The sequence below is a fragment of the Clostridium sp. AM27-28 genome, from assembly GCF_003480955.1.
Taxonomy (GTDB): domain Bacteria; phylum Bacillota; class Clostridia; order Lachnospirales; family Lachnospiraceae; genus Otoolea; species Otoolea fessa.
Genome location: NZ_QUJT01000004.1, coordinates 57,672 through 115,342 on the forward strand (window position 1 = coordinate 57,672; position 57,671 = coordinate 115,342).

Consider the following 57,671-nt stretch of genomic DNA (forward strand, 5'->3'; position numbering starts at 1 on the left):
ACAATCCGGCGATCACGACCGATGTCATCGTAGGATTCCCGGGTGAGACCGAAGAAGAATTTGCTGAAACAGAGCGCTTCTTAAAAACGATCCATTTCTACGAGATGCATATATTCAAATACTCCCGCCGCGCAGGCACCCGCGCCGCCGATATGCCGGATCAGGTATCAGAAGGAACCAAATCTGTCCGCAGCGATATCCTGCTGGCACTGGAAAAACAGCAGTCCTTAGAATACCGCGGGCGCTTCCTCGGAACTGAAGAAGAAATCCTTCTCGAAGAACCCATCGAGATCGACGGAACTAAATACATGATGGGACACACCCGCCAGTACGTCAAAGGTGCCGTTCCATACGAAGAAGGATTAAAAAATAAGACGGTGAAGGGAATCTTCACGAAGGCACTGAATGAAGAGGTGCTTTTACTGGAAAGTGAATAGAAGACCGTAAACGAAAAAACCAATGATACCCCCAAGATGGGATTCATTGGTTTTTTACATACATATAAAATTTCAAAAAATGACATAAATAGAATATATCGACTTAATAAATTAACCAGTAAGCAATCAATGAACCCCGACGAGATCCTTAATAACCTCCCCGGCAATAATCAGTCCCACTACTGATGGTACAAACGAGATACTACCCGGAATCTGCCGTCTGTCGGTACATTTACGGGCGGTTCCCGGCGGGCAGACACAGTGGGAACGGCAGGAGATTGCCATATCATCGCCCGGAGTCAAGGGTTTCTCTTTCGAATAAACCACTTTCAGTTTCTTGATTCCGCGTTTTTTTAGCTCACGCCGCATGACCTTCGCGAGGGGGCAGACGGAAGTCTTATAAATGTCAGTTACCTCAAAGGCAGCCGGATCCAGCTTGTTTCCGGCACCCATCGAGCTGATGATCGGCGTGTGGCTTGCCTCTGCCTGTTCTACCAGCATCAGTTTTCCCGTTACGGTGTCGATTGCGTCGATCACGTAGTCATACTGGGAAAAATCAAATTCCTTCGCGGTATCCGGCATGTAGAATGTCTTGTAGGTGTGGACAACCGCATGCGGGTTGATGGATTTGATGCGTTCCTCAGCGACATCGACCTTGTACTTTCCGATGGTGGAGGTGGTTGCGATGATCTGACGGTTGATGTTGGTTAAGCAGACCTTGTCATCGTCGATGAGATCAAGCGTGCCGACGCCGCTGCGCGCGAGCGCCTCCACCGCATAGCCGCCGACACCGCCGATGCCGAAGATGGCAACGCGGGCTTTCGATAAACGCTCCATGGCATCCCTGCCGAGGAGAAGTTCAGTTCTGGAAAATGAATTTAACATATGATACTCCCTTGTAATATATTCTGTCAGTAGCTTCACAGTCACAACTGTGCTATACTAAATAATAGCAGGCTCTGTTTCTGAACGTTTTTTACCCATCAGTTCGGTATTTTATTGTAAAGGTGCGGTCTGCGTTTGTCAAGAAAGACATGAAGAAACGTAACAAAGTGTGCAAATAATCGTTACTGGGCACGTATGCGTGAACAGTAACAAATAATCAAAAAAAGGTTGACAGATATTGCATAAAGTGATAATATGCCTACTAAGCTGATAGGAAAAAGAAAAGGAGTGAAGATCATGAAAGCAGTCAATGGTTTTGGGATGAATATGATGTGTTGCAGCAATGGTTGTATTTGTATGGATCGATGTTGTTGTCGCATTTGTGTACGCGAAAACCAGAAGGCTGGACTTCGGTAAGCGAGGTTTCCGGGAAAAACGGGTTTCGTGAACCTTTTTATTCATAAGGGTTAAGGATATAGAAAGAGCGCATCCGCGTACACAGAAAAACAAGCAGGACAGGCGGCAGAAAAGCTGGATTGGACGGCGGTAAATGTGTATAGAGGATGGGCTCTTTTCGCATTTTAAACTTCTTTTGAAGCGAGTTTTTCAAATTGGAAAAGAGTTCTGGAAAAAAGAAGAATCTATAGAAATATATAAAAATTAAAAAATATAAAAATCATCACAGATACAGGAGGAAATCATCATGGCAAACATTTATAAGGGAACACTGGGACTGGTAGGAAACACACCGTTAGTTGAGGTTGTGAATGTTGAGAAAGCGCTGGGACTGGAAGCAACGGTTCTGGTAAAACTGGAGTATTTAAATCCGGCTGGAAGCGTGAAGGATCGTATTGCAAAAGGCATGATTGAGGATGCAGAGAAGAGAGGTGTCCTGAAAGAGGGTTCCGTCATCATCGAGCCGACTTCCGGCAATACCGGTATCGGTCTGGCGTCCATCGCAGCAGCGAAGGGATATCGCATCATCCTGACGATGCCGGAGACGATGAGCGTGGAGCGCCGCAACATTCTGAAAGCGTACGGTGCAGAGATTGTCCTGACTGAGGGCGCAAAGGGCATGAAGGGCGCGATCGAGAAGGCAGAAGAGCTGGCAAAGGAGACACCGGGCAGCTTCTTAGCCGGTCAGTTTGTCAATCCGGTCAATCCGGCGGTTCACAGAGCAACCACTGGTCCGGAGATCTGGAATGATACCGACGGAAAGGTTGATATCCTGATCGCAGGCGTTGGTACCGGCGGAACTCTGACAGGTACCGGCGAATACTTAAAATCCCAGAACCCGAATGTGAAAGTCGTAGCGCTGGAGCCGGCTTCCTCCCCGGTATTAAAGACAGGCAAGGGCGGCGCACACAAGATTCAGGGTATCGGCGCCGGATTTGTACCGGATGTACTGAACACTAAAATTTATGATGAGATTTTCGAGGCGGAGAATGAGGATGCATTTGCAGCAGCAAAACTTCTGGCACACAAAGAGGGCATCTTAGTCGGCATTTCCTCCGGAGCAGCCCTGCATGGTGCGATTGAGCTGGCAAAGCGGCCGGAAAATAAGGGGAAAACCATTGTAGCGATTCTTCCAGACAGTGGTGACCGCTATTATTCCACACCACTCTTTACAGAGGACTAGGAGTTACTGGGCACGTATGCGTGAACAGTAATGACTAAGAGACTAATTATAGAAATAGGACTTCCCAGAATGCGGGGAGAGTGTTATAATTAATAGAAAATGAGTTACTGGTTACGTGCGCGTGAACGGTAACAAAGCAGCAGAAAACACAGGACCCGTTTGTTTGGCAGAGCACTGTCAGAGCGGATCCTGTGCTTTTGTTTCATTTCATGAGAATTGTGTCTTATTTCTTAAAGAGGATTTTGCAAATAACGGATACAGGAGAATATACAATGAAAACGATTACGATTGAGGAGCTGGAAGCGTTAAAGGATGCGGAGAAGACGATCGTGGACATCCGCCCGCAGGACCAGTATATGCGCGGAACTTTTCCGGGGGCGGTAAGCCTCCCGGCGTCCCGGCTGGAAGAGCAATATGAGGAAGAAACAGCCAGGTTAGACAAAATGCATCCAGTGTACGTGATGTGCCATACCGGTGAGAAGAGTCAGGAGTGGGTGCGTCGTCTGACCGGAGACGGATTTGACGCGGTCAATGTGGAGGGTGGTTACCGTGCGTGGCTGCGCCTCTCCCTGTCCCGCTTCGTAGGCGGAGAATCCGAGGCGGATCGAGAGGAAAAACGGGCGAGAATTGAGCAGAGTATTATAAAAAAATTCCGAAAGCCGATCTGGCGGGCGTTTACGCGGGCGCTCAACACCTACGACCTGATTCAGGAGGGCGACAAGATCGCAGTCTGTATCTCCGGCGGCAAGGATTCCATGCTGATGGCGAAACTTTTCCAGGAATTGAAAAAACATGGAAAATTCCAGTTTGAAACCGTTTTTCTAGTGATGAATCCGGGCTACAATGCGGATAACTGGAAGATCATCCAGGACAATGCGAAACTTCTCGGCATTCCGCTGACGGTATTTGAGAGCGATATTTTCGACACGGTGGCGACGATCGAACAGAATCCGTGCTACCTTTGTGCCAGAATGCGACGCGGTCACCTCTATGCACAGGCGAAAGCGCTGGGCTGCAATAAAATTGCGCTTGGGCATCATTTTGATGATGTGATCGAGACGATCCTCATGGGAATGCTGTACAGCGGCAAGATTGAGACGATGATGCCGAAGCTGCACAGCCAGAATTTCGAGGGCATGGAGCTGATCCGTCCGATGTACCTTATCAAGGAAGATGCGGTCAAGGCGTGGCGCGATTACAACGGACTGCAGTTTATACAGTGCGCGTGCCGTTTTACTGAAAATTGCGTGAGCTGCGGAGGCGGACGCGGTTCCAAGCGTGATGAGATGAAGGAATTGATCGCCCATTTCCGCAAGGAGAGCGACGTGATCGAGAAAAATATCTTTAAGAGTGTCCACAATATCAACTTAAAGACTGTGATCGGTTACCACAAGGACGATTGGACGTACAATTTCCTGGATGATTATAATGATAAAAAATAACTTGCCGAATGGGGTAAAGTAGAGTAAAATAAAAAAGAGTAGTTTACCTGCACGCATGGATCAGCAGAGTGACAGAGCGCGGCGGGTATTTAAAAGGACGTGAAGACAAAATGGGTGATATCAGCAATACACAGTTTTTTAGAGCAGTACAGGAAGAGAAGAAGCTGGAGGCAAGCCAGGTTCTGGAACAGGTATATACAGCGCTGACGGAGAAGGGTTACAACCCGATCAATCAGATTGTAGGATATATTATGTCTGGAGATCCGACCTATATTACCAGCCACAAGAGTGCCAGAAGCCTGATTATGAAGGTAGAGCGTGACGAAATTCTGGAAGAGCTTGTGAAGGTATATATTGAGACGAAGCTTCAGTAAAGAGTGGATGCAGCACGGCAATTAAAAAGCGGAAGAGTAAACAGCTGGCGACAACAGTCCAATATCTGACGGGCTGCCAGCTTGTTTTGTTATGGAGAAAATAGAATATGAGAATTATGGGGCTTGATTTTGGATCGAAGACCACGGGAGTGGCAGTCAGCGATCCGTTAGGCATTACAGCACAGGGGATTGAGACGATCACACGGAAGGATGAGAACAAACTTCGCCAGACCTGCGCCCGGATTGAAGAGCTGATCCGGGAATACGAGGTTGGGACGATTGTTTTGGGGTATCCTAAAAATATGAATAATACGCTGGGAGAGCGCGTTGAAAAGACGCTGGCATTTAAAGAGATGCTGGAACGGCGGACGAACCTTCCGGTCGTTATGTGGGACGAGCGCCTGACGACGAATGCGGCGGAGCAGATTCTGATCGAGAGTGGAGTGCGCCGGGAAAACCGGAAGAGCGTGATTGATAAGATTGCGGCAGTATTGATTTTGCAGGGATATTTGGATTTACAGGCACAAGGAAAAGCGGAAGAATAAATTATCAGTGATAAAAATCAATGATTGAAAATAAAGAATAGAAGGAGAATCGTAGAATGGGAAACCTGGATTCAATGTTAGATGAACTGAATAATATGGAAAACAGCATCACGCTGAGGGATGAGAACGGCGAGGAAGTGAAGCTGTATGTCCTGGAAGAGACAAAGTTAAATGGCGAGTCCTATCTGCTGGCAAGTGATACGAAGGACGGCGATGGAGAGTGCTATCTGTTGAGAGATACATCAAAGCCGGAGGATGCAGAAGCAGCTTACGAATTTGTGGACGATGACGGAGAACTGGAGTATATGTCCAAGGTGTTTGCGGAGCTGATGAGCGATCTGGGCGTTGATATCGAATAAAAATCTAAAAATCGAATTTTTGGAGGTGCATTGATTGAAAAAGGAAACAAATCATAATAAGGTAAAGATCATACCGCTCGGTGGTCTGGAACAGATCGGTATGAATATGACTGCCTTCGAATATGAAGACAGCATTATTATAGTAGACTGCGGTATGGCATTCCCGAGCGACGATATGCTGGGAATCGATCTGGTTATCCCGGATGTATCCTATTTAAAGAACAACATTGACAAAGTCAAGGGCTTTGTGATCACGCACGGACATGAGGACCATATCGGCGCGCTGCCGTATGTACTCCGCGATGTTCCGGCACCGGTATACGGCACCAAACTGACGATCGGACTGATTGAGAATAAATTAAAAGAGCATAATATGATGAAGACCGTCCGCCGCAAGGTCGTAAAGCACGGACAGTCCATCAATCTCGGATGTTTTCGGATTGAGTTTATCAAGACGAACCACAGTATCGCAGATGCATCGGCGCTTGCGATTTTCTCCCCGGCTGGCATTATCGTCCACACCGGCGACTTCAAGATCGATTACACACCGGTATTCGGTGAACCGGCGGATCTGCAGCGTTTTGCCGAGCTTGGAAAGAAAGGCGTGCTGGCGCTGATGTGTGACAGTACCAACGCGATCCGTCCGGGATTTACGATGTCGGAGCGCACCGTCGGCAAGACCTTTGATTCGATTTTTGCAGAGCACAAGAACAACCGGATCATCGTTGCGACGTTTGCTTCCAACGTAGACCGTGTCCAGCAGATCATCAATACGGCATACCACTATGGACGTAAGGTAGTGGTCGAGGGCCGAAGCATGGTCAATGTCATCGGCACGGCGAGCGAACTTGGATACATTAATATTCCGGAAAATACACTGATCGACATTGAACATCTGAAAAATTATAAGAAAGAGGATACCGTCCTTATCACGACCGGCAGCCAGGGCGAGTCTCTGGCGGCCCTGTCCCGTATGGCGGCAGACCTGCACAAGAAGGTTTCGATCATGCCGGGTGACGTGGTTATTTTAAGTTCCACCCCGATTCCGGGCAATGAGAAAGCCGTTGCAAGAGTTATCAACGAGCTGTCGATGAAGGGCGCGGAGGTTATCAACCAGGATACCCACGTATCCGGACATGCCTGCCAGGAGGAGATCAAGCTGATGTACTCCTTAGTTCGTCCGAAATTCTCGATTCCGGTACACGGTGAGTACCGCCACCTGATGGCGCAGCGCAACCTGGCAATTTCAATGGGCATTCCGAAGGAAAATGTCATCCTGATGCGCTCAGGTGATGTGATCGAGATCGGGGACGAAGGCTACCGTGTTGCCGACCATGTACAGGCGGGCGGCATCCTGGTCGATGGTCTGGGCATCGGTGATGTCGGAAATATCGTTCTGCGCGACCGCCAGAACCTGGCACAGAATGGTATCATTATTGTGGTACTGACGTTGGAGAAATACAGCAACCAGCTCTTAGCGGGACCGGATATCGTGTCCCGAGGTTTCGTCTATGTGCGTGAGTCCGAGGATCTGATGGAAGAGGCACAGAGAATCGTGGATGAAGCCGTACAAGGCTGTCTTGAGAAGCACGTGAGCGACTGGGGCAAGATCAAGAACATTATCCGCGACAGCCTGAGTGATTTCCTATGGAAGAAGATGAAGAGAAATCCGATGATTCTTCCGATCATCATGGAAGTGTAGAAGACTGCAAAAGCAGCACGGAGGTGGAATATGAGCCGGACATCTGGGGAACCCCATATCGCAGTATCAATTCTGGACAGTGTGTTCCGGATCGTTTTTCTGGTACTGACACTGTTTCTGCTCTATGAGGGCGCAACGAAGGGTTACTGGCTGGGGCATGAGATATTTAACCCGACCGCAGTTGAGGCAGAGCCGGGAAGAATGAGAACGGTTACCATCGAGGAAAGCGAAAGCACCTCCGAGGCAGGCGAGGCGCTGGAACGCGTCGGTTTGATTAGGAGCCGCGTGGTCTTTGTGCTGCAGGCAAAGATTTATGAATACAAGATATATCCGGGAACCTATCAGTTCAGCACCGCCCAGACTTCTCTGGAGATGCTGAAGGAGATGGATGAGGCGGCAGCTTCTGCCGCCAGCCCGGAGGAGGATAAAAGTGATAGTAAATGACAGAATTACCGCCTATATCCAGTCGTTGGACGCGGGCAACGGACCGCTGCTCGACTCGATAGAGGAAGAAGCGCTGGCTGACTGCGTGCCGATCATCCGCAGGGAGACCTCCGCATTTCTGAAAACACTGATTGCTCTCAAGCGCCCGCAGTCGATTCTGGAGGTAGGAACGGCTGTGGGCTATTCGGCTTTACTGATGAGCCGTGTGATGCCGGAAAACTGCCGGATCACGACGATTGAGAAGTACGAAAAAAGAATACCGATTGCCAAGCGCAATTTTGAAAGGGCAGGAAAAGAGCCGTGCATTACTTTACTGGAAGGCGATGCGGAAGAGATACTGGGGACGCTTTCCGGCCCTTATGATTTTATATTTATGGATGCGGCTAAGGGGCAGTATATGCACTGGCTGCCTCAGATTTTGCGTCTGCTGCCGTCCGGCGGCGTTCTTCTGTCGGACAATGTCTTACAGGACGGCGATATCGTGGAATCCCGCTATGCGGTCGAGCGCCGCAACCGGACGATCCACACGCGGATGCGCGATTATTTATATGAACTGACACACATGAAAGAATTTGAGACGTCTGTCATTCCGATCGGGGATGGCGTGGCGTTAAGTGTAAAGCGATAAAAGAAAGGAAAAACATGAGAAAACTGGAACTTTTAATCCCGGCGGGCAGCCTGGACGTCCTCAAGACGGCGGTCCTTTACGGAGCCGATGCGGTCTATCTGGGCGGCGAGGCGTTTGGTCTGCGGGCAAAGGCGAAGAATTTTACGAACGAAGAGATCAAAGAGGGCATTGCGTTCGCCCATGAGCGCGGCGTCAAAGTATATATTACAGCAAATATTTTTGCACATAATGATGATTTAGCCGGTGTGGAAGAATATTTCACAGAACTGAAAGAAATCAAGCCGGATGCGCTGATCATTTCCGATCCGGGTGTTTTTGAGATTGCCAGACGCATTCTCCCGGAGATGGAGATCCATATCAGCACACAGGCAAATAATACAAACTACGGGACGTTCCTTTTCTGGTATAAACAGGGCGCGAAGCGCGTGGTAACGGCGCGGGAGCTGTCCTTGAAGGAGATTCGCGAGATCCGCGAACATATTCCGGAGGATATGGAGATCGAGAGCTTCATCCACGGAGCGATGTGCATTTCCTATTCAGGACGATGTCTTCTCAGCAATTTTCTGACGGGGCGCGACGCGAACCAGGGCGCCTGTACTCATCCGTGCCGCTGGAAATATGCGGTGGCGGAGGAGACAAGACCGGGCGAGTGGATGCCGGTCTATGAAAATGAGCGCGGCAGCTATATTTTCAACTCCCGCGACCTGTGCATGATTGAGCACATTCCGGAGATGGTCGAAGCAGGAATCGACAGCTTCAAGATCGAGGGACGCATGAAGACAGCACTCTATGTGGCAACCGTGGCGAGAACCTACCGAATCGCAATCGACGATTATCTGGAAAGCCCGGAAAAATACCAGTCCAAGATGGAGTGGTATAAGAGTGAGATCCGCAAATGTACCCACCGGGAATACATCACCGGATTTTATTTCCATAAACCGGGTACCGAGTCGCAGGTATACGGAAGCAATACTTATGTAAAACCGTACACCTATCTGGGAACGGTCGGCGCTGTGCGCGGGGATGGCCTGGTTCATCTGGAGCAGAAGAATAAATTCAGCGTGGGAGAGACGATCGAGATCATGAAGCCGGACGGACGTAACCTGCGTGTGGAAGTGAAAGGCATCTTTACTGAGGATGGAACCGCGCAGGAGAGCGCACCGCACCCGAAGCAGCAGCTCTGGGTAGACTTAGGCGGTATGGCAAAGCCGCAGGATATCCTGCGGCGTGAGGACGAAGCGCTGGATTTGTAAAGGTGCGGCTGGATGGACATCAGGAGGATGACAGATGGTTTGGTTTTTAGGAGGAACGGCGGTCCTGTGCCTGTTATATTATATCATAATTGTTATTTATTCAGGTGTTTCGACTTCGTTTGCCTTGATCTGGCCCTGCTTGGCGATCTTTTTGGGACTTCTGGCGGCTGGATGGTGGTTTGGTAGCCAGCATGAGGGCAGAATCCCCGTGTGGATCGGCGTTTCCGTCGGGACAGTATGTGCGGCGGGATTTCTGATTCTGGTGATCACGGAGGTTTTGATCGGCTGGAGCGCCATTACGGCGACGGGACAGCCGGCGGACTATGTGATCGTGCTGGGAGCACGTGTGCGCGGCACCAAGATCAGCAATTCCCTAAAGCAGCGTCTGGATCGGGCGATCGAGTATTCGGAGGAATATCCGAACACGGTTCTGGTGCTTTCCGGCGGAAAAGGTCCGGGCGAGGAGATCAGCGAGGCGCGGGCGATGTACGAATATTTACAGTACAACGGGATTCCGGAGGATAAGCTGCTGATTGAAGACCAGTCCTCCGACACGGTGCAGAACATCGAGTTCAGCCGGACGGTGATCGACCGGCAGGAATACAACAAGGCGCAGGCGGCGCGGGCACACCTGATGGAGTTTTACCGTGAGCGCCCGGACGGCGATACCATCCGGATCGGGATTCTGACAAGCAATTACCATGTGTTCCGGGCGGAGGCGATCGCGCGCAGACAGGAGATCGAGCCGGTCGGCGTGGCAGCTGCGTGCGACCCGGTGCTGGCGGTGCACCTGTGGCTGCGGGAGGCATTTGCCGTACTAAAAGACAAATTTATGGGAAGACTGTAAAAAAAGAAGAAAAAAAGGTGCGATTCAACGTTACTGTTCACGTATGCGTGAACAGTAACGATTCAACAGATGTCTGTATGCGCTGTGGAATCGTTTCAGAGAAAGGAAAGGCAGCATGACAGTAAAAGATTTGAAGAGCTATCAGATCGTGAATGAAAAACACGTAAAAGAGCTGAATTCTGATGGGATTCTTCTGGAACATAAGAAGACGGGAGCGAGAGTGTTCCTGCTCTCGAATGACGATGAGAATAAGGTGTTCTGCATCGGATTCCGTACCCCGCCATCTGACAGCACGGGTGTGCCGCATATCATGGAGCACAGCGTTTTGTGCGGTTCGGCGAAATTTCCAGTCAAGGATCCGTTTGTAGAGCTGGTGAAGGGCTCATTAAATACCTTCTTAAACGCGATGACCTACCCGGATAAGACGGTATACCCGGTTGCAAGCTGCAACGACAAGGATTTCCAGAACCTGATGGACGTCTATATGGACGCGGTTCTGCATCCGAATATCTATAAAGAAGAGAAGATTTTCCGCCAGGAGGGCTGGCATTACGAGATGGAGTCGGCGGACAGCCCGATCACGGTAAACGGTGTCGTTTACAATGAGATGAAGGGTGCATTTTCCTCCCCGGAGGGCGTGCTTGACCGCTACACGCAGAACACGCTTTACCCGGATACCTGCTATACGCATGAGTCCGGCGGCGCCCCGGAGGTTATCCCGGAGCTGACCTATGAGGATTTCCTGAATTTCCACCGCAAATTCTACCATCCGTCCAACAGCTTTATCTATCTGTACGGAAATATGGATATGGCAGAGAAGCTGGACTGGCTGGATCGTGAGTATTTAAGCCACTATGACCGTCAGCCGGTGGATTCTGAAATTCACTACCAGAAGCCGTTTGACGCGCCGAAAGACCGTGAGATCTTCTATCCGATCACTGAGGATGAGCCGGAGGATCACGCAACCTACCTGTCGGTTAATACGGTGGTGGGCGACGATCTCGACCCGATTCTCTACATGGCATTTCAGATCCTGGAGTATGTGCTTTTGGATGCGCCGGGCGCCGTTTTAAAGAAAGAACTCATCAACGCCGGGATTGGCCAGGATATCCTGGGAAGCTATGAAAATGGTATTTTACAGCCATATTTTTCTGTCATTGCGAAAAATGCGGATAGCAGCCAGAAAGAGGCATTTTTAAAGACTGTCAAGGCAACGCTTAAGAAGCTGGCAGATGATGGCATCAACCAGAAGAGCCTGCTGGCGGGCATCAACTACTATGAATTCCGCAGCCGCGAGGCAGATTTCGGCAACGCGCCAAAAGGATTGATGTACGGCTTGCAGTGCTTAGATAGCTGGCTGTACGGCGGCGATCCGCTGATGCACCTGGAATATGAGGAGACATTTGCATTCCTCAAAAAAGCAGCAAAGGAAGGATATTTTGAAGAACTGATCCGCAAATATCTCTTAGATAACCCGTTTGAGGCGGTGATCACGGTCAGCCCGAAGCGGGGACTGACGGCGATCGAGGATGAGAAGCTGCGTGAAAAGCTGGAAGCATATAAGAAGAGCCTGGGCGCGGAGGAGATTCAGGCGATCGTGGATGGCACGAAAGAGCTGAAAGAGTATCAGGACACCCCGTCCCCGAAGGAAGATTTAGAGAAGATTCCGCTGTTGAAACGCTCAGATATCCGCAAAGAGGCGGAGAAATTTATCCTGACCGAGCGCGAGATTGGCGGAACCAAGGTGCTGGCACATGAGCTCTTTACCTCAGGCATCGGTTATCTGCGCGTGATGTTCCGTACCGACCGTGTACCATCCAGGGATCTGCCGTATGTGGGACTTTTGAAAGCAGTGCTTGGATTTGTCGATACGACGAAACACACATACAGCGATTTGTCGGATGAGATCAACTTAAATACCGGCGGTATCACGCTCAGCGTCAGCTCCTATGCGGACAGCCGGAAACAGGGCGCGTTTACCGGTATTTTTACCGCGAGTGCCCGGGTGCTGTGCGAGAAGCTGGACTTTGGATTTTCAGCGATCGCGGAGATTCTGCTTGATTCAATCCTTGATGATGAGAAACGTCTCGGCGAGATTGTGGCGGAGACGAAGTCGAAGAGCCAGATGCGTTTAAATCAGGCGGCACATTCAGCGGCAGTGATGAGAGCCAGCTCCTATTTTTCAGCAGAATCGGCATTTGACGACTGCACGGGCGGAATCGGCTTCTACCAGTTCCTTGAAGAGACGGCAAAGCACTTTGAGGAGAAAAAGGGCGAGGTGATCGCGAAATTAAAAGAGACGGCGGCACGCCTGTTTACAAAAGAAAATATGCTGATAAGCTACACGGCAGCAGCCGACGATCAGGCAGGGCTTGAAGCAGCGCTTCCGCTTTTAAAAGAACGTCTTCCACAGGGAGACGGAACCGTTTATCCGTTTGAGTGGAAAAAAGAGAACTTAAACGAGGGCTTCATGACCTCCTCCCAGGTCAATTATCTGGCGCGCTGCGGCAATTTCGTGGAGAAAGGGCTGGCATACAAGGGCACGCTGCGGACGCTGAAAGTCATTCTCGGATATGATTATCTGTGGATCAATGTCCGTGTCAAGGGCGGCGCTTACGGCGTCATGAATGGAGCCGGACGGTTTGGCGACAGCTATTTCGTTTCCTACCGCGATCCGAACCTGCGTGAGACGAATGAGGTTTACGAGGGTATCGTGCCGTATCTGGAGCAGTTTGAGGCAGACGAGCGTGATATGACGAAATTCGTGATTGGAACCATCAGCGACCTTGATGCGCCGCTTCTGTCGCCGTACAAAGGCATTCGCGCCGACGCGGCCTGGTTTACCGGCGTGACGGATGCGATGATCCAGAAAGAGAGAGACGAGATCCTGGCAGTTACTCCGGAGGATATCCGGGAGCTGGCGCCGATTATCAGGGCAGTGCTCAGTGAGCAGAGCATCTGTGCGATTGGAAATGCAGAAAAAGTCAAGGCAAATCAGGATCTGTTTAAGACGGTGAAAAATCTGTTTAACTAAATAAAATGTAAGTGAAAGGAAACAAGATGGCAAATACAGATACAAAAGAGTTTAAATCTGGCTTTGTGACCCTGATCGGGCGTCCGAATGTCGGCAAATCCACGCTGATGAACCACCTGATCGGACAGAAGATCGCGATCACATCTGAGAAGCCGCAGACGACCCGGAACCGTATCCAGACGGTTTACACAGACGAGCGCGGACAGATCATTTTTCTGGACACACCGGGTATCCACAAGGCGAAAAACAAGCTGGGCGAGTACATGGTCAATGTCGCAGAGAATACGTTAAAAGAGGTTGACGTGATTCTCTGGCTGGTAGAGCCGACCACCTTCATCGGGGCAGGCGAGCGTCACATTGCAGAGCAGCTTTCGAAGATCAAGACGCCGGTCATTCTGGTTATTAATAAAATTGATACGGTCAAATCGAAGGAAGAGATTCTGACCTTTATCGCGGCATATAAGGATATTTTGAATTTTGCGGAGATTATCCCGGTTTCGGCTCTCAAAGAGATGAATATCGAGGATGTCAAGAGCAGTATTTTTAAATATCTCCCGGCAGGTCCGCAGTTTTACGATGAGGATACCGTCACCGACCAGCCGATGCGCCAGATCGCAGCGGAGCTGATCCGCGAGAAAGCGCTTCGGATGCTGGACGACGAGATCCCGCACGGCATTGCAGTTGTCATCGACCAGATGAAAGAGCGCCCAAACGGCATCATCGACGTGGATGCAACGATCGTGTGCGAGCGCGATTCCCACAAGGGCATCATCATCGGAAAAGGCGGATCGATGTTAAAACGTATCGGAACCGCTGCCCGGATGGAAATTGAAAATCTGATGGACACGAAGGTCAACCTGAAACTCTGGGTCAAAGTGCGCCGGGAGTGGAGAGACAGCGATATGTATATGAAGAATTACGGATATAACCCGAAAGAAATTTAAGTGAGGGAAGGAAGGGCTGCATGCGAGATTTGATACAGACAACCGGAATGGTGCTTTATGCAGCCCCGGTCGGTGAATTTGATAAACGTCTGATTCTCCTGACGGGAGACCGCGGAAAAATCACGGCATTTGCCCGCGGGGCGAAGCGCACTGGAAGTTTGCTGCGTGCGGCAAGCCGGCCTTTCGCATTTGGAACCTTCACACTTTCTGAGACGCGGGATGCCTACAATCTCTATGGCGCGGAGATCGAAAACTATTTCGAAGGACTTGAACAGGACGTTGAATGCGCCTGCTACGCCTCCTATTTTGCTGAATTCGCCGAATACTTCGGAAGAGAAGGTCTGGAGGCAAGAGAAATGCTGCGATTACTCTACCAGTCCTTCCGCGCCCTCCTAAAACCCGCACTCCCCAACAAACTTGTACAGCGCATCTTCGAATTAAAAATCATGGTCATCAACGGCGAATACACCGAAGATCCACCCCTGCGCGCCGGAGACTCCGCACGCTACGCCTGGCAGTACGTCATCTACGCGCCGATCGAGAAGTTGTATACATTTCTTCTGAAAGAAGATGCATTTGCACAATTTGCGGCGAATGTGGAGCGGAATAAGAGGGCATATGTAGATAAAAGTTTTCACTCATTGGAAATATTGCAGACGATTACATAACATACAACTATCCAGGGAGGAGCTGTTTATATGCCAGAAGCCAAATTCCACCAGAAAATCGCCTGGTTCAATTTCATCTGCTGCCTCATGGTCATCTGGACGCATTCCGGCAACGCGGATCTGTTTTTCCCGGAACTGGGGCAGGACGCACCGTGGTGGCATTTCCAGTACCCGGTCATGCAGGAAATTTTGCGGGTGGACATCCCATGCTTTATCATGCTGTCTGCCTACCTGTTCTACCGGAACTTCACGATGAAGCGGCTGGGAGAAAAATTAAATAAACGTCTGCATTCGCTTCTGGTTCCGTACCTGCTCTGGAATACTATCTACTACGTGGCGTATGTGGCGGCGAGCCGGATTCCGGGACTGCAGACGATCGCCAACCGGACGGATCTGGTGATCACGCCGTCGGGCGCATGGCAGGCGATCACCAAGTATACCTTCAATCCGGTGTTCTGGTTCATGTATCAGATCATTCTGCTGGTGCTGCTGGCACCGGTGCTGTATCTGTTTCTGAAAAATATCTGGACCGGCGCGGCATTTCTGCTGGTGCTACTTGTGGCACTTTTCAAGGGAGTGGCGCTGCCGGAGCTGAATCTGGACGCCCTGATTTATTATTCCTTTGCCGCCTATGCGGCGCTGCACGGGAGAAAATGGGCGGAGGCGGTATGGTCGTGGAAGCGGGCGGCACTGGGGGTGTGCCTGCTGGCAGTGGGAATCGTGCTCAGCAGGAGCTATTATACCCACTATTTTGTGCCGGGAATCGTTCTCTACCAGCTTCTGGCAGTCATCGGTATCTGGATGATGGTAAACGAGCGCTGGCTGGGAGAAGTCAGACCGTTTATGACCTGCACCTTTTTTATCTATGCGACGCACTTTGTGGTGGTCCGTTTCCTCAATAAGGCGGCGGCGCTGATATTTCCGGGCAGCCAGCTGGTTTCGATGTTTATGTATGTGTGTATGCCGCTGCTTGCAGTGACACTCTGTTATCAGGCGGCGCGCGTGCTGCGGAGGTACCGTCCGGATATCTGGAAGACCCTGAATGGGGGACGCTGACAAAAAGCAGGATTTACGGTTGAAAGGCAGGTATCTCTGGAAACGGAAGTGCGAGTATGCGTTTTTTCAGGTCCAAGTCTTGAAAATACATAGAAAAGCAGGTATACTATAAAAACTTGGTTGTAGGAGCATTTTTGCGCTTGGGAGGAAGAGCAATGAAAAAAAGAGGATTTCTTCTGGCAGCGTGTACCGTGGGTGTGATGCTGTCCGGCTGTGGCTCACGGGAAACCGCCTTTTCCCCTTCGGAGAGCTGCGTATATGTGGCAAAAGACGGGGCGCTGTCGAGTGCTCTGGTGGAGCAGACCGGCGGTATTTCGGTCGATGAGAATGAATTAAAGCAGTATTTAGAGACGGCAGTGATTCATTTTAATGAAGAAAAAGGCGCCGGGGCGTTGGCACAGAACCAGAAAAATGCCGAGAGATTGCCGGCAGCATTGAAAAGTGTGAAAGCGGGAAAAGACACGGTGACTGCGATCTTTGATTATGCTTCCTTTGAAGATCTGAAAGCATTCGGAGAGACGAATGACAACGAGGACACCAGCAACTCCCTGACGGCGCTGGAGGCAAAGCCGCTTTCGGAGGCGATTGCCGATGGATGGTTTTCCGAGGGTGAGCTGGTAAAGGCAGATGGAAGCGAAGCCGGAACGGATACGGTTCAGAATGAAAAAAGCGGCATGGCAGTCCGGAGCGAGGGCGGTGCGACGCTGATGGTCGGCGGAAAAGTGCTTTACCGCAGTTCGAATACCGAGTTAAAAGACGATTCAACCGTCAGTCTGCCGGGAACAGGCACGGCTTATGTGATTTTTAAAAGATAAAAAACAGAATGATTGTTAAATTCGTCCATCTGCCAGATATCGAAAGAAGAGGCGGGGACGGGTACAATGATAAATGAATCAGGAGGACAAGACAAATGGAAAAGACGATGGACAAAATCGTGGCGCTCGCAAAATCAAGAGGATTTGTATATCCGGGTTCTGAGATTTACGGCGGCCTTGCCAATACATGGGACTACGGCAATCTGGGCGTAGAACTGAAAAACAATGTAAAACGTGCATGGTGGCAGAAATTTATTCAGGAAAGCCCGTACAACGTAGGTGTAGACTGTGCGATTCTCATGAACTCCCAGACATGGGTGGCATCTGGACATCTGGGCGGCTTCTCTGACCCGCTGATGGACTGCAAGAGCTGTAAAGAGCGTTTCCGTGCAGATAAGCTCATCGAGGATTATATGGCAGAGCACAACATCGAGATCGAGGGTTCCGTAGACGGCTGGTCCCAGGAGCAGATGAAACAGTACATTGATGACAATAACATCTGCTGTCCGAGCTGCGGCAAGCATGATTTCACCGACATTCGTCAGTTTAACCTGATGTTCAAGACTTTCCAGGGAGTTACCGAGGATGCAAAAAACACCGTATATCTGCGTCCGGAGACTGCACAGGGTATCTTTGTAAACTTCAAGAACGTACAGAGAACCTCCCGCAAGAAGATCCCGTTTGGTATCGGTCAGATCGGTAAATCTTTCCGTAACGAGATCACACCGGGTAACTTTACTTTCCGTACCAGAGAGTTCGAGCAGATGGAGCTGGAGTTCTTCTGTGAACCGGGAACCGACCTTGAGTGGTTTGCATACTGGAAACAGCACTGCATCGACTGGCTGCAGACACTTGGCATCAAGCCGGATGAGATGCGCGCGCGCGACCATTCTCCGGAAGAGCTTTGCTTCTACAGCAAGGCGACGACCGATCTGGAATTTCTGTTCCCGTTCGGATGGGGCGAGCTGTGGGGTATCGCAGACCGTACCGATTACGATCTGACCCAGCATCAGAACACCTCCGGTCAGGATATGACCTACTTTGACGATGAGAAGAAGGAGAAATACATCCCGTACGTGATTGAACCGTCCCTGGGTGCTGATCGTGTGACGCTGGCATTCCTGTGTGCAGCTTACGATGAGGAGGAGATCGGCGAGGGCGATGTGAGAACCGTTCTTCACTTCCATCCGGCGATTGCACCGGTTAAGATCGGTGTGCTTCCGCTGTCCAAGAAGCTTAACGAGGGAGCAGAGAAGATCTACGCAGAGCTTTCCAAGTACTACAACTGCGAGTTCGATGACAGAGGAAACATTGGTAAGCGTTACCGCCGTCAGGATGAGATCGGTACTCCGTTCTGCATCACCTATGACTTCGAATCCGAGACTGATCAGGCTGTAACTGTACGTGACCGTGATACTATGGAGCAGGTACGTGTGCCGATCGCCGAGTTAAAGAACTACTTTGAGGATAAGTTCCGTTTCTAATCTTTAAATAAACAAAAAAGCAGAAACCATATTCCAGAAAACAGGAGATGGTTTCTGCTTTTTGTGTTAGAGAGGGCTTGTGACATTTTTGGCATTTTGCAAAGAACGAAATTTATTTTGGGGAAGATTAGGCACTGTTCTGGATAGTCATCTCATTTAATATTCGCGAAAATTACAAAAAAATATATATTGATCGAAAAAAAGTTGGAAATAATTCAAAAAAACTCTTTACTAGACCGCAGTTTATGTTATAATATTCACGATGGCTTTTATCTTTCACATAAATACAAATATGTGAATGTAAAACATAAACGAGTATAGGAGGAAAATACTTATGGCAAAATGGGTTTATATGTTTAGCGAGGGCGACATGACCATGCGTAACCTGCTGGGAGGAAAGGGAGCGAACCTGGCGGAGATGACAAGCATCGGTCTGCCGGTTCCACAGGGATTTACAATCACAACTGAGGCTTGTACCCAGTATTACGAAGATGGTCGCAAGATTAACGACGAGATCATGGCACAGACCATGGAAGGCGTTAAGAAGATGGAAGAGCTCAATGGAAAGAAATTTGGCGATCTGAAGAACCCACTGTTAGTATCGGTTCGTTCCGGTGCGAGAGCATCCATGCCAGGTATGATGGATACCATCTTAAACCTTGGTTTAAATGACGAGGTAGTTGCAGCGATGATCGCAGGCAACCCGGACCCGAAATTTGAGCGATTTGTATATGACTCCTACAGACGTTTCATCCAGATGTTCTCGGATGTCGTTATGGAAGTTGGTAAGAAATACTTCGAGCAGCTCATCGACAAGATGAAAGAAGAGAAGGGTGTTCAGTACGATATCGAACTGACTGCTGCTGACTTAAAGACTCTGGCTGAGCAGTTCAAGGCTGAGTACAAAAAACAGTTAGGTGAGGACTTCCCGTCTGACCCGGTTGTTCAGTTAAAATTAGCAATCGAAGCTGTATTCCGTTCCTGGGACAACCCACGTGCGAACGTATACAGAAGAGATAATGATATTCCGTATTCCTGGGGTACTGCAGTAAACGTAATGCCGATGGTATTCGGTAACTTAAACGATGAGTCCGGTACAGGTGTTGCATTTACCCGTGACCCGGCAACCGGCGAGAAGAAGCTGATGGGCGAGTTCTTAAAGAACGCACAGGGCGAGGACGTAGTTGCTGGTGTTCGTACTCCGATGCCGATCGCTCAGATGGAGCAGGAGTTCCCGGAGGCATATGCAGATTTCATCAAGGTTTGCGATGTGCTTGAGAACCACTACCATGATATGCAGGATATGGAGTTTACTGTAGAGAACCGTAAACTTTATATGTTACAGTGCCGTAACGGTAAGAGAACTGCTCAGGCAGCTCTGCAGATCGCTTGCGACCTGGTAGATGAAGGACATAAGACAGAGGAAGAAGCAGTCGCTATGATCGACCCGCGTAACCTCGATACACTGCTGCATCCGCAGTTTGACGCTGCTGCATTAAAGGCAGCTACTCCGCTTGGAAAAGGCTTAGGTGCTTCTCCGGGTGCTGCTTGCGGTAAAGTTGTATTCACTGCAGAGGATGCTGAGAAATGGGCTGAAAAGGGCGAGAAGGTTGTCTTAGTTCGTCTTGAGACCTCTCCGGAAGACATTACCGGTATGAAGGTTGCTCAGGGTATCTTAACCGTTCGTGGTGGTATGACCTCTCACGCAGCCGTAGTTGCCCGTGGTATGGGTACCTGCTGTGTATCCGGATGCGGCGACATCGCTATGGATGAAGAAAATAAGAAATTCACATTAGCTGGTAAAGAGTTCAATGAGGGAGACTTCATCTCCATTGATGGTACAACCGGTAATATTTACGAGGGCGAGATCAAGACCGTAGACGCTACCATCGCTGGTACATTCGGCCGCGTTATGGCATGGGCTGACAAGTTCAGAAGACTGAAAGTTCGTACCAACGCTGATACACCGGCAGATGCGAAGAAAGCTAGAGAGCTTGGCGCAGAAGGTATCGGTCTTTGCCGTACTGAGCATATGTTCTTCGAGGAAGACAGAATCGCTGCTTTCCGTGAGATGATCTGTGCTGACACTGTAGAAGAGAGAGAAGCAGCTCTGGATAAGATCCTTCCGTATCAGCAGGGCGACTTCGAAGGTCTGTTCGAGGCTCTGGAGGGCAACCCGGTAACTATCCGTTTCCTGGATCCGCCGCTGCATGAGTTCGTTCCGACTGAGGAAGAGGACATCAAGAAACTGGCTGACGCTCAGGGCAAATCTGTAGAGTTCATCAAGAACCTGATTGCTTCCCTGCATGAGTTTAACCCGATGATGGGTCACCGTGGACTTCGTCTGGCAGTTACCTATCCGGAGATCGCTGTTATGCAGACCAAGGCAGTTATCCGTGCAGCTATCAACGTACAGAAAGCTCACGCTGACTGGTCCGTAAAACCGGAGATCATGATTCCGCTCGCTTGCGATGCGAAAGAGTTAAAATATGTAAAAGATATCGTTGTGAAGACCGCTGACGAGGAGATCGCAGCAGCAGGCGTTGATCTGAAGTACGAAGTAGGTACCATGATCGAGATCCCGCGTGCAGCTCTGACCGCTGACGACATCGCAAAAGAGGCTGAATTCTTCTGCTTCGGTACAAACGACTTAACTCAGATGACCTACGGCTTCTCCCGTGATGATGCAGGCAAGTTCCTGAACGCTTACTACGACAAGAAGATCTTCGAGAACGATCCATTCGCAAAACTGGATCAGACCGGCGTAGGCAAGCTGATGGAGATGGCGATTAAGTTAGGTAAAGCAGAGCGCCCGACCCTTCATGTAGGTATCTGCGGCGAGCACGGCGGCGACCCGTCTTCCGTAGAGTTCTGCCACAAGATTGGTCTTGACTATGTATCCTGCTCACCGTTCCGTGTGCCGATCGCTCGTCTGGCTGCTGCACAGGCTGCAATCGCTGAGAAATAATTTTAAGGAAATATCCTTGAATAGATGAGTAAATGAGGACTCCCTTACGAAAGTAAGGGGGTTCTTTTATATAAATAACCGGCGGCTGTTTATGAAAAAAAACATGGATGATGGCAATTTTTATGGACATGGTATATTTTGAATGCTATAATCAAAAGTGTAAGAATATAAGGTAAGAGTTAAGTGGGTATTATAGATAAAGTTCCTGTAAATTTTTTACATGGAGCTTTTTTTGATCATATTAGAAAATTAAGTCTTATGTGCGGGGGCACCGAAGCGCAGGCCACTGAATCGTAATAAATAGCCGGAAATCAGATGTGAAAAAAGTAGAAAAGAATAACAGGGATGGAAGGAAAATGAAAGGAAAAAGAGTGATCGCAGGTATTCTGCTTGTTGGAATCTTAGCAGTCACCCTGGCAGGGTGCAAAAATACAGATGAGAATAAAAAAGAAACGGGAAAACCCGTCATCACACTCGGAAGCGACAACTATCCACCATACAATTATCTGAATGAAGATGGTGTGCCGACGGGAATCGATGTAGAACTGGCTACAGAAGCTTTCAGAAGAATGGGCTATCAGGTGAATGTTGTCCAGATTAACTGGGAGAAGAAGAAAGAGCTGGTGGAGAGTGGAGAGATAGATTGCATCATGGGCTGTTTTTCCATGGAAGGGCGCCTGGATGATTACCGCTGGGCCGGACCGTACATAGCAAGCCGTCAGGTGGTTGCTGTAAATGAGAGCAGTGACATCTATAAACTGAGTGACCTGGAGGGAAAGAATCTGGCTGTCCAGTCCACAACCAAACCGGAGGGCATCTTTCTGAACCGGACGGATGAGAGAATCCCAAAACTGGGAAATCTGATCAGCCTGGGACACCGGGAACTGATCTATACATTTCTGGGGAAAGGATATGTAGATGCAGTTGCCGCACATGAGGAATCGATTGTCCAGTATATGAAGGATGATGGCATAAGCTTTCGTATCCTGGAAGAACCGCTGATGATCACCGGAATAGGGGTTGCTTTTGCAAAAGAGGATGAGCGGGGAATCTGTGAACGGATGGATCAGATTCTGGAGGAAATGCGTCAGGATGGCACATCCCTGAAAATCATTGAAAAATATCTGGATGATCCGGAGAAGTATCTGGAGGTGGATAATCTTGGATATTAAGGGAAGAACGAAGGAAAACCAGATTAAAATAATTGGTATTTTGCTTGGAATCTGTGTGGCTGTAGTCTCTCTGTTTTATTTCTTCCACGCGGAAAAAGCGGAAGCAGAAGAAAGAATGGTAGAGATCGTAAACTATGTGAAAGTGCAGTGCTCCACCTACACCCATTATAATGAATCTTCGGAATCCAAAAGTCTCCTCCGTGCCATTGAAAGTGCCAGACAGATGAGTACCAATATTAACATGGAAACAGAAAACGGCGGTCAGTTAAGCCGGGAGTTTCTGAAGGATAATCTGCAGACACTCTGGGTGGATGGTATCCTTGTACTTGATGCAGAAGGAAAGACGGTCTGTGAGTACAGCATGAACGAGTCACTGACGGATGAGATTACGAAGTATCTGCAAAAAGAAATTATCATGGATTTTGCCGGATATGAAGAAAGAAGCTATTCGGAACGGCTTGCCAGGGAAGACGGGTCCCGGATCGACATTGCAGCCTGCGCCAGAAAAGACGCACCGGGTATTGTGGCAATTTACTATTACACATCTCCTGAATTTACCAGAAACTATACTTTGACAATACAGGGGCTTTTAAATGGCTATAGTGTCCAGAAAGATGGAACAATTATTGTTGCAGACGATGGGCTCGTTGTTGCCAGTAACGATGAGAGCCTGTTGGGGCAGAATACGGCCGACAATGAGGTTGTTCAGGCAATGAAAAGCCATACAGACAGCCAGCATATTTTTCATTTGAAGAATGAAGGAACCGGATGCTACGGAATCATGCTGAAGCAGAGGGATTATTATATTTATGCATATCTTCCGGATGCGGAAGTGTTTCATAACCTTCCATTAAGTGTGACTGGTGTCATTTTTCTATATGCTTTGATAGTTGGTATATTTTGGTTCTGTATCTCCAGAACCAATCTGGAACATGAGAAACAAGAACGGGAAAAGGATGAAAAATATAAAGCAGAACTTCTGATAGCTGCAAAAAAGGCGGAAGCCGCTAATCGGGCAAAAACAGAGTTTCTTCAGCGGATGAGCCATGATATCCGGACTCCGATTAATGGAATCTGCGGTTTGGTCAATATGGCAGATCATTGTGCAGATGATATGGAGAAACAGACAGAATACAGAACAAAGGTGAAAGAGGCATCCAATTTGTTGCTGGAACTGGTAAACGATGTCCTGGATATGAGTAAGCTGGAGTCGGGCGAAGTGATTTTGGAAGAAATTCCGTTTGATCTGAGCCGTATTTCCAGGGAAGTACTTGTTGTGATCGAGCAGATGGCGGCAGAACAGAATATCCGGATCGTGTGGGAGAAGAAAGAAATCACACATCGGAAGTTTATTGGAAGTCCAGGATATGTGAAACGTGTGATGATGAATATACTGTCGAATGCGGTGAAATATAACAGAAAAAACGGACATATCTATATTAGCTGCCGGGAGATTCCATCCGGACAGCCAGAGATGACAACGATAGAATTTGTCTGCCGGGATACCGGAATCGGAATGACAGATGAGTTTCAGAAACATATTTTTGAACCGTTTGCCCAGGAACATGCAGGAAGCCGTACAAAATTTGCCGGAACAGGCCTGGGAATGCCGATTGCAAAGAAGTTGATTGAGACAATGGGTGGAACCATTACCTTTGAAAGTGAAAACGGTGCAGGGACTACCTTTGTGATCCGGATTCCATTTAAAATCGATCTGAATTCGGATAAACGGGAAGAAAAGAAAGATGTATCAGATGGAAAATCTATAAAGGGACTGCATATTCTTCTGGCAGAAGATAATGAGCTGAACATGGAAATTGCTGAATTTGTGCTTCAGAATGAAGGTGCTGTCGTGACTAAGGCATGGAATGGGCAGGAAGCCGTTGAACGATTCAAAAAAAGTGAACCCGGTGAATTTGATGCGATTCTTATGGATATCATGATGCCGGTTATGAATGGTTATGAAGCAGCAAAGACGATTCGTTCCATGGATAGAAAAGATGCTAAGGTGATACCGATCATTGCAATGACAGCAAATGCGTTCGCGGAGGACAGAATAAAAGCAAAAGAAGCAGGGATGGATGAACATATTTCTAAGCCTGTTGATGAAAAATTACTGGTAAAGGTAATTTATGAACTAGAGGAACGCAGTTTTAGGGGGATTCGTAATGAAAAAGAAAAATAGAAATAAGTTACTTGCTGTGCTTCTGGTGATGGTGACTGCTATATCTCTTTTGTCAGGCTGTGGCGGGAAGAGTGCAGAAAAAGAAGATGCAGAAACCATCACGGTGTATTTATGGAGTACAAAACTGTATGAAAAATACGCACCCTATATTCAGAAGCAGCTTCCGGATATCAATGTTGAATTTGTAGTAGGAAATAATGATCTGGATTTTTACAGATTTCTGGATGAAAATGAAGGATTGCCGGATATTATAACCTGCTGTCGTTTTTCACTGCATGATGCAAGTCCTCTGAAAGATAGTCTGATGGATCTTTCTACAACCAATGCGGCTGGTGCTGTCTATGATACATATCTAAACAATTTTAGGAATGAGGATGGCAGCGTAAACTGGCTTCCAGTGTGCGCAGATGCCCATGGCTTTGTAGTGAACAAGGATCTTTTTGAAGAGTACGATATTCCGCTGCCAACCGATTATGACAGCTTCGTCTCTGCCTGTCAGGCATTTGACGATGAGGGAATCCGTGGGTTTACTGCAGACTATTTTTATGATTATACCTGTATGGAGACACTGCAGGGGCTGTCAGCATCAGAGTTGTCTTCTGTAGACGGACGCAAGTGGCGGACGACCTACAGTGACCCGGATAATACAAAGAGAGAAGGTCTGGACAGCACCGTCTGGCCGGCGGCTTTTGAACGTATGGAACAGTTCATCCGGGATATCGGTCTGAGTCAGGACGATCTGGATTTGAATTATGATGATATAGTAGAAATGTATCAAAATGGGAAGCTTGCCATGTACTTTGGAAGCTCTTCCGGTGTAAAAATGTTTCAGGATCAGGGCATTCAAACAATATTTCTGCCATTCTTTCAAGAAAACGGCGAAAAATGGCTGATGACTACACCCTATTTTCAGGTGGCTTTAAACCGTGACCTGGCACAGGATGAAACACGACGGCAGAAAGCCATGAAGGTATTGAACACGATGCTTTCTGAGAATGCACAGAAACAGATCCTTTATGATGGTCAGGATCTCTTAAGCTACAGCCAGGATGTGGATATCCATCTTACAGAATATCTGAAAGATGTGAAACCTGTGATTGAAGAAAATCATATGTATATCCGTATTGCGTCAAATGATTTTTTCGCTGTTTCCAAGGATGTGGTATCTAAGATGATTGCAGGAGAATACGATGCAGAGCAGGCTTATCAGTCCTTTAACACCCAGCTTTTGAATGAGCAGACTATCTCTGAGGATATCCTGTTAGATTCACAGAAATCATATTCCAATCGTTTCCATACCAGTGGAGGTAATGCGGCTTATTCGGTTATGGCAAACACTCTGCGCGGCATTTATGATACGGATGTGCTGATCACCACTGGAAACAGCTTTACTGGAAACGTGCTGAAAGCCGGTTACACAGAAAAAATGGCGGGTGACATGATCATGCCCAATGGTCTTTCAGCTTACAGCAGTAAGATGAGTGGGGCGGAACTGAAGGAGACTGTCAGAAATTTTGTGGAAGGCTATGAGGGAGGCTTTATTCCCTTTAACCGAGGTTCTCTCCCTGTGTTCAGTGGTATTTCTGTGGAGCTCCGGGAAACGGATAATGGTTATACATTGAACAGAGTTACGAAGGATGGAAAGAAAGTTCAGGACAAAGAGATGTTCACGGTAACCTGCCTGACGACACCTAAATACATGGAGAATTATCCGGTAGATGATAATATTGTGTTTGATATAAGAGATACTTCTGTGAAGGATACCTGGATAGGATATATTTCAGATGGTGATGCCGTTCTTGCAGAGCATGAAGACTATATGGCTCTGAGGTGAGAAAAATGGATATTAAGAATCATAATACAGACAAAAAGAAGCTTGTCAATAGCAAACAATTCAAGGCAGCTGTCGTTATAGCTGTTTTTCTTGGAATCGTATTGACGGTTTTCCGATATTTTGAATTTGTGTCGAAAACGGTATATGAGGAAAGTGTGTCTCATCTGACAGAGATTTTTCATCAGTCTGATAATATGCTGCGGGAACTGACAGACAAGAATCTGACCTATCTTCATATCTGGGGAGAGAATCTGCAGAACATCTCTAATGAAGACAAAATTCGTGAATATATAGAGAAAGCACAGGAAGATGCCGGATTTTTAGAATTCTTTTTTCTGTCAGCTGACGGAAACTATAAGAAGGTAACAGGTGAAACAGGGTATCTTGGATTACAGGGGAATATGGAAGAGGAGCTCCGGCAGGGAAGTGATGTGATAACAAATGCAGCAGTTCCTGGAAAAGCCCAGCTGCTTGTTTTTGCAACTTCCAAGGTCTATGGAAGCTATCAGGGATTTGAATATGATGCGATTGCCATTGCCTATGAGAATTCTGATATCGTAAATGTACTGGACATCTCTGCTTTCGACGGAAATGCCCAGAGTTATGTGGTTCATCAGGATGGTCGTGTTGTGGTGGATCATTCTTCCGAGTCGTGGGGGAGAGTGTATAATTTCTTCGCCGTTCTGAGAGAGCATTCGGAGATGCCTGAAAGAGAGATCAATGAGCTTTCGGAAAAGTTTAAAGAAGGGCGTAGCGATGCGGGAATGGTAAAGCTTGATGGAAGAAGCTACTATCTGGTCTATGAAAAATCAGATATTCAGGACTGGATGTTTCTGGGACTTGTTCAGGTGGATATTGTGAATGCCAGTATGAACAGTCTGCAGTATAGTACGATTCTTCTTGTAGGTGCAGTTGTGCTCTGTGCTGCCGCCTTTTTAATTAGCCTTATTGTGCAAAAAAACAGGAGAAATCTTAGGAAAAAGGATACGGAGATCCTGTACCGGGACGAATTGTTTCAAAAGCTGTCAATGAATGTAAATGATGTTTTTCTGATGCTGGATGCAAAAAGACAACAGGCAGATTATGTCAGCCCGAATGCGGAAAAATTGCTGGGTATTACAGTGGAACAAATCCGTAAAGATATTCGTGTTTTGGGAAAACTGCATCTCACAGAGTCACAAGATCCGGAAACGAATTATCTGGAAGAAATTCAGGTAAATGAACAGAAGGAATGGGATTGTGAATATGCTCATTTGAAAACAGGAGAACGACGCTGGTTTCATAATATTGCAATGGGCAGTGAGGTAAACGGGAAAAAGAAATTTATTCTGGTTATGTCGGATCGTACCTCTGACCGGAAAATGAATCAGGCACTTTCTGAGGCAGTCCGTGCTGCGGAGACTGCCAATCGTGCAAAGAGTACGTTCCTTTCCAATATGTCCCACGATATCCGGACACCCATGAATGCAATTATTGGCCTTACAACATTGGCTGTAAGCAACATTGACAATCAGAAAAAAGTCAGGGATTATCTAAGCAAGATCCTTTCGTCCAGTAACCATCTGCTCTCCCTGATCAATGATATATTGGATATGAGCCGTATCGAGAGTGGAAAGATTCATCTGGAAGAAATAGAGGTGAGCCTGTCGGAAGTGCTTCATGATCTGAAGACCATCGTCAGTGGGCAGATTCATGCGAAGCAGCTGGAGCTTTATATGGATGCAATGGATGTGACGAATGAGTACGTCTATTGTGATAAGACGCGTCTGAATCAGATGCTGTTGAATCTTTTGTCCAATGCCATTAAGTTTACGCCTGCAGGTGGAACCGTTTCTGTCCGGTTAAAGCAGTTCCCGGGAACAGTAAAAGGCAGTGAACTGTATGAGATCCGGGTAAAGGATAACGGAATCGGTATGAGCCCGGAATTTGTACAGAAGCTCTTTTCTCCTTTTGAGAGGGAACGGACTTCCACGGTCAGCAAGACTCAGGGTACAGGACTTGGCATGGCGATCACCAAGAACATTGTAAATATGATGGGTGGAACCATTGAGGTTCAGACAGAACAGGGCAAAGGTACCGAATTTATTGTCCGTCTGCCATTTCGGATTCAGACTGAGCATCACCGCATAGAGAAGATCGTAGAGCTGGAAGGTCTTAAGGCATTGGTGGTAGATGATGATTTTAATACCTGTGACAGTGTGACAAAGATGCTTGTCAAGGTTGGAATGCGTTCAGAATGGACTCTTTCCGGTAAGGAGGCTGTTCTCCGGGCGCGGCAGTCTATGGAACTGGGGGATGCATTCCATGCGTATATCATTGACTGGCGTCTGCCGGATATGAACGGGATTGAAGTGACCCGCCAGATCCGCAGTCTGGGTGACCATACACCAATCATTATCCTGACGGCTTATGACTGGTCGGATATCGAAGTGGAGGCCAGAGCGGCAGGGGTTACAGCATTCTGTTCGAAACCTATGTTTATGTCAGATATCAGAGAGACCTTGATGATAGCTATCGGTCAGAGGCAGGCTGAGCAAGAGGATAATATTCTCCCGGCAGCAGGTTCAGATTTCAAGGGCAGATGTATATTGCTTGTGGAAGACAATGAACTGAACCGTGAAATTGCGGTGGAGCTCCTGAATGAATATGGCTTTCTGGTTGATACTGCCGAAAATGGAGCAGAGGCAGTAGAGAAAGTAAAAAAATCAAAACCAGGCGGTTATGATCTTGTGTTGATGGATGTGCAGATGCCTGTCATGAACGGGTATGAGGCCACAAAGCGGATTCGTGCCCTGGATGATCCGGCACAGGCGGGAATCACTATTCTTGCCATGACTGCCAATGCTTTTGATGAAGACAGGAAGGAAGCGCTGGAATACGGTATGAATGGATTTCTATCCAAGCCAATTGTTGTAGAGGAATTAATTGATGCATTGCAAAAAAATCTTTCATAGAGGGGATACAGGAAGCAATGGCAAAAGTAACGGAAGTATATGAGTTAACCATTTGAGAAATTAAGAAGGGATTGCATTAAGTAATGTGGCATGTTGCTAATTGACAAAATAGTATGTATGATTTGAATGTGGAGTAAATATGACCGAAAAACATAGTTATGAGATTATCGTCCTGGATCTGGACGGAACCTTAACAAACAGAGATAAGGTGATTACGCCAAAGACGAAGCAGCGTCTGATGGAGCTTCAGGAGCGCGGAAAGAAGATTGTACTGGCGTCCGGGCGTCCGACGCCGGGAGTGCTGCCGCTTGCGAGAGAGCTGGAGCTGGCAAAATACGGCAGTTATATTCTGTCGTTTAATGGAGGCAGGATCACGAACTGCAAAACCGGCGAGATCATATTCAGCCGTTCCCTGCCGCAGGAGGCGAATCAGAAGATTATACGCCTGGCCGAGGAGGAACAGGTGGGGCTTTTGAGTTACGATGAGGCGGGGGCAAAGCTTCTGACGAACCAGAGTGACAGTCCCTATGCAAAGTTGGAAGCGCGGATCAACGGCATGGAGTTAGTACAGGTGGACGACATGGAAGCTGCGATCACGTATCCGGTACCGAAATACCTGATGATGGAGGATGGAGACTACCTGGCGATGGTCGAGCCGCGCGTCAAGGCGGCGATGGGGAAGAATTTCAGCGTTTACCGTTCGGAGCCGTTTTTCCTGGAGGTGCTTCCGAGGGGCATCGATAAAGCACAGTCGTTAGAGCGCCTTCTTTCTCACATCGGGCTTTCGCGTGAGCAGATGATTGCCTGTGGGGACGGCTACAACGACCTCACGATGATTCAGTATGCCGGATTAGGTGTAGCGATGGAGAATGCGGTGCTTCCGGTGCGGAAAGCTGCAGACTTTATTACCTATTCCAACAACGACGACGGTGTGGCTCATGTGGTGGAGAAGTTTATGCTGTAGAAGATTTGGCAGATTCGCATAAATGTATATTGCGTGAACAGATGAAAAATAAAATATTCATAAAAATAGGCAAGATACTAGACTTTAAAACTTTAATATGTTAATATAAGAAAAACGGAAAAATGAATATATTTTCGGAGTACATATTAAAAAGGGGTGCCTTGCATTATGAATAAAAAACTGAAAACCGAAGCTGTGGATCATCTGTTCCAGGCGATTCTGACACTGAAAAATACCGACGAATGCTATAGCTTTTTCGAGGATGTATGCACAGTTAATGAACTTTTATCATTTTCCCAGAGATATGAAGTAGCGAAGATGCTGCGCGAGAAGAAGACATATCTGGAGATCGCGGACAAGACCGGCGCATCGACAGCGACGATCAGCCGTGTCAACCGTTCTTTAAATTACGGAAGCGACGGATATGATATGGTATTTGCGCGTGTGAAAGAGCAGGAAGAGGCGGAGAAAACGGAAGCGTAAGACGAAGTAGGAATATACGCACGATAGATAAAGCGCGTACTTTCATAGGTGTAGCAAACCAACCTGCCAAAGATGGACAAATTTGGCTTGGGGTGGAATTGTCCCAGGAGCTGGCAGCTGGTTGAATGAAAGATAAAAAGAAATGAAAGAAAAAAGACATTGAAAGAATTTCCACAAGGGGAAGTGATTCCAGTGTCTTTTTTATCGTGTATGGTGAAATGGGTTGAAATTTTTGTTGTTTAGCCTGTTTTTGAGTGTGGCGGTACAGCGGAAGTGCTGCCTATTTCTTCTTCTTCGGATTCACCGGCGTCTCCTGCCGGAGCTGTTCCGCCAGGATTTCAATCATCTGTTTTTTCAGATAGACATCAAACGCCAGCTCACTGATAAAGGCGAACAGCTGTAAATACTCGCGGTCTTCACAGTCATAGTCCTTGAATGTCTGGCTGGCGGCGTCAAATTTTGCCATGACGTCTTCCTGCAAGCGCTTGCGCTGCCCTTTTTCCAGCGAAAAGATTTCGTTGTAAAGCTCTTCTAATTCCGGGCTGGAACCATGGGAAAAGTGGTGCTCGCTGATGGGCGAGAAGAGCTGCTCAATATCCCGAAAGGATATCACATTTTTAAAATAATAAATCAGAATCAGCATCAGCAGATGATTCTTGGAGTAGCGTTTTTTGACGGGCGGCGGCAGCAGGTTATTTTTGGCGTAGTTATTGATCATGGTTTTGGTCAGGATCTTATCCTCGCCCAGCCATTTGGAAGTGTTCAGGTGGCTGTCCATGAAGGTCGTGACCTGATCCATATATAAATCAATACCGGGAATCTCCGACGGATGCACCCGGGTCAGACTATCAACATAAGCCAGCAGATCCTGCAGGCGTTCTTCGTTTGATTTCATGTATGTACCTCGCTGCGTTGAAATTCGAAAGCTGCGAAACAGGGAGGCGATTTTGGCGCTTCCGCTGTCATGAACTCTCTATGTGATATTATATAGTTTTGAAAACCAGATAGCAAGGAGAAATTTAAAATCAATGAAAATTCCGTGACATCCAAGAGAAAATAGATTATACTAGAGCGTATTCGAACATACTTTTTGTCATTAAAAATAGATTATATAAGAGGATAGAAGGGAACGAAACATATATGAGCAAATACGACACACTTAACCCGATGCAGCGGGAGGCGGTTTTTCACACGGAGGGACCACTCCTGGTTCTGGCAGGCGCCGGTTCAGGAAAGACGCGCGTCCTGACACACCGGATTGCGTATTTAATCGAGGAAAAACGGGTGGCGCCGTGGAATATCATGGCGATCACATTTACCAATAAAGCGGCGGCGGAGATGCGCGAGCGTGTGGATAAGATTGTGGGGGAAGGCGCGGAGGCGATCTGGGTCAGCACGTTCCATTCGAGCTGCGTTCGGATTCTGCGCCGGTTTATCGACCGTCTGGGATATGACACGAATTTTACTATCTATGACGGCGACGACCAGAAAACGCTGATGAAGCAGGTGCTCAAGAAAATGCAGGCGGATCCGAAGCAGTTTAAGGAGCGGGCGGTGCTGTCACGGATTTCTGCGGCGAAAAATGACCGGATCACGGCGGATGAGTTTGAGCAGCAGGCGGGAGCGGACTTCCGGGAGAAAAAGATTGCTCAGATTTACCGGGAATACCAGAAAGAACTCAAGAAGAATAATGCCCTGGATTTCGACGATCTGCTGGTGAAAACGGTAGAGCTTTTCGAGGCAAACGCGGATGTGCTGGAATATTATCAGGACAAATTCCGGTATATCATGGTGGACGAGTACCAGGACACGAACCTTGTACAGTTTAAGCTGGTCGATCTGCTGGCAAAGAAGTACAGAAATATCTGTGTGGTCGGTGATGATGACCAGTCGATCTACAAATTCCGCGGGGCAAATATCGAAAATATTTTAAGTTTTGAGAAAGCATTTCCGGGCGCACGCGTTATCAAGCTGGAGCAGAACTACCGTTCCACCCAGAGCATCCTGAATGCGGCAAATGAGGTGATCCGCCACAACCGCGGCAGAAAGGACAAGACGCTGTGGACGGCGAATGACGAGGGACCGAAGGTGCGCTTCCGTCAATATGACACGGCATACGAGGAGGCAGACGCCATTATCCGTGATATTGAGCGTGAGAAAGAAGAGAAAAATGCGGAATATTCGGATTTTGCCGTGCTGTACCGTACCAATGCACAGTCGCGTCTTCTGGAGGAAAAATGTATTTATTACAGCATTCCGTACCGGCTGGTCGGTGGCGTCAATTTCTATCAGCGCAAGGAAATCAAGGATATTCTCTGCTATTTAAAGACGATTGCGAATGGGCGCGATGATCTGGCGGTTCAGCGTGTTATCAATGTGCCGAAGCGCGGCATCGGTGCGACCTCGATCGGAAAAGTGACGATCTATGCGTCTGCCAATGGCATGAGCTTTTATGATGCGCTGCTGCGCGTGCGCGGCGTGCCGACGATCGGCAAGGCGGCGGATAAGATCGAGAAGTTTACGGAGCAGATCGAAAACTTCCGGTCGCGGCTTTCGGCCCTTTCGATCCCGGAACTTATCGAGGCGATTCTGGAAGAGACGGGATATAAGAAGGATCTGGAGGCGGAAGGCGAGATCGAGGGAGAAACACGTCTGCAGAACGTGGAAGAGCTGGTTAATAAGGCGACCGGCTATATGAGCACGGCGGAGGAACCGACGCTGGACGGATTTTTGGAGGAGGTTGCGCTGGTAGCGGATGTAGATAGTCTGGACGAATCCGAAAACAGGATTGTCCTGATGACTTTGCACGGCGCAAAAGGTCTGGAATTTCCGTATGTCTATTTAAGCGGCATGGAGGACGGGCTGTTTCCGAGCAGCATGTCCATCTTTTCGGATGATAAGGACGCCATCGAAGAAGAACGGCGTCTCTGCTATGTCGGAATCACCCGTGCGGAGAAAGAACTGACGCTGACGGCGGCGAGACAGCGCATGGTCAATGGAGAAACGCGGTTTGCGAAGGTCAGCCGCTTCATCGAGGAGATTCCGCCGCAGCTTCTGGACGAGGAAGAGCAGCCGACCGTCTTTGAACGGGCTGCCGGTATGAGCCGGGGCAGACGCGGATTTGAAGATTCGGGGACTTCTGGCTGGACAACGGGCAGATTTGGTGTATCTGGCGCGGGAGACGGCGATCGGGTGCGGATTGGCGGAATGTCTGGAAAACACCCTCTTTCAGAGAACGATGCCGTCTGGGAGCGCGGCGCAGCCCGGATGAGCGGCTGGGGCGGTGTGAATGGTTCCGGAAGTGCTGGTTCTGGCCGCACGCTGGATCCATATAAGAGCGCTTATAGTTCCAGCAGTCGTCCAGCCAGCCCGGCACCGTCATTTGGCAAGGCATTTACGGTCCAGAAGGCCGACCATCTTTCCTACGGCGAGGGCGACCGAGTCTGCCACCTCAAATTTGGCGAGGGAACGGTGCAGAAGATCGCGGACGGCGGCAAGGATTTTGAGGTGACGGTTAATTTTGACCGCGTGGGCGTGAAAAAAATGTTTGCTTCATTTGCAAAACTGGTGAAATGTTAGACCGTGTTTGCCGTATTGTTACGGTACACGTATGCGAAAACAGTAATGCCGTATTAAAACATTTTCGCCAGATCCAATAAAAAATATAGTAAAATCGGCTGAGAGATGGTATAATAAAATCAAGAATTGCGGATCAAAACGCGGGAAAGGATGTGGAGTGTATGAATAAATTTGATATGATGAGCAAAGATGCGCTCTCCAGAGTAGAAGAGATCATGAATGCAACCAAACTGAATGAATTCCTTCACAGAAAAGAAGAAGAGGAGAAACAGAAAAACTGTATTCTCTGGATTTTAGCCATTATCGGTATTGTAGCAGCAGTTGCAGCGATTGCATACGGCGTATATCGTTTCTTTACTCCAGATTATCTGGAAGATTTCGAGGACGACTTTGATGATGATTTCGACGACGATTTCTTCGAGGATGAGAGCGACGAGAAAGAAAAGAAAGACTGATTGTGATAATTTAGTCAATGAATCAGAATAAATACTGCGCGGAACCGGAGAATCGGTTTCACGCAGTATTTTTTATGCCATAGGAAAGTTTGTAGATAAGTTTGTATTTTTTATATCTTGGAAAAAGAAAAAAATTCCTGTATACTATAAAGATATGAATTAGAACCGCAGATGGAAATTAGCTGTGAGTTGAAGAATCATTTGCAGTTGGTGATTATAGTGCGGTAAAAGCCACTGAGAGAAGGAGCTATATAGTTATCAATGAAAAAAGGTGAGATTTACGAAGGAACTGTAGAACGGATTGAGTTTCCAAATAAGGGCGTAGTTGTGATAGATGGAGAGAAAGCGATCGTCAAAAATGCGCTTCCGGGACAGAAGATCCGGTTCCGTATCAATAAAAAGCGCGGCGGTCGATGCGAGGGTATGCTTTTGGAGGTTGTCGAGCACTCAAAGTTAGAGACGGCAGAGGATGTATGCCCGCATTTTGGTATCTGCGGCGGATGTCTTTATCAGCCGATTCCGTATGAGGAACAGCTTGCGATCAAGGAAAAACAGGTTCGTTCCCTTCTGGATGCGGTATGTCCGGAATATGAGTTTGAGGGCATCTTAGGCAGCCCGCTGGTGCAGGGCTACCGGAATAAGATGGAGTTTTCCTTCGGTGATGAGGTCAAGGATGGTCCTATGTCGCTGGGAATGCACAAGCGCGGCAGTTTTTATGATGTGGTTACAACCGGCGAATGCCATATCGTGCATCCGGATTTTTGCAAGATTCTTGTCTGTACAAAAGAATATTTTGAGGAAAAGAAAGTTGGATTTTATAAAAAAATGCAGCATACCGGCTATCTGCGCCATCTTCTGGTGCGCCGTGCGATCAAGACAGGGGAAATTCTGGTCGATCTGATCACGACGACACAGACGGATACCTTTGAGGGAACCGAGGAAGCACTTTTACGGGGATGGACGGAGCGCCTGCAGGCACTTCCTATGGAGGGAAGCTTTGCGGGCATTCTGCATACCAAAAATGATACATTGGCGGATGCCGTAAAAGATGAGGGGACGGACATTCTGTTCGGACGCGAGCATTTTTACGAAGAGCTTTTAGGGCTGCGGTTCCAGATCTCGCCGTTTTCTTTTTTCCAGACGAACTCATTGGGCGCGGAGGTGCTGTACGAGAAAACGCGTGAGTATGTGGGTGAGACGAAGGGAAAAGTCGTATTTGACCTTTACAGCGGCACCGGTACGATCGCGCAGATCCTCGCACCGGTGGCGGAGAAAGTAGTCGGCGTGGAGATTGTCGGGGAAGCAGTCGAGGCAGCCCGTGAGAATGCGGCGCGCAACGGACTTGGCAACTGCGAATTTCTGGCGGGGGATGTCCTCAAGGTGGTGGACGAGCTGGAAGAAAAGCCGGATCTGATCGTTCTGGATCCGCCGCGCGACGGAATCCATCCGAAGGCGATCGGAAAGATTTTGAATTTTGGCGTCAGCCACATGGTTTATGTGTCCTGCAAACCAACCAGCCTTGCGAGGGATCTGGAACCGATCCAGGCGGCAGGATATCAGGTGGATAAGGTGTGCTGCGTGGATATGTTCCCGCATACTGCCAATTGTGAGACGGTGGTTTCATTGACGCGGAAGAAATAAGATCCCAAAATGGATGTGGGAAAAATGGATGAAACAAAAGAGAATGAAATAAAACCAGATACAGCAGATTGCCAGGTACAGGAGACAGCTGTGCAGCGCCGGAAGAGGGAGACTTTACTGCGCGAACAGACGCCGGATGCCCTGTGGGAAGCGATTCTTGCATTTGAGGGGGCAATATTTTACACGGCGAAAGGGCTGGAATATTCGTACACGATCCGGGGCAACGAGATGTTTGTCAGCCGGAAAGAAAAGTCGGTCACGCGTGCAAGCATCCTGGTGGCGTATAAAAAAGCGCAGGAGCTTGGCTGCGTGACCGGACCAAAGCAGCTGGGAGTGTTTGGGGCAAGCTATCTGTATCCGGTGTTCCTGAGGCTGGGGATTATCTGCGCCAGTGCTGGTTGATTTCCGCACCGAAAAACAGGATGCAGATGCAGGCGTACAGCCACAGCATCAGGATCACGACGGCGGTCAAGCTGCCGTACATATAAGAATAATTACTGAAATGGTTGAAGTAGATGGAAAATCCGTAGGAACATCCGATCCATCCGACGGTGGAAATCAGCGCACCGGGAAGCTGGAGACGGATATCCTGCCGTTCATAGGGCAGCCAGGTGTACAGCGCGACGAAAAAGAGCGTCAGCAGCGCCAGCGCAAGAAACGTCCGGAGACTAATCAGGCAGGAAACGAATCTGTCCAGCATCGGAAAGTAACGGAATAGCAGGCGCTGCAGGGAGGAACCGAACACCATCAGAACCAGGGAGAAAATGCACATCAGGAGAAAAACAATGGTATAGCCAGAGTTGATGATACGTCCTAAAAGGTAATTTCTGCGCTTGCGGCAGCCGATGATCCGGTTTAAGCCGCGCTCGATCCCAAGCATGCCTCGGGCAGCCGACCAGATGGTTGCCACGGTGGTAACCGAGAGCAGGGCGGCCGGGGATACAGTCTGGATGTCCTGGATTACCGATTCAATCAGCGGGTGGATGCTGGAGGGAAGAAGCTGTGTCATCACGTGCATCAGATCCTCCGGGCTGACGGCGGGGATGAGCTGGATCAGCGTCAGCAGAATCATGATAAAAGGTGCGGCAGAGAGAACGATAAAAAAAGAAGCCTGGGCGGCGTACACCGTGACTTCGTCTTTGATGAAATCGTTGTAAATCCGTTTACAGTTCAGGAGAAAAGAAAGCATGAAAAACCTCGCTTGATTTATGTTATTAAGAAAATATCCGTAACTGGCTCATTTCCCTTTGAAAAATGGCTGACGATAGGTGAATGCCATTTCAGTGTTGTTAAAAGTATATTATCATGAGGTCGAAAAAATAGCAACGGATTTGCCTGTCTTGACGAAAACACCGGTTTCCCGTATGATAACAGGATAGAAATGATTCGGGTCTGCAGGGCATAAGGATGGCAGTGATGCGGACAGCAGCAAAAATCAGCCGGCAGCCAATTGGAAAATGGGACATGGGAGGAAACAAAATGATCGCAATCACAGCATGTGCGGCGGCACTGGCAGCCGTGACAGTGGGGCTTTTGCTCCGCTCGGAATATGAAAAAAAACATTTTGTGACCGACCAGTATGAGATAGAGAGTCCGAAGCTGCCGGATGGCGCTGCGTTCCGTTGCGTATTTTTGTCGGATCTGCATGATAATGTGTATGGAACGGACAATGAGCCGCTGGTGGCGGCGATCCGCACATTCAAGCCGGATGCGGTGCTGATCGGCGGCGATATGATGGTCTGTAAGGGAAAAGGTGATTTAACCGTCACGGTATCGCTTCTGGAAAAATTGACCTCCTTTGTGCCGGTTTACTATGCGAACGGAAATCATGAGGAGCGGATGAATCGGGAGCGGGATGTGTACGGAGATTTGTATGATCGGTTCCAGATGGAATTAAAACGTCTGGGGGTTCATTATTTGTCGGATCGGAGCGAGGAGATCCATCCGTGGATCCGGGTGACTGGGTGCAATTTGCGGGAGATATATTATAAGCATCATTTCACGGTGCCGGAACTGCCGATGGAAGAGCTTTCGGAGCGGGTTGGAACTGCGGCAGAGAAGACGTGTTTTCAACAGATGAAAGAATCGTTTTTTCCTGACTTGGCGGAAAAGGAGCGAGAAGCCGGACATGAAATGTATGAGATATTATTATTTCATTCTCCCCTCTTTTTTGAGACCTGCCGGAAATGGGGCGCGGATCTGACGCTTTGCGGACATTTCCACGGCGGAACCATCCGGATCCCGGGGCTGGGAGGCGTGATGACGCCGCAGTACCAGTTTTTCCTGCCATGGTGCGCCGGACGGTTTGATGCGGACGGAAAGACGATGATTGTCAGCCGGGGTCTTGGGACGCATTCGATCAATGTGCGGCTGAATGACCGGCCAGAGCTGGTTTGTGTGACGTTGCGGGGAAAACAATAGAGAGATTCTGGTTATTGTACACGGGTAGGCACTTTTGGAACCGAAAGTGCCGTAAGAAAACGTGGTGGCAGCAGGAATAACTCTTCGGCACAGGTGGATGTATACGGAATTTGGTATATGATTGTAGAAAAAGCTGGCTAAAAGAAGGAGTTCGGAAAGAATGGAAATTTCCTATAAATTAGATAATTTTGAAGGACCGTTGGACCTGCTGCTTCATCTGATTGAAAAAAATAAAGTAAGTATTTACGATATTCCGATCGTCTTGATTACGGAGCAGTATCTGGAATATGTTAATCAGATGGATCATGAGGATCTGGATGTGGTCAGCGATTTTCTGGTGATGGCGGCGACGCTTCTGGACATCAAATCGCGGATGCTCCTTCCGAAGGTGGAAAAAGAAGAGGAAGAAGACGAGGAAGATCCGCGCGCCGAGCTGGTGCGCCGGCTGTTGGAATATAAGATGTATAAATATATGGCGCAGGAGCTGGAAGAGCGGGAGCAGGAGGCAGAGCTTCTCTTTTTTAAGGAACCGACGATTCCCCGGGAGGTGGCGAAATATGAAGAACCGCTGGATCTGGACAAGCTTCTGGATGGTCTGACGCTGGCAAAGCTGCAGAAAGTGTTTGACGCGGTCATGAAGCGGAATGCCAATAAGCTTGACCCGGTGCGAAGCCGGTTCAGTACGATCCGCAGGGAACCGATCAGCCTGGAGCAGAAGGTAAGGTCGGTGCTTTCTTATGCGCGGGAACACCGTCATTTTAAATTCAGCGATGTGCTGGAGAGGGAATCCGATCGCCTGGAGATAGTCGTGGCGTTTCTGGCAGTGCTGGAGCTGATGAAGATGGGACGGATTCATCTGGTGCAGGAAAAATTGTTTGATGAGATGCAGCTCGATACGGTGGATGTGGATGAAACGGAAGGCGAGGCAGAGCTGGAACTTTCGACGGAGGAAGGAGAAGAGTATGCCAGAATTAGATGAAAAACGCGAGGAAGCCATCGTGGAATCGGTTCTCTTTACAATGGGAAAATCGGTTGAGCTGCGCCAGCTTGCGGCGGCGCTCGGGACGGATACAGAGCGCGCGGAAGCGGCGGTCAGACGATTACAGAGCCGTTATGAGGCAGAAAAGCGGGGCATGCAGATCACGCAGCTGGAGGACAGTTGGCAGATGGCGACCCGCGCGGAATATTATGAGAATCTGATCCGGGTGGCAGCGACGCCGAAGAAGCAGATTTTAACGGATGTTGTGCTTGAGACACTCTCGATCATTGCTTATAAACAGCCGATCACGAAGCTTGAGATTGAAAAGATCCGCGGGGTTAAATCGGATCACGCGGTCAATAAACTGATTGAGTACAATCTCGTTTACGAGGTAGGGCGTTTGGATGTGCCGGGACGTCCGGCATTGTTTGCGACGACGGAGGAATTTTTGCGCCGGTTTGGAGTCGGATCGACGAAAGAACTGCCGGAACCGGCACCGGGACGAATCGACGAGTTCCGCATGGAGGCGGAGGAAGAGCTGAAGTTTGAGGGGAAACTGCCGGAAGAGGCAGAGAAGGAAATGAAATATTAACGTTTTCTTAACAATATTCATTCAATTCTGACATTAACAGATTCTTAACATCATATTTCTGTATTTTCTTGTAACTTTTTGTAGCCAACGTGGAAAATGAGGTCAACACAAACAAACAAGCAGCTCTTTCAAATCGCTACATAAATGAAAGAAGCCAGCAAAACAAAAGGGGGAATTGTTTATGTTGACACTTGAGCTTGATATGTATCAGGCGTGTGCTCTTGGCGCACTGGTCTACTGTCTGGGAAGATTGCTTGTACAAAAGCTGCCCTTCCTGAGCAAGTATTGTATACCGGCTCCGGTTGCGGGCGGTGTCGTATTTGCATTCGCTCATCTGGCGTTGTATGCAACAGGAGTTCTGGAGCTTTCCTTTGATACAACCTTACAGAGCGTATTTATGACGATCTTCTTCTGCAGCGTCGGTTTTACCGCCTGCTTCCGTCTGTTAAAGAAGGGCGGCGTTCAGGTATTTATGTTCCTGGCGCTGGCAGTTGGTATCTGTATCGTGCAGGATGCAGTCGGCAGCGGTCTGGCAGCAGCGTTTGGTCTGAATCCGCTTCTCGGCTTATGTATGGGTTCTATGCCGTTAGTTGGAGGTCACGGAACGAGTGGTTCCTTCGGACCGCTTCTGGAGCAGGAATACGCAGTTGTAGGCGCAACTACAGTTGCCTTGGCATCCGCTACATATGGTCTGGTATCCGGCAGTATGATGGGTGGTCCTATCGCCCGTGCCCGTGTTGAGAAACACCATCTGAAATCAACCGCAGCCGAGGAAGGCAATGCAGTTGACGAAGTAGCATCGCCGATCGACGGTCAGAAATTCACCACCGCGGCTGTATTCCTTGCAGTTGCAATCGGTGTTGGTACCTTCATTTTCGCGTTCTTTAAGAGCATTGGTCTTACATTCCCGACTTACATCGGTGCGATGCTGGCAGCAGCCGCTATCCGTAACATCTGGGATGTACAGCACAAAGATCTTCCGATGGAAGAAGTTGACGCACTGGGCGGTCTGTCCTTGAACCTGTTCTTAGCGATGGCAATGATGAGCCTGAAGCTGTGGCAGTTAGCAGCTCTGGCGCTTCCGATGATTGTTATCCTGTTAGTTCAGACGGTTGTTATGTTCCTGTATGCAAACTTCCTTGTATTCAACATCATGGGCCGTGATTACGAGGCAGCTGCAATGACCACCGCATTCTGTGGTTTCGGTATGGGCGCAACCCCGAACGCAATGGCAAACATGAGAGCACTGGTAGAGCGCTATGGTCCGGCTCCGCGTGCATTCTTCATCGTACCGTTAGTAGGAAGCTTATTCGTAGACTTCTTTAACTCCATGGTACTGACTACTTTCATGAACCTCTTATAATTTGACGGCTGGTTCAGCAAAGTATCCATTTAAAATATTCTGATATTGAAGTAGCTCCAACCTATTTCCTTCCCGGCGGTTCTGGATTTCCAGGCCGCCGGGATTTTTCGCGTGCAACGAGCGAAAGTCCGTGCCTGCACGAATTAATACTTTCGGAAAACGCGCGCGTGTGGTATTATAGAGAAACTGGAAAGTTGAAAAATATTTTTCGGGGAGGTGCTTTGTGAAAAACAAACCTGCAAGGCAGCCATTACCGGATAAAATGTGACATAAGAAAGGATTTCATACAGATATGAACAGCATGAACATAAAGATCAAATATTTCACAGACGCCATTGACCGCCTCGCCTACATTGACGGCAAATCTGACTGGATCGACCTGCGTGCGGCGCGTGAGGTGGTGCTGAAAAAGGGTGATTTTGCCCTGATTCCGCTTGGCGTGGCGATGGAGCTGCCGAAGGGCTATGAGGCGCATGTAGTTCCGCGCAGCAGTACCTTTAAAAATTTCGGCATCATCCAGACCAATCATATGGGTGTGATCGATGAGAGTTACTGTGGAGACAACGATCAGTGGCATTTTCCGGCATATGCGCTGCGTGATACAGTGATCCATGTCAATGACCGCATCTGTCAGTTCCGCATCATGGAGCATCAGCCGAAGATCGTATTTGAGGAGACGGAGAAGCTTGACAATAAAGATCGCGGCGGGATCGGAAGTACGGGAAAGAATTAATAAAAAGGTTTGGTAAAAAATGAAGCAGATAAAGAGGTTAAAACGAGAAAAAATAAGGTTACTGTTCACGGGTAGGCACTTTTGGAACCGAAAGTGCCGTAAGAAAACGTGGTGGCAGCAGGAATTTGCCGTATTTGAATGCGAAGCCACGGCAAATTCCGTTACTGGTCACGTATGCGTGAACAGTAACAAAATAAGTCTTTTTCTGACAGCAGCGGTGCTTTCACTGGGCATCCTTTCCGGCTGCGGCGCTGAATCGAAGGAAGCGAAAGAAGCGCGTATGACCGGAATCGAGCAGTTAAATGCAGGTAATTATCAGGATGCGATCGATTCGTTTGGAAAAGCGCTGGATGAGAGCGATGGGATCGTCAATTCTTTTGAGCTGGATGTTTTAAAATACCGCGGCGAGGCAGAATACAAACTGGCGGATTATAAGGCGGCAGCGCAGACCTATGGAATTCTGGCGGAGGTAGACGGCGGAAAAGCGGAATACCTCTATTATAAAGCGGCATCGGAGGCAGCAGCCGGACAGGCGGAGGATGCCGAAAAGGATTTTGCGGCAGCGGAGGAAAAGGCGAAGAACAGCAAAAAGAGCAGCGCCACGGCTCCGGGTGTGAGTCTGGCGTTTACGGCGCTTGCGTCGGCGGCGCGGGATGCCGGGGATAGTGAGCTCGCAGCCCAGTACTGCAATCAGGCGATCGAGCGCGGCGTGTCGGGGTCGGAGATTTATAATCAGCTTGCGATCAGTGAAATGGAGGCTGGCGATTATGAGAGCGCGATCTCCCATTATGAGGAGGCGCTTTCGCTGGCGGACAGTGAGACGGCGCTGGTAATCCGGCAGAATATTGCGGTTCTCTATGAGAAAGAGGGCGATTTTGCGAAGGCGCTGGAACAGTTTAAGGAGTGCCAGGCAGCCGGTGCGGACACACCGGAGGTGCAGAGGGAAATCCGTTTTCTGGAAAGCCGGTAAATATTGGAGGTAATATGGCAGAATTGTTCGATATGAAAGAACTGGAGGAGCGCGTCATTCTGGTGGCGGTCAGCACCTCTGATGAAGATGATACGGAGGCGTCCTTGGATGAGCTGGAGGAGCTGGCGGATACCGCCGGAGCGACGGCGATCGGGCGTCTGGTGCAGAACCGGGAGAAGATTCATCCAGGCACCTATCTGGGCAGTGGAAAGATCGGGGAACTGCGGGAGATGGTCTGGGAAATGGGCGCAACCGGCGTGATCTGCGACGATGAACTGTCCCCGGCACAGCTTCGCAATCTGGAATCGGCGCTGGATACGAAGGTAATGGACCGGACGATGGTCATTCTCGATATTTTCGCGGCGCATGCGACGACGAGCGAGGGAAAAATCCAGGTTGAGCTGGCACAGCTGCGTTACCGCGCAGCGCGCCTGGTCGGTCTGCGCAGTTCCCTGTCCCGTTTGGGCGGCGGTATCGGTACGAGAGGACCGGGTGAAAAGAAGCTGGAGATGGACCGCCGTCTGATTCATGAGCGGATCGGGCAGCTAAAGTCGGAACTGGAAGATGTCAAACGCCACCGCGAGGTGACGAGAAAACAGCGCGACCGGAAATATACGCTGTCGGCGGCGATCGTCGGCTACACGAATGCCGGTAAGTCAACGCTTTTAAACACCCTGACGGGTGCAGGAATCCTGGCACAGGATAAACTGTTTGCGACGCTGGATCCGACGACGCGTGGATTAAAGCTGGCGAGCGGACAGGAGATCCTGCTGACAGATACGGTCGGATTCATCCGCAAACTGCCGCACCATCTGATCGAGGCGTTCAAGAGTACGCTGGAGGAGGCACGTTATAGCGATATTGTCCTCCATGTGGTCGATGCGTCGAATCCGCAGATGGACACGCAGATGTATGTCGTATATGATACGTTGCGTCAGCTGGAGATCGGCGATAAGACGGTGGTAACAGTCTTTAACAAGATGGATCAGGTGGAGCATCCGGAGACGCTGAAAGATCTGCATTCTGATTATCAGGTGCAGATTTCTGCGAAGACGGGCGCGGGGCTGGATGAGCTGAAGGATATTCTGGAAATGATTCTGCGAAACCGCAAGATTTATCTGGAAAAGGTATTTTCCTACCAGGAAGCCGGACGCATCCAGACGATCCGCAAATACGGTCAGCTTTTAAAAGAAGAGTACCGGGAGGATGGCATTTACGTGGAGGCGTATGTGCCGACGGAGCTCTACGCAGGGCTGATGCGCTAACAGGCAGATGATAGGTTACCGTGTTACGGTTCACGTATACGTGCCCAGTAACGGAATTTGTCGTGGCTTCGCATTTAAATACGGCAAATTCCTGCTGCCACCACGTTTTCTTACGGCACCTTTGAAATTCCCGGGAATTGACTTTTTATTTTAAATTTGTTAGAATGTAGCATATTTATGGCTGTACAGAATGCTGGAAGGCAGATGCGTACAGATCCATACGGTAAAGAGGTGTGCGGGGAAAAACCGTATGCCTCTTCTTCATGTTTGGGTGGACGCTAAGAAGTTGTTAAGATGAAGAGAAAAGAGATGACAGGGCGCAGGCTGCTTGTGTCGGATAGAATGACCGCACAAGTTTGCAGACATCTGGGATAAAGGAGTTAGAATATACAGAATGGAACAGAAGGGACAAAACGGACAGGAACAGATTCTCGTCGGAATTGACGTTGGCTCAACGACGACGAAGGTGGCAGTGATGGAGGCGGCAACGGGGAAAGTCCTGTTTTCGGACTATACACGCCATCACTCGGATCAGCTTCAGAGTGTGTCGAGAGCTGTAAAATTGGTGAAAGAGACGCTTGCGGGGCGGTCATTTCTGACGGCGATGACCGGTTCGGGCGCAAAGCACCTTTCGGAAGAGCTGGAGATCCCTTATGTACAGGAGGTAGTGGCGAACTCGATCGCCTTGAAAGCCATGTACGGGGAAATCGGAACGGCGATCGAGCTGGGTGGACAGGATGCGAAGATTATCTTTTTCCAGAGGGATAAACGGACGGGCGAGCTGCAGGTCGCAGATATGCGGATGAACGGAAGCTGTGCTGGCGGTACAGGTGCGTTTGTGGATGAGATTGCTTCTCTTCTTAAAACACCGGTTGAGGAATTTGACGCGCTGGCGGCACAGGGAACAACCGTATATGATATATCCGGACGGTGCGGCGTGTACGCCAAGACCGACATCCAGCCTCTTTTAAATCAGGGGGTTAAAAAATCAGATTTGGCGCTTTCCTCCTTCCATGCGATTGCCAAACAGACGATCGGCGGTCTGGCACAGGGACTTTCGATCGAGAAGCCGGTCGTCTTTGAGGGCGGTCCGCTGACCTTTAACCGGACGCTGGTGCGCGTGTTTGCTGAACGTCTGGACCTTCGGCCGGAGGAAATTTTAAGTCCGGACCGGCCGGAACTTTTGATTGCCTGCGGTGCGGCGCGTGCGGCAGTGAAGCTTTTTTCGAAGGAAGAGGCGCTCGCCACGGCGGACGGACTGTTAGATCGGATCGAGAAGGTGCGTGCGGCGCGCGAGGAAGCAAAGAAACAAAGTGAAGCCGGAAATGGCGATGAGATGGCGGAGGGCACGTTCCGTTCCCGTCCATTTTTTGCCGACCAGGCGGCGCAGACGGAATTTCAGGAGAGACACAGACGTCCGGAACGAAAAACAGTATATCCGCAGTCAGGCAGTACGCTGCGGGCATATCTGGGTATTGATTCGGGCAGTACGACGACAAAATTTGTCCTGTTAGATGAGAATGAGGAACTTCTGGATTCCTTTTATGCGCCGAATCAAGGCGATCCGCTGACGGTGGCAAAGAAAGCACTGATTGCGATGCGGGAAAAGTATGCGTCCCACGGCGTGCGGCTGGAGATTTTGGCAGCCGGGACGACCGGTTATGGGGAAATGCTGTTTTCACGCGCATTTTCGGCCGAGACACACGCGGTTGAGACGGTGGCACATGCACGTGCGGCGGCAAAATACACGCCGGATGCGACGTTTCTTCTGGACATCGGCGGTCAGGATATGAAGGCAATCTGGCTGGACAATGGCGTTATCACAAATATTGTCGTGAATGAAGCCTGCTCATCCGGCTGTGGGTCGTTTTTGGAAAATTTTGCATCCTCCCTGCATATTCCGGCGCGGGAGATTGCTGAAAAGGCATTTTCTTCGCAGCATCCGGCTGCGCTCGGAAGCCGCTGTACCGTCTTTATGACGAGCAGTATCGTGACGGAGCAGAGAAATGGAAAGCTGCCGGAGGACATTATGGCGGGGCTGTGCCGTTCGATCATTGAAAATGTATTTACAAAGGTTATCCGTGTGTCGAACCTGGATTCTCTGGGAAAGAGGATTGTCGTACAGGGCGGAACGTTTGAAAATGATGCAGTTCTCTGTGCGCTGGAACAGTATGTTGGCCGCCCGGTGATCCGGGCGCCGTATCCGGGCATTATGGGGGCGATCGGTGCGGCGCTTTTAGCGAAGGAAGAGACAAAGAGCCAGAAACAGCCGCATTTTATTGGTTTGGATCAAATGGAGTCCCTGACTTGGCAGCAGGAGGCGAACGTGCCGTGTCCGTTCTGTATGAACCATTGTCAGCGTGCGGTGGTGCGGTTTTCGAATGGAACCTCATGGATCACGAACAACCGTTGTGAGCGGGGCGAGATTCTTGGCGATCCGAAGGATGTGAAGGTGCGCGAGCGACTGAAAATAGCGTCCGAAAACCGGAATAAAGTGCCAAATCTCTATAAATTGCGGGAAGAACTCCTGTTTGCAGATTATCTGGATCAAGCGGAAGAGGGGGATGCATCGTCTGCAAAAAGTCATTCAGAGCGGGCAGCCGATAAGACTGGTCTTGTGCCGAAGGCTGTGTCTGATACTGTGCGGCGAAATATAACCATCGGTCTGCCGCGCGTCCTTGCTTTCTGGGATACGATGCCGTTCTGGACGACGTTCTGGCGTTCGCTGGGCTTTGAAATTCAGATTTCATCCCCGAGCACGCACAAGATGTTTGAGGAAGGCTTAAGCGCGGTAACTTCAGATACCGTCTGCTTTCCGGCAAAACTGGTGCACGGGCATATCCGCGATCTGGTAAAGAAGAAAGTGGATCGTATTTTTATGCCGTCGATTGCGGCGATCGGATCGGAAAATACGGAATCAACGAGCGAGTCCATGTGTGCAGTCGTGAAAGGATATCCGCTTGTGATCCGCAACTCGGATTCTCCGGAGAAACAGTGGGGTATTCCGTTTGATGCACCGTTATTTTACTGGTACAGGGAGGAAGATAAAGAACGTCAGCTTATTACATATATGGAACAGACATTTTCCATCCAGCCGTCGGAAACGAAAAAGGCGGTTCTTGCAGGAAATGATGCGATGCGGCAGTTTGGGAGCCGCCTGAAAGAGGCGGGAGCGAAGGTTCTGGAAGAGGTGGAAAAAGAGGGGCGCTATGCGGTGGTGCTGGCGTCAAGACCGTATCAGAACGATGCGCTTGTCAACCACAGCCTGCCGGAGCTTTTGACCGAGTTCGGCGTTCCGGTTCTGACGGCAGATTCCGTTCCGGGCATTGAAAATGTGGATTTAAGCCACAGCCGTCTGGATGTCGTAAACAATTACCACGCGCGGATGCTGGCGTCCGCGGTTCTGGCGGCACAGAGCCAGAATCTGGAATATGTCCAGTTTGTAAGCTTTGGATGCGGGCATGACGCATATTTGTCGGATGAGATTCAGCGTATGATGCGGGAAATCTCCGGAAAATCACCGCTGATCCTGAAACTTGACGAGAGCGAGGTACAGGGACCGCTGCGGATCAGGGTGCGTTCCTTCCTGGAGACGATCAACATGCGGCGGAAGAAGCGGGAGATGGCGGAGAGGCTGCAAAACCAGCCTGGAACAAGCCGACAGGAGAATGCGGGCGGCGGAAATGAATGCGGGACGGCTGCGCTGGGACCAGACATTCAAAAATCCTGGCAGGTTCACGAACTTTCGGATCCATATCCGGTTAAATTTGAGGTGGAAGACCGCAAGAAGCGCACGGTTCTGGTCCCGAACACCTCCCACGCGTTCTGCCGGATTATGTCGGCGGCGTTGAAGACACAGGGAATCCGGGCAGTTCCGCTGGCGGTCGGAAGGGAAGAGGCGATCCGCCTCGGAAAGCAGTATGTCCACAACGATATCTGTTTCCCGGCGCAGATTGTCATCGGCGAGGCGCTGGCAGCACTTCGGAGTGGTCAGTATGTGACATCTGAGACGGCGATCGGTATGGGAAAATACATCGGTGACTGCCGCCTGACCCATTACAGTGCGCTGCTTCGCAAGGCGCTTGACGACGCCGGCTACCCGGAGGTGGCGATTCTGACGAACGATGACGTCGATTATCATGATCTGCATCCGGGCTTCCGGATGAACCTTATGTCGGCGATCCGTCTGGCGGGAGCGCTTCCGATGATCGATATTCTGGAAGAGCTGCTTCGCAAGATCCGCCCGTATGAGAGGGTTTCCGGAAGCAGCGATCAGGCATTTGACGAGGCGATGGATTTCGTCGTGGATGGTCTGGAGCAGCATGGGCTTTCAGGCGCTCTGCGAGGCTTTAAAAAGGCGATCCAGCGGATGAATGCGATCGAATATGACCGGAGCCAGCCGCGCCCGCGCGTCCTGATCGTCGGCGAGTATCTCCTCAATTTCCATCCGGGCGCGAATCATGAGATTGAGCGCTACCTGGAGAAAAATGGATTTGAGATTATCGAGGCGCGGATGACGGATGTTATCCGGAAGACGTATTTCTGCCAGGATGAGCAGATTCGGACGTATCATCTGAAAAAGCCGTTTGTCAAGAAAAACTGGTACCATGTGGCAAACCGGGTATTTGACGCTGCGCACGCGGTAGCGGATCGGATAGCGAAACAGCATCCGCTCTATACGCCTGTCTGCCGCCTGCCGGAACTGGTAAAGGAAAGTGACCCGATCATCCCGCACACCTTTGATGCGGGCGAGGGCGTGCTGATTCCGGGCGAGATCCTGCACCATGCGGAGCACGGCTGCCGGGCATTTGTGATTTTACAGCCATTTGGCTGTCTGCCAAACCATGTGGTAGGACGCGGCATCGTAAAAAAAATGCGGGAAATGTACCCGGACGCCCAGATCCTGCCGCTTGACTACGATCCGGATGTGAGCTTTGCCAATCTGGAAAACCGCCTGCAGATGCTGATTATGAATGTGAAAGAAAGAAGCGTGGACACGGTTGCCCTGCCGGACGTGGGGCAGAGAAGCCCCGTGGAGACTATGAATAGAAAACAGAAAAACGCTGATAATAAAAAGCAGAAAGTTTCCTGATTTCGGGTTAGACAAAAATAGAAATCACATAAGCCCACGCGGCGGAAAGGGACAAGCTATGAAACATCTGGAAATTGAAAAGGTGATTGGACGGGAGATTGTTGATTCGAGAGGAAATCCAACAGTGGAGGCGGAAGTTTATCTATCAGACGGAAGCATAGGACGCGGCGCGGCACCGAGCGGTGCATCGACAGGTGAATTTGAGGCTCTGGAGCTGCGAGACGGCGACAAGTCGCGTTTCGGCGGAAAGGGCGTACAGAAAGCAGTCCAGAATGTGAATACCGTGATTGCAGAGGTGTTAAGGGGCATGGATCCGGCGGACGTCTATGCGGTTGATAAAGCGATGATCGAGGCGGACGGAACCAAGGATAAATCCAAGCTGGGCGCGAATGCGATCCTGGCGGTTTCGATCGCGAATGCACGGGCAGCAGCCAATGCGTATGGTCTCCCGCTGTACCGTTTCCTCGGCGGTGTGTCTGGAAATCGCCTTCCGGTTCCGATGATGAACATTTTAAACGGCGGCGCGCATGCGGCAAACACCATCGATGTACAGGAGTTCATGATTATGCCGGTTGGAGCAGAGAGCTTTTGCGAGGGACTCCGCTGGTGTACCGAGGTGTTCCATGCACTGGCAGCATTGCTTAAAGAGCGCGGACTGGCAACCTCTGTCGGTGATGAGGGCGGTTTTGCACCAGATCTGGGAAGTGACGAAGAAGCAATCCAGTGCATCTTAGAGGCAGTGGAGAGAGCCGGATATAAGCCGGGCGAGAATTTTGTCCTGGCGATGGATGCGGCATCCAGTGAGTGGAAGAGCGGCAGGAAGGGCGAATACCTGCTTCCGAAGAGTGGCAAACACATCACCTCTGAGGAGCTGATCGCACACTGGAAACAGCTCTGCGGGAAATACCCGATCGCCTCGATCGAGGATGGTCTGGACGAGGAGGATTGGGAAGGCTGGCAGAAGATGACCGCAGAACTCGGCGGACAGGTGCAGCTGGTCGGCGACGATCTGTTTGTAACAAATACCGGGCGCCTGGAAAAAGGTATCCGTCTCGGCTGCGGCAATTCGATCCTGATTAAGCTGAACCAGATTGGATCCGTCTCCGAGACACTGGAGGCAATCAAGATGGCACATAAGGCAGGTTACACGGCGATTGTATCCCACCGTTCCGGCGAGACCGAGGATACGACGATCGCAGATCTGGCGGTTGCGTTAAATACCTGCCAGATCAAGACGGGCGCACCGAGCCGGAGTGAGCGCGTGGCAAAATACAACCAGCTTCTACGGATTGAGGAAGAGCTGGGAACCGGCGCACAGTATCCGGGGAAGGCGGCATTTAATAAAAAATAAGTTGTCTTTTTTACGGGATATCGTACAGACAAGCAATCTGTTACATTGCATGAAATGTGTGAGTTGTTCCGAAAACTAATGCATTTCTTCGGAAACAGACAAAAATCATCTGGGAAAATGCTGGATGGCGTCGAGGCAAAGGAAAATAGAATACAACTTTGAAAGGGAATGCGTTTTACCGTACAACTGGAACGGAGAGAAACGTATTCCTTTTTGTTTTGCATTAGACCGAAAAAGGAATATTGCTAAAAGTTTGACAATATTTTAAAAAATATTCGTTTTTTTACGAAATTTATTGACAAAACAGCGGGAGTAATTGTAAAATAACTGTAAAGCGAATATGAAAAAAGAATTTATTTTTTTTAAACGAATGGAAAAACGTTTTACCAAAGGAATGGTCCGGCGGATAACGTATTTCACATAAAAAGGAGGATGAAAGAATGAGAAAAAGAACATTAAGCATTGTACTTGCAGCAGCAATGTGTGCCAGCTTAACAGCCTGCGGCGGTGGCGGAAGTACTGCAGAGACAACGGCAGCTGACAGCAGCAATACCGAGACGAAGGCAGCCGACGCTTCAGAGAAATCTGACAAACCGCTCCGTGTATGTGTTGTTTACACTGGAAACTTAGGTGATAAGAGCTACAATGACTCCTGCAACATGGGTGCACAGAAAGCAGTTGAGGATTTCGGCATTGAGCTTAAGAGTCTTGAGGGTACCACTGCTGAGGAGTGGAAAGCAAACCTGCTTCAGGCTTGTGACGATGGCTACGATTTAATTATCGGTGCTTCTTCCAACATCGCAGATTACATCACTGAGAATGCTTCCAGTTATCCGAATACCAAGTTCGCAGTTATCGATACAACCGTAGATCTGCCGAACGTTGAGTCTATCAGCTTTGCTCAGAATGAGGGCTCCTTCCTGGCAGGTGCAGCAGCAGCTATGTTTACCACCAAGACTGATATCCCGAATGTCAATGAAGATCATATCATCGGCTGGGTAGGCGGTATGGATATTCCGGTACTTCATGACTTCTATACAGGCTATGAGCAGGGTGCGAAGTACATCGATCCGGATATCAAGATTCTTCAGGCTTTTGCAGGAAGCTGGACGGATCCGTTAAAGGGCAAAGAGCTGACTTTAGCACAGTATGAGCAGGGCGCTGATATTGTCATGAACGTAGCATCCGGTACCGGTGTTGGTATTCTGGAAGGTGCAAAAGAAGCTGACAAATACGCAATCGGCGTTGACTTAAACCAGGATTCCGATCAGCCTGGACATATTCTTACTTCCATGGTTAAGAGAGTTGATAATGCCTGCTACCTGGTTATCCAGTCTGCAGTAGATGGAACCTTTGAGGGCGGCACAACCAAATATCTGGCACTGAAGGACGGCGGCGTCAGCCTGACTGATTTCTCTGTTATCAAAGAATCTCTGGGCGACAAATTCCCGCAGGATATCGTTGATAAGTGTGATGAGCTTGCCGAGAAGATCAAATCCGGCGAGATCGTAGTAGAAAACTATGAAGGATTTGGCCCAGAGGCATAATTGATAAAGACAAGGCCGGGAGCGAGTGAAACCTGGCGGCGAAGGGGGATCTGGATTCTTTCAGGTTCCCCTTCATTTTCAACAAAAATGTTTTTCTTGGAAAGAGCCGTCAGGCATTTCCGGACGAGAGGGTGATCGAATGAACGAATACGTAGTGGAGATGAAAGGAATTGTCAAAAATTTCGGACAGGTTCAGGCGGTAAAGCATGGCGAATTTACTCTGAAAAAAGGCGAGATCCATTCACTGATTGGTGAAAATGGAGCTGGTAAATCCACCATGATGAAGCTTCTGTACGGCATGTATCCCATTGACGAGGGCGAGATTATCGTCAAGGGGGAACCGATGGGAACCATCACACCGAAGATTGCAATTGAGCACGGTGTCGGCATGGTCCATCAGGAATTTATGCTGGTAAATGAGCTGACGGTTCTGGAGAATATTATTCTGGGATTTGAACCGAAAAAGGGATTGACAATTGACTTTGACAAGGCAAGAAAAGAAGTTAAAAAATATATTGAACAGTATCATATGGACGTGCAGCTGGATAAGAAGGTAAGCCAGATATCCGTTGGTGAGGCGCAGCGTGTCGAGATTATCAAGACATTGATGCGAGGTGCTGATATCATCATTCTGGATGAGCCTACAGCGGTTCTGACTCCTCAGGAGGCGGAACGTCTGTTTGAAATCCTGAACAATCTGAAACAGGATGGAAAATCCCTTGTCTTTATTTCTCATAAGCTGAATGAAGTTATGGCAATATCAGACCGCATCTCTGTGATGCGTCAGGGACAATATATGGGCACTGTTAATAAAGAGGAAACTTCTCCGCTGGATCTGACCAAACGAATGATCGGACGTGAAGTATTCTTAAACATTGATAAGGCTTATTCTGAGGCGGGAGATACGATTCTGGAGGTTCAGGATGTGTGGATTCCCAGCCAGAAGGAGACATCGAAGATCCGGGGCATGTCCCTGCATGTCAAGGCCGGTGAGATTGTCGGCGTGGCAGGTATCGATGGAAATGGACAGAGTGAGCTGGTTGAGGCGATCACCGGACTCCGCAAGGTAGAGAAGGGCAAGATCCTTCTTTGCGGCAAGGATATTACGAATCAGAGTCCGAGAAAAGTGAGAGAGAGCGGTCTTTCCCATATTCCGGAGGATCGAAATACAAGAGGTCTGAACCGTGCCATGACCATCGAGGAAAATCTGATCGCAGTCCGCCTGGATCAGCCTCCATTTACCAAGGGCATCATGATGAATAAATCAGGACAGGATACCTATGCAAAAGAAATGGTAGAACAGTTTGATATCCGCCCGGCGGATTATAATCTTCCTACATCCTCTTTATCCGGCGGCAATGCACAGAAGGTCGTAGTAGCCCGGGAGGTATCTCTTGGCAATAAGCTTCTGGTAGCATCCCAGCCTACCAGAGGTGTAGATATCGGTGCCATCGAGCTGATTCGTAATACACTGGAAAAGGCGAAAAAGGCAGGCGCCGGTGTCCTGCTGGTATCGGCAGAGCTGGAGGAGATTATCTCCCTTTCGGATCGTATCGTTGTTATCCATGAGGGCAAGATCACCGGCGAGATGCGTGCGGATGAGGCGAATGAGAACAATCTGGGTCTGCTTATGATGGGCGGTACAGACACAGGGAAGGACGGTGAAGCAGCAGTATGAATCAGACATTAAATGGTATTCGAAGGATTCTTATTACGATACTCGTTGCGATGGGTGTCGGTGCGCTGTTTATCGTAGCGATCGGGGAGAATCCGATTGATGCATATGCGGCGCTGTTCCGAGGTGCTTTTGACGGAGAGCTTCGTCTTGGTACAACCTTGGCAGGATTTACTCCGCTGCTGCTGACATCCATTGCTTTTGCAGTTGCAGCGAAAGCAGGCGCATTTAACGTAGGTGTTGAGGGCGAGGTTTTCTTGGGCGGTATCACAGCTGCTTATATCGGCATCAACTGGACCTTCCTTCCGAAGCCGGCTCTGTATGTGGCCTGCTTCGTAGGTGCTATGGTGGTAGCAGCTGCCTGGGCCTTTATTCCGGCGGTTTTGCGTGCCTATTATAATGTAAATGAAGTATGTACCACCATTTTGATGAACACAGTAGCCCTTTATATCACATCTTATCTGGTCAGCGGACCTATGAGTGCCGGTACTGCTAATGCTCAGTCCCTGCCGGTTACGGTAAGACTGTATCAGTTTATGAAACCCAGCAGTGTCAACGTTGGTATTTTCATCGCAGCTATCACCGTGATTGTGATTATTTTTATGCTTCAGAAAAGCAGCTGGGGCTACAAGATCCGTACCGTCGGCCTGAATCCGACCCATGCGGATTATGTGGGAATTGATTCCAAAAAGGTATTTGTCGGTGCTATGATGCTTTCCGGTATGTTAGGCGGCATGGCAGGCTGCATCGAGGTTCTGGGTGTTCACGGATATTTCCTGAACAACTTCGCAACTGGACTTGGAAGCAATGGTATGCTGGCAGCTCTGATTGTAAAGAACAACATGGTTTCAACTCCATTTATGGCATTTTTCCTGGCAGTTTTAAAATCAGGTGCTATGGGAATGCAGCAGTCAACCGGTGTACCAAAATCGCTGGTTGATACCATTACAGCAGTTTTCATTATCATAGCGACCATGGAGACTGCATTCCAGTTTACAAAGAAACGTAAAAAGAAAACGGAGGAGAAGAAGGAGGATAAGGCATGAATGCGATAATGCAGAATTTTGATAAAATCTTTAATGCGTCGCTGATTTATGCAACGTTTCGTTCAGCGACTCCGATCATCTTTGCCGCTCTTTGTGCGGCAATCACCCAGCAGGCCAATATCTTAAATATCGGTACTGAGGGTATCATGCTGGTAGGTGCTTTTACAGCAGTAGCGGTCAGCTACTTTACCGGAAGCTGGCTGTTAGGTATCATCGCGGCGATGATCGCGGGTGCTGTGATTGCGATGATCATGGCGGTCGGTCACATCCGTTATAACTCTGAGATCTGTGCGATCGGTATGGGTATTAACTTGCTGGCGCTGGCGCTCACAAAATTCATGGTAAATGCGATCTTCCACAGCACCGGCAGCTTTTCCAGCCCGGACATCAAAGCAATTCCGCGTGTGTCGCTCGGATTTTTAGACAATCTGCCGGTGGTTGGCGACCTGTTTAACAACTGGTGTGTGACCGAGTGGTTTGCCATCGTTTTGATTATTCTGCTTCAGTTCTTCTTTTATAAGACTGTATGGGGACTGCGTCTGCGTGCGGTGGGGCAGTTTCCGGAAGCAGCCAAGACGGCAGGTATCAAGGTAAATGCAATCAAATATCAGGCGATGCTGCTTTCTGGTCTCATCGGTGGTCTGGCAGGTGCACATCTTTCCCTGGGATACAGTACCCAGTTTATCGAGAACATGACCAATAACCGTGGTTTCATGGGCGTTGCAGCCATGTATTTCGGTGGTGCGAACCCGGTTCTGACTACACTGGGCTGTCTGCTCTTTGGATTTTCAGATTCCGTCGGTGCCCGTCTCCAGGCATATGGCATTCCATCCCAGTTCGTTCTGATGATGCCGTATATCGTGACCATCGCGGTACTGGCAATTTCCATGATTGCGAAGATTTCAGCCAACAAGAAGAGAGAATCTTCCCTGCATGTGGGAAGCTGATGATGAAGAAAGATAAAATACTATAAGGAGGACATAATCAGATGGAAAAGGCAAAAATTATTCTTGACTGCGATCCGGGACATGATGACGCGGTCGCGATCACGCTGGCGGCGAACAGTGACAAGATCGATCTGTTAGGTATTACAGTCGTAGCAGGCAACCAGACGCTGGAGAAAACGCAGATTAATGCGAGAAATGTGTGCCAGTGGCTCGGTGTGGATGTGCCAGTGTATGCGGGCTGCGGACAGCCGATGGTGCGTGAAAAAATGATAGCGGGCGATATCCACGGTGAAACAGGGCTGGATGGTCCGGTTTTCCCGCCGCTGACAAAAGAATTAGAGAAAGAGCATGCAGTCAATTTCATCATCAAAACCCTGATGGAGTCCGACGGCGATATCACGATGGTGACAACCGGTCCGATGACCAATCTGGCGATGGCGATGCGGATGGAACCGGCGATTATTCCGAAGATCAAACAGATCGTCCTGATGGGAGGCGCGTATACCAATGGTAACGTAACTCCAGCAGCAGAGTTCAATATCATCGCCGATGCGGATGCAGCATATGTATGCTTTACCAGCGGACGCCCAATCACGATGATGGGTCTGGATGTTACCCGCAAGGTACTGTGCTATCCGGAGATCGTTGACCGGATGGAGAAGATCGGCAATAAGGCATCCAAGCTCTTTGCGGATCTGATGCGCTTCTTCTGCAAGACCCAGAAAGAGGTATTTGGCTGGGAAGGCGGACCTCTGCACGATCCGGTTACGATCGCATGGCTGATTGATCCGAGCGTTGTGACCCTGAAACCGATGCATGTGGACATTGACATCCGTAGCGTCCAGTCCTACGGACGTACCAACTGCGATTTCTTCGGTTACGGCGGACAGGAGCCGACT

The 57,671-nt window shown here is 49.1% G+C and carries 45 protein-coding genes (2 of these 45 cut by a window edge); 42 read left to right on the top strand and 3 right to left on the bottom strand.

Going from position 1 to position 57,671, the window contains the following annotated elements:
• Window positions 1-437: the final stretch of a tRNA (N(6)-L-threonylcarbamoyladenosine(37)-C(2))-methylthiotransferase MtaB gene (mtaB, locus tag DW720_RS06005; protein WP_118742442.1), read on the top strand. The gene continues 880 nt to the left of window position 1, outside the view; the window shows 437 of its 1,317 coding nt (coding positions 881-1,317); its start codon lies off the left edge, out of view; its stop codon occupies window positions 435-437.
• Between the two features lie 126 nt (window positions 438-563).
• Here mtaB and DW720_RS06010 read toward each other — a convergent pair whose 3' ends face one another.
• On the bottom strand, window positions 564-1,322 hold the full coding sequence (locus tag DW720_RS06010; protein ID WP_118467410.1) for a tRNA threonylcarbamoyladenosine dehydratase: 759 nt from the start codon (window positions 1,320-1,322) through the stop codon (window positions 564-566).
• 703 nt (window positions 1,323-2,025) lie between these two features.
• Between DW720_RS06010 and cysK the strand changes: the two genes are divergently transcribed.
• The 23 genes from cysK (at window position 2,026) to DW720_RS06125 (ending at window position 31,116) form a co-directional block, all read left to right on the top strand.
• Window positions 2,026-2,961: a cysteine synthase A gene (gene cysK / locus DW720_RS06015; protein WP_107001595.1), complete on the top strand. Its 936-nt coding sequence runs from the start codon at window positions 2,026-2,028 to the stop codon at window positions 2,959-2,961.
• A gap of 272 nt (window positions 2,962-3,233) precedes the next feature.
• Window positions 3,234-4,403 (top strand): ATP-binding protein, encoded by a 1,170-nt coding sequence (locus DW720_RS06020; RefSeq protein ID WP_107001594.1) that lies wholly within the window; start codon window positions 3,234-3,236, stop codon window positions 4,401-4,403.
• A 110-nt stretch (window positions 4,404-4,513) separates the two neighbouring features.
• Window positions 4,514-4,777 carry an IreB family regulatory phosphoprotein gene (locus tag DW720_RS06025; RefSeq protein ID WP_022359731.1) on the top strand — a complete coding sequence of 88 codons (264 nt, stop codon included), beginning with the start codon at window positions 4,514-4,516 and terminating at the stop codon, window positions 4,775-4,777.
• Window positions 4,778-4,884: 107 nt separating this feature from the next.
• Complete coding sequence (ruvX, locus tag DW720_RS06030; RefSeq protein ID WP_118293431.1) at window positions 4,885-5,322, top strand: Holliday junction resolvase RuvX; 438 nt, start codon at window positions 4,885-4,887, stop codon at window positions 5,320-5,322.
• 56 nt (window positions 5,323-5,378) lie between these two features.
• Window positions 5,379-5,681 carry a DUF1292 domain-containing protein gene (locus DW720_RS06035; protein WP_107001592.1) on the top strand — a complete coding sequence of 101 codons (303 nt, stop codon included), beginning with the start codon at window positions 5,379-5,381 and terminating at the stop codon, window positions 5,679-5,681.
• A gap of 34 nt (window positions 5,682-5,715) precedes the next feature.
• Window positions 5,716-7,383 (top strand): ribonuclease J, encoded by a 1,668-nt coding sequence (locus DW720_RS06040; protein WP_118749368.1) that lies wholly within the window; start codon window positions 5,716-5,718, stop codon window positions 7,381-7,383.
• A gap of 30 nt (window positions 7,384-7,413) precedes the next feature.
• Window positions 7,414-7,827, top strand: coding sequence for an aminodeoxychorismate lyase (locus DW720_RS06045; protein ID WP_117795094.1), 414 nt, complete (start codon window positions 7,414-7,416; stop codon window positions 7,825-7,827).
• Entirely contained in the window at window positions 7,814-8,455 is a 642-nt protein-coding gene (locus tag DW720_RS06050) for an O-methyltransferase (RefSeq protein WP_022359735.1), read from the top strand. Before DW720_RS06045 ends, DW720_RS06050 begins: the two co-directional genes overlap by 14 nt.
• A gap of 14 nt (window positions 8,456-8,469) precedes the next feature.
• Window positions 8,470-9,708: a U32 family peptidase gene (locus DW720_RS06055; RefSeq protein ID WP_118467416.1), complete on the top strand. Its 1,239-nt coding sequence runs from the start codon at window positions 8,470-8,472 to the stop codon at window positions 9,706-9,708.
• Between the two features lie 34 nt (window positions 9,709-9,742).
• Window positions 9,743-10,555 carry a YdcF family protein gene (locus DW720_RS06060; RefSeq protein ID WP_107001589.1) on the top strand — a complete coding sequence of 271 codons (813 nt, stop codon included), beginning with the start codon at window positions 9,743-9,745 and terminating at the stop codon, window positions 10,553-10,555.
• 115 nt (window positions 10,556-10,670) lie between these two features.
• Window positions 10,671-13,589: an insulinase family protein gene (locus DW720_RS06065; RefSeq protein WP_118749369.1), complete on the top strand. Its 2,919-nt coding sequence runs from the start codon at window positions 10,671-10,673 to the stop codon at window positions 13,587-13,589.
• Window positions 13,590-13,615: 26 nt separating this feature from the next.
• Window positions 13,616-14,533: a GTPase Era gene (gene era, locus DW720_RS06070; RefSeq protein WP_022359739.1), complete on the top strand. Its 918-nt coding sequence runs from the start codon at window positions 13,616-13,618 to the stop codon at window positions 14,531-14,533.
• Between the two features lie 20 nt (window positions 14,534-14,553).
• Complete coding sequence (gene recO / locus DW720_RS06075; RefSeq protein WP_022359740.1) at window positions 14,554-15,201, top strand: DNA repair protein RecO; 648 nt, start codon at window positions 14,554-14,556, stop codon at window positions 15,199-15,201.
• A 30-nt stretch (window positions 15,202-15,231) separates the two neighbouring features.
• On the top strand, window positions 15,232-16,257 hold the full coding sequence (locus tag DW720_RS06080) for an acyltransferase (RefSeq protein WP_118749370.1): 1,026 nt from the start codon (window positions 15,232-15,234) through the stop codon (window positions 16,255-16,257).
• Window positions 16,258-16,412: 155 nt separating this feature from the next.
• The gene (locus DW720_RS06085; RefSeq protein ID WP_118749371.1) at window positions 16,413-17,072 is read left to right on the top strand and encodes a hypothetical protein; all 660 of its coding nucleotides are present in this window, start codon (window positions 16,413-16,415) and stop codon (window positions 17,070-17,072) included.
• Between the two features lie 95 nt (window positions 17,073-17,167).
• On the top strand, window positions 17,168-18,556 hold the full coding sequence (locus tag DW720_RS06090) for a glycine--tRNA ligase (RefSeq protein WP_107001585.1): 1,389 nt from the start codon (window positions 17,168-17,170) through the stop codon (window positions 18,554-18,556).
• Between the two features lie 334 nt (window positions 18,557-18,890).
• Window positions 18,891-21,524 carry a pyruvate, phosphate dikinase gene (gene ppdK, locus DW720_RS06095; RefSeq protein ID WP_118749372.1) on the top strand — a complete coding sequence of 878 codons (2,634 nt, stop codon included), beginning with the start codon at window positions 18,891-18,893 and terminating at the stop codon, window positions 21,522-21,524.
• Between the two features lie 356 nt (window positions 21,525-21,880).
• Complete coding sequence (locus DW720_RS06100; RefSeq protein ID WP_118653180.1) at window positions 21,881-22,696, top strand: ABC transporter substrate-binding protein; 816 nt, start codon at window positions 21,881-21,883, stop codon at window positions 22,694-22,696.
• The gene (locus DW720_RS06105; RefSeq protein WP_347560704.1) at window positions 22,686-24,881 is read left to right on the top strand and encodes an ATP-binding protein; all 2,196 of its coding nucleotides are present in this window, start codon (window positions 22,686-22,688) and stop codon (window positions 24,879-24,881) included. The genes DW720_RS06100 and DW720_RS06105 overlap by 11 nt, the downstream gene beginning before the upstream one ends.
• On the top strand, window positions 24,865-26,715 hold the full coding sequence (locus DW720_RS06110; RefSeq protein ID WP_118749373.1) for an ABC transporter substrate-binding protein: 1,851 nt from the start codon (window positions 24,865-24,867) through the stop codon (window positions 26,713-26,715). Before DW720_RS06105 ends, DW720_RS06110 begins: the two co-directional genes overlap by 17 nt.
• 5 nt (window positions 26,716-26,720) lie before the next feature.
• Window positions 26,721-29,669: a response regulator gene (locus DW720_RS06115; RefSeq protein WP_118749374.1), complete on the top strand. Its 2,949-nt coding sequence runs from the start codon at window positions 26,721-26,723 to the stop codon at window positions 29,667-29,669.
• Between the two features lie 139 nt (window positions 29,670-29,808).
• Entirely contained in the window at window positions 29,809-30,633 is an 825-nt protein-coding gene (locus DW720_RS06120; protein ID WP_107001580.1) for a Cof-type HAD-IIB family hydrolase, read from the top strand.
• A 168-nt stretch (window positions 30,634-30,801) separates the two neighbouring features.
• Window positions 30,802-31,116, top strand: coding sequence for a YerC/YecD family TrpR-related protein (locus DW720_RS06125; protein ID WP_022359748.1), 315 nt, complete (start codon window positions 30,802-30,804; stop codon window positions 31,114-31,116).
• Window positions 31,117-31,396: 280 nt separating this feature from the next.
• On the opposite strand, the gene DW720_RS06130 is transcribed toward DW720_RS06125, so the two are convergent.
• The gene (locus tag DW720_RS06130; RefSeq protein ID WP_022359749.1) at window positions 31,397-32,011 is read right to left on the bottom strand and encodes a DUF1836 domain-containing protein; all 615 of its coding nucleotides are present in this window, start codon (window positions 32,009-32,011) and stop codon (window positions 31,397-31,399) included.
• Window positions 32,012-32,256: 245 nt separating this feature from the next.
• Here DW720_RS06130 and DW720_RS06135 point away from each other — a divergent pair, with 245 nt between their 5' ends.
• The 4 genes from DW720_RS06135 (at window position 32,257) to DW720_RS06150 (ending at window position 37,193) form a co-directional block, all read left to right on the top strand.
• Window positions 32,257-34,695, top strand: coding sequence for a UvrD-helicase domain-containing protein (locus tag DW720_RS06135; protein ID WP_118749375.1), 2,439 nt, complete (start codon window positions 32,257-32,259; stop codon window positions 34,693-34,695).
• A 161-nt stretch (window positions 34,696-34,856) separates the two neighbouring features.
• Complete coding sequence (locus DW720_RS06140; protein WP_022359751.1) at window positions 34,857-35,150, top strand: hypothetical protein; 294 nt, start codon at window positions 34,857-34,859, stop codon at window positions 35,148-35,150.
• A 261-nt stretch (window positions 35,151-35,411) separates the two neighbouring features.
• A complete protein-coding gene (rlmD, locus tag DW720_RS06145) occupies window positions 35,412-36,791 on the top strand; it encodes a 23S rRNA (uracil(1939)-C(5))-methyltransferase RlmD (protein WP_022359752.1) in 1,380 nt (459 codons plus the stop codon).
• A 24-nt stretch (window positions 36,792-36,815) separates the two neighbouring features.
• Complete coding sequence (locus DW720_RS06150; protein WP_107001672.1) at window positions 36,816-37,193, top strand: hypothetical protein; 378 nt, start codon at window positions 36,816-36,818, stop codon at window positions 37,191-37,193.
• On the opposite strand, the gene DW720_RS06155 is transcribed toward DW720_RS06150, so the two are convergent.
• On the bottom strand, window positions 37,171-37,980 hold the full coding sequence (locus tag DW720_RS06155; protein WP_107001577.1) for a YihY/virulence factor BrkB family protein: 810 nt from the start codon (window positions 37,978-37,980) through the stop codon (window positions 37,171-37,173). The two genes, DW720_RS06150 and DW720_RS06155, sit on opposite strands and share 23 nt — an antisense overlap.
• 290 nt (window positions 37,981-38,270) lie before the next feature.
• Between DW720_RS06155 and DW720_RS06160 the strand changes: the two genes are divergently transcribed.
• The 14 genes from DW720_RS06160 to DW720_RS06225 all read left to right on the top strand — a co-directional run.
• Window positions 38,271-39,212, top strand: coding sequence for a metallophosphoesterase (locus DW720_RS06160; protein ID WP_118749407.1), 942 nt, complete (start codon window positions 38,271-38,273; stop codon window positions 39,210-39,212).
• 160 nt (window positions 39,213-39,372) lie between these two features.
• Window positions 39,373-40,191, top strand: coding sequence for a segregation/condensation protein A (locus tag DW720_RS06165; protein WP_107001576.1), 819 nt, complete (start codon window positions 39,373-39,375; stop codon window positions 40,189-40,191).
• The gene (scpB, locus tag DW720_RS06170) at window positions 40,175-40,783 is read left to right on the top strand and encodes an SMC-Scp complex subunit ScpB (RefSeq protein ID WP_118467432.1); all 609 of its coding nucleotides are present in this window, start codon (window positions 40,175-40,177) and stop codon (window positions 40,781-40,783) included. The genes DW720_RS06165 and scpB overlap by 17 nt, the downstream gene beginning before the upstream one ends.
• Before the next feature lie 181 nt (window positions 40,784-40,964).
• Window positions 40,965-42,146 carry a sodium/glutamate symporter gene (gene gltS / locus DW720_RS06175; protein WP_107001574.1) on the top strand — a complete coding sequence of 394 codons (1,182 nt, stop codon included), beginning with the start codon at window positions 40,965-40,967 and terminating at the stop codon, window positions 42,144-42,146.
• Window positions 42,147-42,447: 301 nt separating this feature from the next.
• Window positions 42,448-42,879, top strand: coding sequence for a dUTP diphosphatase (locus DW720_RS06180; RefSeq protein WP_117795742.1), 432 nt, complete (start codon window positions 42,448-42,450; stop codon window positions 42,877-42,879).
• A gap of 178 nt (window positions 42,880-43,057) precedes the next feature.
• Window positions 43,058-43,849 carry a tetratricopeptide repeat protein gene (locus DW720_RS06185; RefSeq protein ID WP_243099709.1) on the top strand — a complete coding sequence of 264 codons (792 nt, stop codon included), beginning with the start codon at window positions 43,058-43,060 and terminating at the stop codon, window positions 43,847-43,849.
• 14 nt (window positions 43,850-43,863) lie between these two features.
• Window positions 43,864-45,114 carry a GTPase HflX gene (gene hflX, locus DW720_RS06190; RefSeq protein WP_107001572.1) on the top strand — a complete coding sequence of 417 codons (1,251 nt, stop codon included), beginning with the start codon at window positions 43,864-43,866 and terminating at the stop codon, window positions 45,112-45,114.
• A gap of 394 nt (window positions 45,115-45,508) precedes the next feature.
• A complete protein-coding gene (locus DW720_RS06195; protein WP_118749376.1) occupies window positions 45,509-50,206 on the top strand; it encodes an acyl-CoA dehydratase activase in 4,698 nt (1,565 codons plus the stop codon).
• 58 nt (window positions 50,207-50,264) lie between these two features.
• A complete protein-coding gene (gene eno, locus DW720_RS06200) occupies window positions 50,265-51,557 on the top strand; it encodes a phosphopyruvate hydratase (protein WP_118749377.1) in 1,293 nt (430 codons plus the stop codon).
• 440 nt (window positions 51,558-51,997) lie between these two features.
• Window positions 51,998-53,104 carry a BMP family ABC transporter substrate-binding protein gene (locus DW720_RS06205; RefSeq protein ID WP_118749378.1) on the top strand — a complete coding sequence of 369 codons (1,107 nt, stop codon included), beginning with the start codon at window positions 51,998-52,000 and terminating at the stop codon, window positions 53,102-53,104.
• 139 nt (window positions 53,105-53,243) lie between these two features.
• On the top strand, window positions 53,244-54,782 hold the full coding sequence (locus tag DW720_RS06210) for an ABC transporter ATP-binding protein (protein WP_022359764.1): 1,539 nt from the start codon (window positions 53,244-53,246) through the stop codon (window positions 54,780-54,782).
• The gene (locus DW720_RS06215; protein WP_118749379.1) at window positions 54,779-55,825 is read left to right on the top strand and encodes an ABC transporter permease; all 1,047 of its coding nucleotides are present in this window, start codon (window positions 54,779-54,781) and stop codon (window positions 55,823-55,825) included. Before DW720_RS06210 ends, DW720_RS06215 begins: the two co-directional genes overlap by 4 nt.
• Window positions 55,822-56,772 (top strand): ABC transporter permease, encoded by a 951-nt coding sequence (locus tag DW720_RS06220; protein ID WP_022359766.1) that lies wholly within the window; start codon window positions 55,822-55,824, stop codon window positions 56,770-56,772. The genes DW720_RS06215 and DW720_RS06220 overlap by 4 nt, the downstream gene beginning before the upstream one ends.
• A gap of 41 nt (window positions 56,773-56,813) precedes the next feature.
• A protein-coding gene (locus DW720_RS06225) for a nucleoside hydrolase (protein ID WP_118749380.1) crosses the window boundary here: on the top strand, window positions 56,814-57,671 show its 5' portion. Its footprint extends 81 nt past the window's final position; 858 of the gene's 939 nt are visible here — the first part of the coding sequence; it begins with the start codon at window positions 56,814-56,816; its stop codon lies off the right edge, out of view.

Bases quoted from the DNA above. Each gene is read 5' to 3' on its own strand.
- DW720_RS06010 (WP_118467410.1), bottom strand. From the start codon at position 1,322: ATGTTAAATTCATTTTCCAGAACTGAACTTCTCCTCGGCAGGGATGCC.
- cysK (WP_107001595.1), top strand. From the start codon at position 2,026: ATGGCAAACATTTATAAGGGAACACTGGGACTGGTAGGAAACACACCG.
- DW720_RS06020 (WP_107001594.1), top strand. From the start codon at position 3,234: ATGAAAACGATTACGATTGAGGAGCTGGAAGCGTTAAAGGATGCGGAG.
- DW720_RS06025 (WP_022359731.1), top strand. From the start codon at position 4,514: ATGGGTGATATCAGCAATACACAGTTTTTTAGAGCAGTACAGGAAGAG.
- ruvX (WP_118293431.1), top strand. From the start codon at position 4,885: ATGAGAATTATGGGGCTTGATTTTGGATCGAAGACCACGGGAGTGGCA.
- DW720_RS06035 (WP_107001592.1), top strand. From the start codon at position 5,379: ATGGGAAACCTGGATTCAATGTTAGATGAACTGAATAATATGGAAAAC.
- DW720_RS06045 (WP_117795094.1), top strand. From the start codon at position 7,414: ATGAGCCGGACATCTGGGGAACCCCATATCGCAGTATCAATTCTGGAC.
- DW720_RS06055 (WP_118467416.1), top strand. From the start codon at position 8,470: ATGAGAAAACTGGAACTTTTAATCCCGGCGGGCAGCCTGGACGTCCTC.
- DW720_RS06060 (WP_107001589.1), top strand. From the start codon at position 9,743: ATGGTTTGGTTTTTAGGAGGAACGGCGGTCCTGTGCCTGTTATATTAT.
- DW720_RS06065 (WP_118749369.1), top strand. From the start codon at position 10,671: ATGACAGTAAAAGATTTGAAGAGCTATCAGATCGTGAATGAAAAACAC.
- era (WP_022359739.1), top strand. From the start codon at position 13,616: ATGGCAAATACAGATACAAAAGAGTTTAAATCTGGCTTTGTGACCCTG.
- recO (WP_022359740.1), top strand. From the start codon at position 14,554: ATGCGAGATTTGATACAGACAACCGGAATGGTGCTTTATGCAGCCCCG.
- DW720_RS06080 (WP_118749370.1), top strand. From the start codon at position 15,232: ATGCCAGAAGCCAAATTCCACCAGAAAATCGCCTGGTTCAATTTCATC.
- DW720_RS06085 (WP_118749371.1), top strand. From the start codon at position 16,413: ATGAAAAAAAGAGGATTTCTTCTGGCAGCGTGTACCGTGGGTGTGATG.
- DW720_RS06090 (WP_107001585.1), top strand. From the start codon at position 17,168: ATGGAAAAGACGATGGACAAAATCGTGGCGCTCGCAAAATCAAGAGGA.
- ppdK (WP_118749372.1), top strand. From the start codon at position 18,891: ATGGCAAAATGGGTTTATATGTTTAGCGAGGGCGACATGACCATGCGT.
- DW720_RS06100 (WP_118653180.1), top strand. From the start codon at position 21,881: ATGAAAGGAAAAAGAGTGATCGCAGGTATTCTGCTTGTTGGAATCTTA.
- DW720_RS06110 (WP_118749373.1), top strand. From the start codon at position 24,865: ATGAAAAAGAAAAATAGAAATAAGTTACTTGCTGTGCTTCTGGTGATG.
- DW720_RS06115 (WP_118749374.1), top strand. From the start codon at position 26,721: ATGGATATTAAGAATCATAATACAGACAAAAAGAAGCTTGTCAATAGC.
- DW720_RS06120 (WP_107001580.1), top strand. From the start codon at position 29,809: ATGACCGAAAAACATAGTTATGAGATTATCGTCCTGGATCTGGACGGA.
- DW720_RS06125 (WP_022359748.1), top strand. From the start codon at position 30,802: ATGAATAAAAAACTGAAAACCGAAGCTGTGGATCATCTGTTCCAGGCG.
- DW720_RS06130 (WP_022359749.1), bottom strand. From the start codon at position 32,011: ATGAAATCAAACGAAGAACGCCTGCAGGATCTGCTGGCTTATGTTGAT.
- DW720_RS06135 (WP_118749375.1), top strand. From the start codon at position 32,257: ATGAGCAAATACGACACACTTAACCCGATGCAGCGGGAGGCGGTTTTT.
- DW720_RS06140 (WP_022359751.1), top strand. From the start codon at position 34,857: ATGAATAAATTTGATATGATGAGCAAAGATGCGCTCTCCAGAGTAGAA.
- rlmD (WP_022359752.1), top strand. From the start codon at position 35,412: ATGAAAAAAGGTGAGATTTACGAAGGAACTGTAGAACGGATTGAGTTT.
- DW720_RS06150 (WP_107001672.1), top strand. From the start codon at position 36,816: ATGGATGAAACAAAAGAGAATGAAATAAAACCAGATACAGCAGATTGC.
- DW720_RS06155 (WP_107001577.1), bottom strand. From the start codon at position 37,980: ATGCTTTCTTTTCTCCTGAACTGTAAACGGATTTACAACGATTTCATC.
- DW720_RS06160 (WP_118749407.1), top strand. From the start codon at position 38,271: ATGATCGCAATCACAGCATGTGCGGCGGCACTGGCAGCCGTGACAGTG.
- DW720_RS06165 (WP_107001576.1), top strand. From the start codon at position 39,373: ATGGAAATTTCCTATAAATTAGATAATTTTGAAGGACCGTTGGACCTG.
- scpB (WP_118467432.1), top strand. From the start codon at position 40,175: ATGCCAGAATTAGATGAAAAACGCGAGGAAGCCATCGTGGAATCGGTT.
- gltS (WP_107001574.1), top strand. From the start codon at position 40,965: ATGTTGACACTTGAGCTTGATATGTATCAGGCGTGTGCTCTTGGCGCA.
- DW720_RS06180 (WP_117795742.1), top strand. From the start codon at position 42,448: ATGAACATAAAGATCAAATATTTCACAGACGCCATTGACCGCCTCGCC.
- hflX (WP_107001572.1), top strand. From the start codon at position 43,864: ATGGCAGAATTGTTCGATATGAAAGAACTGGAGGAGCGCGTCATTCTG.
- DW720_RS06195 (WP_118749376.1), top strand. From the start codon at position 45,509: ATGGAACAGAAGGGACAAAACGGACAGGAACAGATTCTCGTCGGAATT.
- eno (WP_118749377.1), top strand. From the start codon at position 50,265: ATGAAACATCTGGAAATTGAAAAGGTGATTGGACGGGAGATTGTTGAT.
- DW720_RS06205 (WP_118749378.1), top strand. From the start codon at position 51,998: ATGAGAAAAAGAACATTAAGCATTGTACTTGCAGCAGCAATGTGTGCC.
- DW720_RS06210 (WP_022359764.1), top strand. From the start codon at position 53,244: ATGAACGAATACGTAGTGGAGATGAAAGGAATTGTCAAAAATTTCGGA.
- DW720_RS06215 (WP_118749379.1), top strand. From the start codon at position 54,779: ATGAATCAGACATTAAATGGTATTCGAAGGATTCTTATTACGATACTC.
- DW720_RS06220 (WP_022359766.1), top strand. From the start codon at position 55,822: ATGAATGCGATAATGCAGAATTTTGATAAAATCTTTAATGCGTCGCTG.